This is a genomic window from Streptomyces sp. M2CJ-2 (assembly GCF_016757295.1).
GTDB lineage: Bacteria > Actinomycetota > Actinomycetes > Streptomycetales > Streptomycetaceae > Streptomyces.
The window spans coordinates 170,494-214,472 of the sequence record NZ_JAESIF010000005.1 but is presented as its reverse complement, the minus strand read 5'-3'; the positions used below and the strand labels follow the sequence as shown (position 1 = coordinate 214,472).

General features: G+C 72.1%; 34 protein-coding genes (1 of these 34 running past the window's edge). 17 read left to right on the top strand and 17 right to left on the bottom strand.

The window, feature by feature from the left end; genetic code table 11:
- Positions 1-311 precede the first annotated feature (311 nt).
- Both JL475_RS07650 and JL475_RS07645 read left to right on the top strand, forming a co-directional pair.
- Entirely contained in the window at positions 312-1,220 is a 909-nt protein-coding gene (locus JL475_RS07650) for a biotin--[acetyl-CoA-carboxylase] ligase (RefSeq protein WP_237406475.1), read from the top strand.
- A gap of 200 nt (positions 1,221-1,420) precedes the next feature.
- Positions 1,421-2,611: an adenylate/guanylate cyclase domain-containing protein gene (locus JL475_RS07645; RefSeq protein WP_202276661.1), complete on the top strand. Its 1,191-nt coding sequence runs from the start codon at positions 1,421-1,423 to the stop codon at positions 2,609-2,611.
- Positions 2,612-2,647: 36 nt separating this feature from the next.
- Here JL475_RS07645 and JL475_RS07640 read toward each other — a convergent pair whose 3' ends face one another.
- Positions 2,648-3,364: a hypothetical protein gene (locus JL475_RS07640; protein WP_202276660.1), complete on the bottom strand. Its 717-nt coding sequence runs from the start codon at positions 3,362-3,364 to the stop codon at positions 2,648-2,650.
- 214 nt (positions 3,365-3,578) lie between these two features.
- On the opposite strand from JL475_RS07640, the gene JL475_RS07635 reads away from it, so the two are divergent.
- The 3 genes from JL475_RS07635 (at position 3,579) to hutH (ending at position 7,362) form a co-directional block, all read left to right on the top strand.
- Entirely contained in the window at positions 3,579-4,379 is an 801-nt protein-coding gene (locus JL475_RS07635) for an enoyl-CoA hydratase/isomerase family protein (RefSeq protein ID WP_202276659.1), read from the top strand.
- A gap of 141 nt (positions 4,380-4,520) precedes the next feature.
- Entirely contained in the window at positions 4,521-5,678 is a 1,158-nt protein-coding gene (locus JL475_RS07630) for a GGDEF domain-containing protein (RefSeq protein WP_202276658.1), read from the top strand.
- 64 nt (positions 5,679-5,742) lie between these two features.
- Positions 5,743-7,362, top strand: a complete 1,620-nt coding sequence (gene hutH, locus JL475_RS07625) for a histidine ammonia-lyase (RefSeq protein ID WP_202276681.1) — start codon at positions 5,743-5,745, stop codon at positions 7,360-7,362.
- Positions 7,363-7,419: 57 nt separating this feature from the next.
- On the opposite strand, the gene JL475_RS39840 is transcribed toward hutH, so the two are convergent.
- Positions 7,420-7,827 carry an LPXTG cell wall anchor domain-containing protein gene (locus JL475_RS39840; RefSeq protein ID WP_307824995.1) on the bottom strand — a complete coding sequence of 136 codons (408 nt, stop codon included), beginning with the start codon at positions 7,825-7,827 and terminating at the stop codon, positions 7,420-7,422.
- 108 nt (positions 7,828-7,935) lie between these two features.
- Between JL475_RS39840 and JL475_RS07615 the strand changes: the two genes are divergently transcribed.
- The 4 genes from JL475_RS07615 to JL475_RS07600 all read left to right on the top strand — a co-directional run bounded on the left by JL475_RS07615 (position 7,936) and on the right by JL475_RS07600 (position 12,281).
- A complete protein-coding gene (locus JL475_RS07615; protein ID WP_237406473.1) occupies positions 7,936-8,322 on the top strand; it encodes a hypothetical protein in 387 nt (128 codons plus the stop codon).
- Between the two features lie 338 nt (positions 8,323-8,660).
- Positions 8,661-9,914, top strand: a complete 1,254-nt coding sequence (locus JL475_RS07610; protein WP_202276680.1) for an Ig-like domain-containing protein — start codon at positions 8,661-8,663, stop codon at positions 9,912-9,914.
- A 156-nt stretch (positions 9,915-10,070) separates the two neighbouring features.
- Complete coding sequence (locus tag JL475_RS07605) at positions 10,071-11,534, top strand: ABC transporter permease (protein WP_202276656.1); 1,464 nt, start codon at positions 10,071-10,073, stop codon at positions 11,532-11,534.
- Between the two features lie 63 nt (positions 11,535-11,597).
- A complete protein-coding gene (locus JL475_RS07600; RefSeq protein WP_202276655.1) occupies positions 11,598-12,281 on the top strand; it encodes an ABC transporter ATP-binding protein in 684 nt (227 codons plus the stop codon).
- Between the two features lie 85 nt (positions 12,282-12,366).
- Here the strand turns inward: JL475_RS07600 and JL475_RS07595 are convergent, their stop codons facing one another.
- The 5 genes from JL475_RS07595 to JL475_RS07575 form a co-directional block, all read right to left on the bottom strand.
- On the bottom strand, positions 12,367-15,378 hold the full coding sequence (locus tag JL475_RS07595) for a DUF5682 family protein (RefSeq protein ID WP_237406471.1): 3,012 nt from the start codon (positions 15,376-15,378) through the stop codon (positions 12,367-12,369).
- A complete protein-coding gene (locus tag JL475_RS07590) occupies positions 15,375-16,496 on the bottom strand; it encodes an AAA family ATPase (protein ID WP_202276654.1) in 1,122 nt (373 codons plus the stop codon). The genes JL475_RS07595 and JL475_RS07590 overlap by 4 nt, the downstream gene beginning before the upstream one ends.
- A gap of 102 nt (positions 16,497-16,598) precedes the next feature.
- A complete protein-coding gene (locus tag JL475_RS07585) occupies positions 16,599-18,047 on the bottom strand; it encodes a VWA domain-containing protein (protein ID WP_202276653.1) in 1,449 nt (482 codons plus the stop codon).
- The gene (locus tag JL475_RS07580; protein ID WP_307824994.1) at positions 18,044-19,468 is read right to left on the bottom strand and encodes a hypothetical protein; all 1,425 of its coding nucleotides are present in this window, start codon (positions 19,466-19,468) and stop codon (positions 18,044-18,046) included. Before JL475_RS07580 ends, JL475_RS07585 begins: the two co-directional genes overlap by 4 nt.
- Positions 19,438-19,956: a hypothetical protein gene (locus tag JL475_RS07575; RefSeq protein WP_202276652.1), complete on the bottom strand. Its 519-nt coding sequence runs from the start codon at positions 19,954-19,956 to the stop codon at positions 19,438-19,440. The genes JL475_RS07580 and JL475_RS07575 overlap by 31 nt, the downstream gene beginning before the upstream one ends.
- 362 nt (positions 19,957-20,318) lie before the next feature.
- Here JL475_RS07575 and JL475_RS07570 point away from each other — a divergent pair, with 362 nt between their 5' ends.
- Complete coding sequence (locus JL475_RS07570) at positions 20,319-23,711, top strand: S8 family peptidase (RefSeq protein ID WP_202276651.1); 3,393 nt, start codon at positions 20,319-20,321, stop codon at positions 23,709-23,711.
- Positions 23,712-23,834: 123 nt separating this feature from the next.
- Here JL475_RS07570 and JL475_RS07565 read toward each other — a convergent pair whose 3' ends face one another.
- Positions 23,835-24,953, bottom strand: coding sequence for a hypothetical protein (locus tag JL475_RS07565; RefSeq protein ID WP_202276650.1), 1,119 nt, complete (start codon positions 24,951-24,953; stop codon positions 23,835-23,837).
- Positions 24,954-25,077: 124 nt separating this feature from the next.
- Between JL475_RS07565 and JL475_RS07560 the strand changes: the two genes are divergently transcribed.
- Positions 25,078-26,235, top strand: a complete 1,158-nt coding sequence (locus JL475_RS07560) for a cystathionine gamma-synthase (RefSeq protein WP_202276649.1) — start codon at positions 25,078-25,080, stop codon at positions 26,233-26,235.
- 40 nt (positions 26,236-26,275) lie between these two features.
- Here the strand turns inward: JL475_RS07560 and JL475_RS07555 are convergent, their stop codons facing one another.
- The 3 genes from JL475_RS07555 to JL475_RS07545 all read right to left on the bottom strand — a co-directional run bounded on the left by JL475_RS07555 (position 26,276) and on the right by JL475_RS07545 (position 27,739).
- Entirely contained in the window at positions 26,276-26,521 is a 246-nt protein-coding gene (locus tag JL475_RS07555; RefSeq protein ID WP_202276648.1) for a hypothetical protein, read from the bottom strand.
- The gene (locus tag JL475_RS07550; protein ID WP_202276647.1) at positions 26,518-27,024 is read right to left on the bottom strand and encodes a sigma factor-like helix-turn-helix DNA-binding protein; all 507 of its coding nucleotides are present in this window, start codon (positions 27,022-27,024) and stop codon (positions 26,518-26,520) included. The genes JL475_RS07555 and JL475_RS07550 overlap by 4 nt, the downstream gene beginning before the upstream one ends.
- 205 nt (positions 27,025-27,229) lie before the next feature.
- Positions 27,230-27,739, bottom strand: coding sequence for a MarR family winged helix-turn-helix transcriptional regulator (locus tag JL475_RS07545; RefSeq protein ID WP_202276677.1), 510 nt, complete (start codon positions 27,737-27,739; stop codon positions 27,230-27,232).
- Between the two features lie 162 nt (positions 27,740-27,901).
- Here JL475_RS07545 and ilvA point away from each other — a divergent pair, with 162 nt between their 5' ends.
- Positions 27,902-29,137: a threonine ammonia-lyase gene (gene ilvA, locus JL475_RS07540; RefSeq protein WP_202276646.1), complete on the top strand. Its 1,236-nt coding sequence runs from the start codon at positions 27,902-27,904 to the stop codon at positions 29,135-29,137.
- Between the two features lie 135 nt (positions 29,138-29,272).
- Here the strand turns inward: ilvA and greA are convergent, their stop codons facing one another.
- Together greA and JL475_RS07530 are read right to left on the bottom strand one after the other, a co-directional pair.
- Positions 29,273-29,770, bottom strand: coding sequence for a transcription elongation factor GreA (gene greA, locus JL475_RS07535; protein ID WP_202276645.1), 498 nt, complete (start codon positions 29,768-29,770; stop codon positions 29,273-29,275).
- A gap of 208 nt (positions 29,771-29,978) precedes the next feature.
- Positions 29,979-30,377, bottom strand: a complete 399-nt coding sequence (locus JL475_RS07530; RefSeq protein WP_202276644.1) for a DUF4307 domain-containing protein — start codon at positions 30,375-30,377, stop codon at positions 29,979-29,981.
- 208 nt (positions 30,378-30,585) lie between these two features.
- Here JL475_RS07530 and mca point away from each other — a divergent pair, with 208 nt between their 5' ends.
- Both mca and JL475_RS07520 read left to right on the top strand, forming a co-directional pair.
- Complete coding sequence (gene mca / locus JL475_RS07525; protein WP_202276643.1) at positions 30,586-31,467, top strand: mycothiol conjugate amidase Mca; 882 nt, start codon at positions 30,586-30,588, stop codon at positions 31,465-31,467.
- Entirely contained in the window at positions 31,460-31,747 is a 288-nt protein-coding gene (locus JL475_RS07520; protein WP_237406468.1) for a hypothetical protein, read from the top strand. The genes mca and JL475_RS07520 overlap by 8 nt, the downstream gene beginning before the upstream one ends.
- An 81-nt stretch (positions 31,748-31,828) precedes the next feature.
- On the opposite strand, the gene JL475_RS07515 is transcribed toward JL475_RS07520, so the two are convergent.
- Positions 31,829-35,035: a tetratricopeptide repeat protein gene (locus JL475_RS07515; RefSeq protein ID WP_202276641.1), complete on the bottom strand. Its 3,207-nt coding sequence runs from the start codon at positions 35,033-35,035 to the stop codon at positions 31,829-31,831.
- A 251-nt stretch (positions 35,036-35,286) separates the two neighbouring features.
- Between JL475_RS07515 and JL475_RS07510 the strand changes: the two genes are divergently transcribed.
- On the top strand, positions 35,287-37,329 hold the full coding sequence (locus JL475_RS07510) for a thioredoxin domain-containing protein (RefSeq protein WP_202276639.1): 2,043 nt from the start codon (positions 35,287-35,289) through the stop codon (positions 37,327-37,329).
- Between the two features lie 38 nt (positions 37,330-37,367).
- Here JL475_RS07510 and JL475_RS07505 read toward each other — a convergent pair whose 3' ends face one another.
- Genes JL475_RS07505 through JL475_RS07495 form a run of 3 tightly spaced genes read right to left on the bottom strand, consistent with a single transcriptional unit; the run spans position 37,368 to position 39,249 of the window.
- On the bottom strand, positions 37,368-37,697 hold the full coding sequence (locus JL475_RS07505; RefSeq protein ID WP_202276634.1) for a hypothetical protein: 330 nt from the start codon (positions 37,695-37,697) through the stop codon (positions 37,368-37,370).
- Positions 37,698-37,745: 48 nt separating this feature from the next.
- Positions 37,746-38,477: a Mut7-C RNAse domain-containing protein gene (locus tag JL475_RS07500; protein WP_202276632.1), complete on the bottom strand. Its 732-nt coding sequence runs from the start codon at positions 38,475-38,477 to the stop codon at positions 37,746-37,748.
- A 58-nt stretch (positions 38,478-38,535) separates the two neighbouring features.
- Positions 38,536-39,249, bottom strand: coding sequence for a hemolysin III family protein (locus JL475_RS07495; RefSeq protein WP_202276630.1), 714 nt, complete (start codon positions 39,247-39,249; stop codon positions 38,536-38,538).
- A gap of 456 nt (positions 39,250-39,705) precedes the next feature.
- Between JL475_RS07495 and JL475_RS07490 the strand changes: the two genes are divergently transcribed.
- Entirely contained in the window at positions 39,706-41,526 is a 1,821-nt protein-coding gene (locus JL475_RS07490; protein ID WP_202276628.1) for a phosphoenolpyruvate carboxykinase (GTP), read from the top strand.
- Positions 41,527-42,245: 719 nt separating this feature from the next.
- Positions 42,246-43,979: the 5' portion of a nitrate- and nitrite sensing domain-containing protein gene (locus JL475_RS07485; RefSeq protein ID WP_202276626.1), read on the top strand. The gene runs 1,056 nt beyond the window's last position; the window shows 1,734 of its 2,790 coding nt (coding positions 1-1,734); it begins with the start codon at positions 42,246-42,248; the stop codon falls past the right edge of the window.

The following is a 43,979-nucleotide window of genomic DNA, read 5'->3' as shown; positions in this document are numbered from 1 at the left end:
TTCCGAACCGGCGTGCGTCGCCTGGTGGATCCGTTGCTGCAGGTCCGCGAGCTTCCCCGCGGTCGTACGCATGTCAGGCTGCTGCTCTTCCGGCTCGGACATCGGGATGCGGCTCCCTGCCTGCTCGTAAGGGGGACGGTTACTCATCCGTAGCGTAATGCGGGCCCCTGGGGACGGCAGTGCGGTCTATCCCACACGCCGTGCCCCTTCACAGACCGGAGAACGCGATTCCGCGACAGCGGTCGCGTGCCGGCGGACGACGGGGCCGCCCGCGCTGCGGGAGGGAGGCTGCCGAACCTAGGGTTGCCCGCATGACTCAGTCACCTGATGACGAAGGTACGCCCGGCGGGCAGCGTCCGCCGCGGCCGGAGCGGTCGCAGCGCTGGTCCGACCTCGACCGCCCCCCGCTGAACGCCGCCGGTCTGCGCAGAGGGCTGGTGCGCGCCGGCGGGCTGTGGCGTCAGGTCGACGTGGTACAGCGCACCGGCTCCACCAACTCCGACCTGGTGGCCCGTGCCGCCGAGGGGAAGGCGGAGGAGGGGACCGTACTCGTCGCCGAGGAGCAGATCGCCGCGCGGGGCCGCCTGGACCGGCACTGGGCGGCCCCGGCCCGCTCCGGACTCTTCTTCTCCGTACTGCTCCGGCCCACCGAGGTGCCCGTGGCCCGCTGGGGCTGGCTGCCGCTGCTCACCGGCGTCGCGGTGGCGACCGGACTGTCCCGGACGGCGGGCGTCGACACCGCCTTGAAGTGGCCCAACGACCTGCTGGTCACCGTCGGCGGAGAGGAGCGCAAGGCCGCCGGCATCCTCGCGGAGCTGGCCGGTGACGACGGGGTGGTGATCGGCGTCGGTATCAACGTCAGCCTGCGCGCCGACGAGCTGCCGGTGCCCACCGCCGGGTCGCTGGCGTTGGCGGGCGCGGTGAGCACCGACCGGGACCCGCTGCTGCGCGGGGTGCTGCGGTCGCTGGAGGACTGGTACGGGCGCTGGCGGGCTGCGGGCGGCGATCCGGCGGTGAGCGGCCTGCAGGAGACGTACGCCGCGGGGTGCGCGACGCTCGGGCGGACGGTGCGGGCCGAGCTGCCGGGGGACAGGGCCCTGGTGGGCGAGGCGGTCGCGGTCGACGGGGACGGCCGGCTGGTGCTGGCGACGGAGGCCGGGGTGCAGGAACCGGTGGGAGCGGGGGACATCGTGCACCTGCGCCCCGTCGAGGGCGGGTGACGGGGCCCGGGGTGGGCCCGGCGGGGGCGGGGTGGGCGCACGCCGGTGCGGATGCGGGTGCCCACGGTGGGTACCCCGATGCCGGATGCGCCGGTCGTGCCACCTGTCGGGCCGACCGGGCGGAGTGAGCTGGCGCACACCTGCCGTAGAGTTGAGGCCGGTCGATACATGGCCGTGGCAGATCGGAAGGGCAGCAACGCGTGACCGTCGACGACTCGGGTTCCGGTACGGAAGCGCAGGGCCGCGCGGAGCCTCCCCCACCCTCGAATCCTCCCGATCGGGCGGATCTCCCTGAGCGGAGGAGCCGACGGGGAGACGACTCCCGTTCCGCCGACAACGGCGAGGACCCGCTCGCTCTGCGTCTCGAACAGCTCATCCTGGGCGCCGAGCGCCGTTACACCCCCTTTCAGGCGGCGCGCAGTGCCAGCGTCACGGTGGAGCTGGCCACGCGGTTCTGGCGGGCCATGGGGTTCGCCGACGTGGGGCAGGCCAGGGTGCTCACGGAGGCGGACGTACTGGCGCTGCGCCGGCTGGCCGGTCTGGTGGAGGCGGGCCTGCTGAGCGAGGCCATGGCCGTGCAGGTGGCGCGGTCCACGGGGCAGACCACCGCGCGCCTGGCCGAGTGGCAGATCGACTCCTTCCTGGAGGGCCTGACCGAGCCGCCCGAGCTGGGCATGACGCGCACCGAGGTCACGTACCCCATCATCGAGCTGCTCCTGCCCGAGCTGGAGGAGTTCCTCGTCTACGTCTGGCGGCGACAGCTCGCCGCCTCGGCCGGGCGGGTGCTCCAGGCGGCCGACGACGAGGAGATGGTGGACCGGCGGCTCGCCGTCGCGTTCGCGGACCTCGTCGGGTTCACCCGGCTCACCCGGCGGATGGAGGAGGAGGAGCTCGGCGAGCTCGTCGAGGCGTTCGAGACGACCGCCGCCGACCTGGTGGCCGCGCGCGGCGGGCGGCTCATCAAGACCCTCGGCGACGAGGTGCTCTACGTCGCCGACGACGCGGGGACGGCCGCGGAGATCGCCATGCGGCTGATCGAGACCATGGCGAACGACGAGACGATGCCGGAGCTGCGGGTGGGTATGGCCTTCGGCACCGTCACCACCCGGATGGGCGATGTCTTCGGTACGACGGTGAACCTGGCCTCCCGGCTCACCTCGATAGCTCCTCGTGACGGCGTGCTCGTCGACACCGCGTTCGCCGAGGAGCTGATCCGCACCGGAGACGCCCCCGCGTCCGAGGCGGCCGCTGCCGAGGCGGCGGCGTCGGCGGAAAAGGAGGGCGAGGAGCCGCCGACGTACCGCTTCGCGCTGCAGCCGATGTACCAGCGGCCGGTGCGTGGTCTGGGCGTGGTGGAACCCTGGCTGCTCACCCGCCGGGACGATTCCTGACGGTTCCTGCCGGCCGCCCCGACAGCCCCGGCCGGTTCAGCCGCTGAGCGTCAGGACGCCGTCGACGCACAGGCCGATGATCGGTACGCAGAGGAGGGGGCCGTCGTCCGTTTCGCCCGGCCGGTCCGCCGGCGGGGGCGGTGGTGTCCGCCGGTCCGGTGGCGGCTTCGGCTGAGACGGTGTGTGGTCCGGAGGGCCTGGTGGGGGCCCGCCCGGTGCGGCGGCGGGGGGCGGCGCTCCGGGGGCGTGCGGAGTGCTCGGGGCGTTCGGGGCGGCCGGGGTGGGAGCGGTGAGGGCCGGTGTCGTGGCGGTCGGTGCGGCGGTTCTGCCCGGAGTGGACGGTGTGAGCGGCGTGCCGCTCTGGCCGCCCAGGACGGTGGGCGAGGAGGGACTCACCTCCGGGGCGGGAGACGCCGGACTCGCGGTGGTGGAGCCGGCGGTGCTGTCGGAACCGTCGACGGCGTCCGGGCCGTCGGCGCCGTCGGGGTTGGCGCTTGCGGTGTCCGGGACCGGGCGGGGGCCGGCCTCGGCTCCGATGTCCCCGGGTCCGGGGTCGGACGCCATGCGGACGAGGCTCAGGGCGCCGACCGCCAGGGCCAGACCGCCGACGGCCAGCAGCAGCTTCCGGGGACGCGGTTTGCGGTGGCGGCCCCGGATGCGCGCGCTGAAGAGGGCGAATCCGGTGTGCGCCGGTGCCCGGTCGGCCGCGTCCGGTGCGGTGGGCTGTGGCCTGGTCGGCGTGTTCGTCGTCATGGCGATTCCTCCCCCTGCGTACGCGCCCCCAACGCGCCGCGGTGCAGCGCACGTTATGCGTTTCGGCCCGGGTCCGGGCCGAAGGAGGCGGGATATCACTCGAACGGGTGGACGGGGGTGATGAGGGAACTGGACGTACGCCCTTTTGCCGGGTGGGTTCCGGCTGCGATGATCGGGGACGACGGATGTTAACCCGCGTTAACCGGAGGGTGTCATGAGTGAGGAACGGTTCGGGGAGTTCGTGCTGGTGCGGCGGCATGGGCAGGGGCATGTCGCGGAGCTCGTCCTCGACCGGCCCAAGGCCATGAACGCGGTCTCGACCGAGATGGCCCGGTCCGTCGCCGGGGCCTGCGCGGAGCTGGGGGGAGACCCGGAGGTGCGGGTGGTGGTGCTGACCTCGTCGCACGAACGGGCCTTCTGCGTCGGGGCCGACCTGAAGGAGCGCAATTCCTTCAGTGACGCCGACCTGGTCCGCCAGCGGCCGGTGGCGCGCGGAGCCTACACCGGTGTGCTGGAGCTGCCGGTGCCGACCGTGGCGGCGGTGCACGGGTTCGCGCTGGGGGGCGGTTTCGAGCTGGCCCTGTCCTGCGATGTGATCGTGGCCGACCGCACGGCCGTGCTGGGGCTGCCCGAGGTGTCCGTCGGGGTGATTCCGGGCGGCGGCGGCACGCAGTTGCTGCCCAGGCGGGTGGGGGCGGCCCGGGCCGCCGAGCTGATCTTCACGGCGCGTCGGGTGGAGGCCGCCGAGGCCCGTGAACTGGGCCTCGTCGACGAGCTGGTGGAGGCGGGGCGGGACCGGGAGGAAGCACTGGCCATGGCCGCCCGGATCGCCGCGAACTCGCCGGTGGGTCTGCGGGCCGCCAAGCGGGCGCTGCGTCTGGGGCAGGGGCTGGATCTGCCCGCCGGGCTCGAGGTGGAGGACGCCGCCTGGCGGTCGGTGGCGTTCTCGGGCGACCGCGCGGAGGGCGTCGCCGCCTTCAACGAGAAGCGCAAGCCGAACTGGCCGGGGCGGTGACGGGCTGACAGTGGGCGGACGGCGCACGGCGGCCGGGCAGCGGTGGGCGGAGCCCCGCCCACCTGCGGAGACTTGCCCCGACGGCTCCCCATTCGCTCCTTAAATCTCCCGATTCATACGGAACGTCCCTAGCCTGGAGGGATGGGTGAGGACAGCCGGCTGGCGGCCGTGGTGGCGCTGGCGCAGGGCATGGCCGCCGTGCAGGGCTCGCAAGAGGTCTGGCGGGCCGCGGCCCTCGGAGCCTGCCGGGCACTCGGCGGGAGTTTCGCCGCGCTGTCCGTGTGGGAGCGGGAGCTGGGGCGGCTGCGGGTCCTGGTGAACGTCGGCGAGCTGGCCGAGGGCGAGGAGGGGTTCCCGGAGAGCGAGGCCTATCCCGTGCACCGGTTCGCCGAGATCGCCGAGTTCCTGCACGAGCGGTGGGCCGGTGGCGGCGAGCCCGACGCCTGGGTGGAGACCGCCGAGGGGGCGGCGGAGGGGAGCCACGGCTACTGCCGTCAGCGGGTCGCGACCCTGCGGCGGCGCGGGCGCGGCTGCTGCGTGGTCGCCCCGATCATGCTGCACGGGCGGGCGTGGGGGGAGCTGTATGTGGCCCGGCCGGTGGGGGTGCCCGTCTTCGGGAGCGGTGACGCCGACTTCGCGGCGGTGCTGGCCGCCGTCGTCGCCGCCGGGCTCGCGCAGAGCGAGCGGCTGGAGGAGGCGCAGCGGCTGGCGTACACGGACGCGCTCACCGGGCTCGCCAACCGCCGGGCGGTGGATGCGCGCCTCGACGAGGCGATCGAGCGGCATCGCGGGGACGGGGCGGTCGTCAGCCTCGTCGTGTGCGATGTCAACGGGCTCAAGCGGGTCAACGACACGCAGGGACACGCCGTCGGCGACCGGCTGCTGGAGCGGTTCGGGACCGTGCTGTCCCTGTGCGGGGCCATGCTGCCGGGAGCCCTGGCGGCGCGGCTCGGCGGGGACGAGTTCTGTCTGCTGGTGGTGGGGCCGCCCGCCGACGAGGTGGTCAAGGCGGCCGACGAAGTGTGCCGCCGTGCGGTGGAGTCGGGGATCGGGGACGGCGTGGCCTGCGGGGTGGCCTCCACCGGCGACCCCATCGGGCCGGTGTCCTCCGCCCGGCGGCTCTTCCGGCTGGCCGACGCGGCGCAGTACCGCGCCAAGGCCGAGCGGGCCACCCGTCCCGTCGTCGCCGGGCGTGCGGGGCCGGGCGACCCGGTCGTGCGGCTGGCGGACGAACCCGCAGGGAACGCGGACGGGGAGCGGCGCCGTTTCCGGGGCCGGCACTCACCCCAGGGCCGGTAAGGGGTGAACGCGGATTCCAGTGGTGACATCATTGAATTCACTGCGTACTCTCCTGAATATGGATATGCACACTGTGGTGAACGGGGAAGGCGTGCGACGCGGCCTTGAAAGAGTGGTGGTGGGAGACGGGCGGGCGTCGGGAGTGACCGCGTCCGACGTGCTCGCCGTGGCACGCGGCGGTGCCCGCGTCGAGCTCTCCGGCGAGGCGCTGGCCGCCCTCGCCGCGTCCCGCGAGATCGTGGACGCCCTGGCCGCCGAGCCGGGCCCCGTGTACGGGGTGAGCACCGGCTTCGGTGCCCTGGCCACCCGGCACATCGGCCCGGAACTGCGCGGCCGGCTGCAGCGCAACATCGTCCGCTCGCACGCCGCCGGCATGGGCCCCCGCGTCGAGCGGGAGGTCGTCCGCGCCCTGATGTTCCTGCGGCTGAAGACCCTCTGCTCCGGGCACACCGGCGTACGCCCCGAGGTCGCGCAGACCGTGGCCGACGTGCTGAACGCCGGGATCACCCCGGTCGTGCACGAGTACGGCTCCCTCGGCTGCTCCGGCGACCTGGCCCCGCTGTCCCACTGCGCCCTCGCACTGATGGGAGAGGGGGAGGCCGAGGGGCCCGACGGGACCCTGCGCCCCGCCGGCGAACTGCTCGCCGCGCACGGGATCCGGCCTCTCGAACTGCGCGAGAAGGAAGGACTCGCCCTCCTCAACGGCACCGACGGCATGCTCGGCATGCTCATCATGGCCCTCGCCGACCTCGACGTCCTGTACCGGTCCGCCGACGTCACGGCCGCCCTGAGCCTGGAGGCGCTGCTCGGCACCGACAAGGTGCTCGCCCCCGAACTGCACGCCCTTCGCCCGCACCCGGGCCAGGCCGCCAGCGCCGCCAACATGCTGGCCGTGCTCGCCGGTTCGGGGATGACGGGGCATCACCAGGACGACGCCCCGCGGGTCCAGGACGCCTACTCCGTGCGCTGCGCCCCGCAGGTCGCGGGCGCCGGACGGGACACCATCGCCCACGCCCGGCTGGTCGCCGAGCGCGAACTCGCCTCCGCCGTCGACAATCCGGTGGTGCTGCCCGCGGACACCGGATCGGGGGCGTCCGGCTCCGGGGGAGGGCGTGTCGAGTCCAACGGCAACTTCCACGGCGCCCCGGTGGCGTACGTGCTGGACTTCCTCGCCATCGCCGTCGCCGACCTCGGTTCCATCGCCGAGCGCCGCACCGACCGGCTGCTGGACAAGAACCGCAGCCACGGACTGCCGCCGTTCCTCGCCGACGACGCCGGCGTCGACTCGGGTCTGATGATCGCTCAGTACACGCAGGCCGCGCTGGTGAGTGAGCTGAAGCGGCTCGCCGTACCGGCGTCGGCGGACTCGATCCCGTCCTCCGCGATGCAGGAGGACCACGTCTCCATGGGCTGGTCGGCCGCGCGCAAGCTGCGGACGTCCGTCGACAATCTCACCCGGGTCATCGCCGTGGAACTGTACGCCGCCGCGCGTGCCGTGGAACTGCGCGAGGGGCTGAGCCCGGCACCCGCGACCCGGGCCGTCATCGAGGCCGCGCGGAAGGCGGGCGTGGGCGGCCCCGGCCCGGACCGTCATCTCGCGCCCGACCTCGCCGCGGCGGAAGCGTTCGTGCGTGACGGTCGGCTGCTGGCGGCGGTGGAAGAGGTGACCGGTCCGCTGCGGTGACGTTCACGCGGGGCGGGGCGCCGGAGGCGGGCTCATCTCGATGAATGGTCAAGGGAGTCAAAAGTCGAGGCGCTCGCGGCGCACCGAGTAGACGACGAAGCCCGCGCCGAGGGTGAGGCAGGCGGTGCCGCCGAGGACGTACGGCGTGCTGTTGAAGCTGCCGGTGTCGGCGAGTCTGACCTGCCCGCCGGCGGTGTCGACACCCCCTGAGGACACTGACGACGCCGACGACGCCGACGACACTGCCGTCGCTGACGACACCGCCGGTGCGGACGACGCCGACGATATGGACGAGGTGCTGGACACGACCCTCGCCTGCTCCGTGACCTGCGGAGACGGGCTTGCCGAGGGCGTTCCTCCCGCCGGGATGTCCGAGGTCGCGTTGGCGGACGGGACGAACCACAGGGCGCACAACAGGGTGCCCGCAGCGGTGGCGGTCAGCAACGGACGGAGAGCGGATGACACGGAATATCGATCCCCTTGTGGCGCTGGCTAATTGGCCGTGTGGAGTGATGTTAGTGAAAGTCGCGGGTCACAGGAAAGTCACGGGTCCCGGAGCCGTACGCTCCGGACATGAGCACTCCAGAGACGTCACGGTTTGTGAGGCTTCACGTCGACCTCGTTCTCCAGGTCGACGACGAGGACGCGGTGACCGGCGCCGCGCTGGCGAGGATCGCGGGCGACGGCGACATGACGGACGCCGAACGGCTGCCCGCCCGGAACGCGGTGGGCGAGGACGCGGCCGAGGCCCTCGCGTATCTCGTCGACCCCTTCAATCTGGTCGGCGACGTGCCGGGGGTGGAACTCCAGCAGGCCTCGTGGAGCAGCGAGCAGATCGACTACGACCCGGACTCGCCGGAGTGGGATCTTGACGAGGGCGACGACGGCGAGACCTACGTCGTGTCAGACAAGAGCGACGACAGGGGTGATAGGGGCGAAGAGGGTAATACGGACAAATAGCACTAAGTCGGTAGTAGTGGTGAGGCGGGGAAATGCGGGGAGTTGGCCGAGGGGGCGACCAGGGAAAGGGGAGTCGCGCCAGGTCGATGTGACTGGATGAGGCGGCGTGGGGGAAATCGTGACCTCGGGCGGCAACCGCGGCCCGGGGTCACGACGTCTCAGTCGGGGCACGGGCCGAAACCCCGCCCGGCCGCTGTGGACGTGGTACGCCCCACATTTGTGGCCCGTATGGAACGGGGCCTACCGGTCGTAGCGTTGGAGTGATTGACGGGGACTCTCGGCTTCGGGCGCGGAGGCCCGCGGGGTTCGGGGAAGCGGCGATGATGGAGAAGCGTGTGATGACGGACGGTAAGCGGCGCAGGGGTCTGATGGCTGCGTCCGCTCTGCTCGGTGGAGTGATGGTGCTCTCGGCGTGCTCCGGCGGCGACGACACCGCCTCCGGCGGGGGTGACGGCAAGGGCGCGTCGCAGGCCCAGGTCGACGAGGCGGCGGCCAAGAAGACCTCCGAGGCCCAGATCAAGATCACGCCGAAGGACGGCTCGAACAACGCCTCCATCAACAACTCCGCCGCGGTGGCCGTGACCAAGGGAACCCTCACCGAGGTGGAGATGACGGCCACCGACGGCACCGCCGTCGAGGGTGAGATATCCGCCGACAAGAAGAGCTGGAAGCCCAGCGACCAGCTGGAGCGCGCCACCACCTACAAGCTGTCGGTCAGCGCGGAGGACTCCGAGGGCCGCGCCGCCCACGAGAACGCGTCGTTCACCACGGTCGCCCCGGACAACAGCTTCATCGGCACCTTCACCCCGGACGACGGCTCGACCGTGGGTGTCGGCATGCCGGTGTCGATCAACTTCGACAAGGCGATCACCAACAAGGCCGAGGTCCAGAAGGGCATCACCGTCTCCAGCACCAGTGGTCAGGAGGTCGCCTGTCACTGGTTCAACGCCAACCGGATGGACTGCCGTCCCGAGGACTACTGGCAGGAGAACTCCACCGTCACCCTGAAGCTGGCGCTCGACGGCGTCGAGGGTGCCGAGGGTGTCTACGGCGTCCAGCAGAAGACGGTCACCTTCAAGATCGGCCGCAACCAGGTCTCGGTCGTCGACGCCGACACCAAGCAGATGAAGGTCATGCAGGACGGCAAGACCGTCCGGACGATCCCGATCTCCGCAGGGTCCCCCGAGAACAAGACGTGGGAGGGCCAGATGGTCATCTCCGAGAAGTTCAAGGAGACCCGGATGGACGGCGCGACCGTCGGCTTCACCGACGACGACGGCAAGGGCGAGTACGACATCAAGGACGTGCCGCACGCCATGCGCCTGAGCAACTCCGGCACCTTCCTCCACGGCAACTACTGGGGCGCCAAGTCCATCTTCGGCAGCGCCAACACCAGCCACGGCTGCATCGGTCTGGCCGACACCCAGGGCGCCAACGACCCGAACACGCCGGGCGCCTGGTTCTACGACAACTCGATCGTCGGTGACGTGGTCGTCGTGAAGAACACCGGCGACAAGACCATCGCCCCGGACAACGGCCTCAACGGCTGGAACATGGACTGGGCCCAGTGGAAGGCGGGTTCGGCGGTCTGACACCGGCCGCTCGGCGCAGCACACTCCACCTGGACGATGCCGCCGCCCGCCCCTTCGAAGGGGCGGGCGGCGGCATCGTCGTTCTCATGGAGTCTTCTCATCCGGCTCTCAGCGCGAACTCAACACTTCATCAGGGACCGTCCCTAGCTTGCCCACATGTTCTTCACCTACCTGAGGCGCGAACTGCGCCGCCGCAGAAAGGCGGCCCTCGTCGTCGCCTCCGGTCTCGCACTCGGCATCGCGCTGGTCATCGTGGTCGACTCCGTGTCCTCGGGCATGGGCAAGGCGCAGGAGAAGGTCCTGCAGTCGCTGTACGGACTGGGCACGGACATGACGGTCACCAAGGCCGCCGAGGCCTCGACGGCCTTGGAGCGGCCACGCTTCCGCTTCGACGCCCGGGAGGACGGTTCCGGCGAGGAGCAGAGCACCGACCACGTCATGGTGCAGGGCTTCCAGACCCTGGCGAGCTCCACCGTGGGCGAGGTCGCCGAACAGAGCGGTGTCGCCGACGCGGTGGGCGGTCTGAGCCTCCAGGTCGTCAAGGTCAGCGGCGAGTTCACCCGCGGCCGGTTCCAGCAGGACGGCGGTCAGGGCGGTCAGGGGGGAGGGCCGGGCGGAGTCCAGCCGGCCCCCGAGGGGCGCGTGCAGGGCGGCGGTGCCGACTTCGACGTCAACAGCTACTCCGTCTACGGCACCGACGTCACCGAACCGGAACTCGGCCCGCTGACCTCCTCCCGGATCACCAGCGGCCGTACCTTCAAGGCGAGCGAGACCGACGCGAAGGTGGCCGTCGCCGACTCCGCCCACGCCAAGGAGAAGAAGCTCGGGACCGGTGACACGGTCACGGTCAAGGGCACCAAGTACAAGATCATCGGTATCGCCACCGCCGACAGCGGGGACGCCGCCGCCAACCTCTACATCCCGCTGAAACAGGCTCAGAAGCTCGCCGACGCCCCGGACAAGGTCACCACGATCTACGTCAGGGCGACCGACTCCCAGCAGCTCGACGCCGTCAAGTCGGGCATCCAGAAGAACATCGCGGGGACGACGGTCACCACCTCCGCCGACCTCGCGGACACCGTCTCCGGCTCGCTGTCCACCGCCTCCTCCCTCGCCACCGGCGTCGGCAAGTGGCTGTCGATCGCGGTGCTCGCGGCCGCGTTCCTCGTCGCCGGACTGCTCACCTCCTCGGCGGTCTCCCGCCGGGTGCGGGAGTTCGGCACGCTGAAGGCGCTGGGCTGGACCTCGGGCCGGGTCACCCGGCAGGTGGTCGGTGAAGCCGTCGTGCACGGCCTGGTCGGCGGTGCCCTCGGCATCGCGCTGGGGCTGGCGGGCGCGTACGCCGTCACCGCGGTCAGCCCCACCCTTCAGGCCCAGCTCGGCGGCGGAGGGGGCGGTGCGGGCGGCCCCGGTGGTGGTCCCGGCGGCGGTGGCACGGCCGGTCCCGTACGGCAGGCGGCCGCCAAGACCCTCGACGTCGCCCTCACCGCGCCGGTCAGCCTCACCACCATCGCCCTCGCGGTCGGCCTCGCCGTGGCCGGCGGTCTCGTCGCCGGTGCCTTCGGCGGCTGGCGCGCCTCCCGCCTCCGGCCCGCGGACGCGCTGCGCCGCGTCGCTTGACGCCCGCCCGGCGCAGGCCCGGGCCCTCACGCTCGTCAGCACTACAGGAGTTGACCCACACCCATGTACGAACTCAGAGGCGTCACCCGGCGCTACACCCGCGGCAGGGAAACCGTGCACGCCCTCGACGGCGTCGATCTGACGATCCCCGACGGCGACCGGCTCGTCATCCAGGGACCCACCGGCGGCGGCAAGTCCACGCTGCTGCAGATGCTCGGCGGCCTCGACCGGCCCAGCTCCGGCGAGGTCGTCCTCGACGGCACCGACTTCGCCACGCTGCCCGAGGCCCGGCTCACCCGGGTGCGCAGCGAGAACATCGGCTTCGTCTTCCAGTCCTTCAACCTGATCCCGACCCTCACCGCGCAGGAGAACGTCGAGACCGCCCTCGTACCGCTCGGGGTGAGGGCCAAGGAGCGGCGGGAGAAGGCCGCCGAGGCGCTGGCGTCGGTCGGGCTCGGTGAGCGGCTCGGGCACCTGCCCGCCGAGATGTCCGGCGGCCAGCAGCAGCGGGTGGCCATCGCGCGGGCGCTGGTGAAGGAGCCGAAGGTGCTGCTTGCCGACGAACCCACCGGAAACCTCGACGAGTCGATGCGCGACGAGATCATGGACGTACTGATCCGCATGTGGAAGGAGCTCGGGCTCACCTTCGTCATAGTCACCCACGACTCGTCCCTGGCGAAACGGGCACCGCGGGTGGCGACCATCCGCAAGGGCCGCATCACGGTGAAGGAGAACCCGGCCGCCTGACCGGGCACGCGGACGGCGTACGGCGACGCGCTCCCGGCCGGAACGGACCCGGTGGCCGGAAGCGCGTCGCTCCTCAGGTGCCCCGTCAGCCGCCCGCGAGGAGCGACACCAGGGCCGTCGCCGACTCCGGGTGGCGGGACAGGAGGGCGGCACCGCCCGCCGGGGGCGGCCCGGCCGGCGCCCAGGAGTCCTCGCAGCCCAGCAGCTCCGCCACCGCGTCGCAGGTCGCCGGGTAAGCGGGCAGCAGCGCCACGCCCGCCGGGGCGGCCAAGGCGGCGGCCGGTGCCCACCCGTCCTCGCAGCCCAGCAGCTCCGCCACCGCGTCGAACGCCGCCGGGTACGCGGCCGGCAGCGCGGCGCCACGCCGTGTCTCCTCCGCCGCCCGCCCCGCGCGGCGGACGGCAGCCGGGGCCGGGGCCCGCCACGGCGGCACCCACGCGTCCAGCGCCGCCAGCCGGGCCGGGAAGATCCGCCCGGCCTCGCGGATCAGCAGCGGAGCGAGGTCCGCCGCGTCCGACCGCAGCGTGCTGATCAGCGTCGGCAGCCACGGCAGCAGCACCGCGTCGGGCAGCCTGCCGAACGCGTTCGACACCGCCTCCACGACCACGTCCGCCAGGCCCGGCACCGGCTCCAGCGCGTGCACGAAGCCGCTGAGGTAGCGCGGATACGCGGGCACCACCAGCGGGTTGGCCAGCAGCTCGTCGCACCGCGCCCGCAACTGCTCGCGGGAAAGGGTGCCGAGCTGCACCTGCGCCGCCCACAGCAGAGCCGTCTTCGACGGGTCCTCGGGATGGGACTGCGCGACCGCCAGCTCCAGTTGCGCCCTGTCGCAGCCCAGCGACAGCGCCAGGCTCTCCATGCTGAACAGGAAGCCCAGCATCGCCGCGACCTGGCCCACCGTCGCGTCCTCGTCCGTGAACGCCGTCGGCAGCAGCGTGCAGTAGTGCGCGTAACCGGCCTTGACGAAGGACTCGATCCACGGCGGCAGCACCGGCTCGCTGGTCCGGTAGTACCCGAGCAGCCGGCGTACCCGGCGCAGCACCTCCGGCGCGCCGTCGACACCGCGCTCGGCGGACAGTACCTCCAGTGCGCGCGTCCCCAGCTCGTCGGCCAGGCGCCGGCCGCCCAGGTACAGCGTCGCGTCCTCGACGGCCTCGAGAACCGTCGCCGCCGTCGCCTGCGGCGCGTACGCGGCGCGGCGCAGCCGCTGCTCCAGGACCTGCTCGATGCTGACGCCCTCGTAGCCCAGCTCGATCAGGGCCCGCTGATGGGTGCCGAGCGCCAGGTCCCAGGACTCCTGGATCGACCGCTCGCCGAGTCCGCGCTCGCCCATGACGGTCCGGGCCGCGCCCTGCGGCAGCAGTCGGCGCAGCATCCACAGCACGTCGGAGCAGGCCCGCAGCTCAGGCCGGGAGGCCATGTCCAGCAGGGCCCGCCGCACGCCCCGCTGCTGGAGCTTCAGCCCCAGCGGCTCCAGCCGGTCGTGCACGTCGCGCGCCAGCGGCGGCAGCGAGTCGTAGCCGACCTGGCCGATCCGGTCGCCGCCCATCATGATCTCGACGAGCCGCCGCACGTCCCGGCGCCCGGGCACCGCGTCCTTCTCGATGCAGGTGACCGCCGCGTCCTGGAAGTCGTACGGCGTGGGCTTGGCCCGGTCCCGCATCCCGGCGAGCAGGATCGACGTCTCGAAGACCGCGATCGCGTCGGCGGTGGAGGCCAGGTAGCCGTTGCGCCGCGCCGCGCGCACGATGTCCACCGACCAGCCGAGCAGTTCGGCCTCGTCCAGGGAGTCCAGGACCGGCGGCCGGCGCAGGAAGCCGGACAGCTTGTCCGTGGCGGCAGGCACAGCCGGCACGGCCGGTACGGCGGTCTGCTTCGCCCGGGACTTCTTCGTCCCGGCCTGTCCCTCCAGCCGGTACGGCCGGACCCGGGTGCGTCTGAGGCTCTTCGCCCACTCGGTCGCCGCGATGGACACCGAGCCGGCGGCGAGGCCGAACTGCGCCTCGATCGCCGCGTGACTGGACGGGATCAGACCGTACTGCCAGGTCGTGGCCGAGCGTGGCGAGATCTCGTACGCGCCGGTGCCGGCCACCCCGAACTCCTCTACCCTGCTGGCCGCGTGGAACGCGCCGCAGACGTACAGGCAGTCCTCGGGGTCGGTGCCGGTCGCGGCCAGGTGCTCGCGCATCCGGGTCCACATGTACCGCTCGCGGTCCTCGTCCACCCGAACCCGCGAGGCGTCACCGGGGGCGAGCCGCCGGAACAGGCTGCCGATGAGGAGCATGACCTGACGGTAGGTCTCGTGGTCGCCGTCGCCGAGCGGAAGCTCGACGTACTGGTGCCACCACTCCGACCAGTGCCGCACCTTGCTGTGCCGCAGCAGGTGCTCCTCCAGCTCGGCGAAGCGCGGCCGCAGGTCACCGATCTCCACACCGACGGCCTCGCCGTGCAGCGCGGTCTCGTCGTCCGCACCGCCTGCGCCGTCCGTGCCACCCGTGCCCTTCTCGGCCGGCTCCGGGGCGCGCTCCTCCCGGCTGTCCCACTGGAAGACGTGGTCGGAGGACCGGTCGACGAGGACCAGTTCGACGCCCGGCGTGTCCAGCGCGTACGCGATCGCCTGGTACTCGGCGGACGCCTCGGTGATCGGCGCGACCACCGACAGCGGCGCCCACTCGGGCGGGAAACCCTCCACCTCGCTCGCGAACGCCTGGACGGCCACCGGGAGCCGGCAGTTGCGCAGCTCGGTGAGGAGCGGCGCCATGTCCTCGCACAGCTCCAGGTACACCACCTTGGGCTGCTTCTCGCGCAGGCGGCGGGCCATCGCGAGGGCGGAGGCGGGCGAGTGGTGGCAGACGGGGAAGATCTCCAGCGGCTCGCGCACCGCGCGGTCCACGTCGTCGACCATGCCCAGGAGGATGCCCTCCAGTGCGTCGGGCCCGCCGGCGAACGTGGCGGCGGCCTCGTGGAGTTGGTCGCGCAGCGCGGCGAAGGTGCTCTCCCGCGCGGCGACCGGGTTCTCGGGGTCCCCGGGGTTCCCGGAGTCCCCGGGGTTCCCGGAGTTCGCGGGGTTCGCGGGGTTCTTGGGTGCGGCGCTCATGACAGCGTGGCGATCGCGTCCCGGCCGCCCTCCAGGAACTCGGGCCAGGAGCCGCCCTGCTCCTTGCTGCGCGGCTCGACCACACCGTGCAGGTACTTGTTGAGGATGGCCAGGTCCTCCGGTTCACGGCGGGCGAGGGAACCGACGAGGGAGGAGGCGAGGGTACGGGCGGTCAGCGCACGCTCACCGAAGAAGTTGCTGTGCAGCACGGCGTCCTCCAGCACGCCGATCTGCTCGGCCGTCGACAGCGCGGACTCCAGCTTCTCGTCGTCGCTCCCGGCCGCGGCGGCGGAGGCGCGCAGGTCGGCGAAGCTCTGCAGCAGCACGTCGAGCAGGGTCGGCGGCACCTCCAGCTCGATCGAGTGGCGGCGCAGCAGCTCCTCGGTGCGGAAGCGGACGATCTCCGCCTCGCTCTTCTTGTTCGTCATGACCGGGATGCGCACGAAGTTGAAGCGGCGCTTCAGCGCGGAGGAGAGGTCGTTGACCCCGCGGTCGCGGCTGTTGGCGGTGGCGATGATCGAGAAGCCCGGCTTGGCGAAGACGATGTTGTCGCTGCCGCCGCTCTCCAGCTCGGGCACCGAGATGTACTTCTCGGAGAGTATGGAGATCAGCGCGTCCTGGACGTCACTGGTGGAGCGGGTCAGTTCCTCGAAGCGGCCGATCGAGCCCGCCTCCATCGCGGTCATGATCGGCGACGGGATCATCGACTCCCGGGACTGGCCCTTGGCGATGACCATGGACACGTTCCAGGAGTACTTGATGTGGTCCTCGGTGGTGCCGGCGGTGCCCTGCACCACGAGGGTGGAGTTGCGGCTGATCGCGGCGGACAGCAGCTCGGCCAGCCAGCTCTTGCCGGTGCCGGGGTCGCCGATCAGGAGCAGACCGCGGTCGGAGGCGAGGGTGACGATGGAACGCTCGACGAAGCTCCGGTCGCCGAACCACTTCTGGGAGATCTCCCGGTCCAGGCCGTCGGAGCGCTCGGAGCCGAGGATGAACAGCCGGACCATCTTCGGGGACAGCCGCCAGGAGAACGGCTTGGCGCCGTCGTCGACCGACTCCAGCCAGTCCAGTTCCTCGGCGTACTTGATCTCGGCGGGCGCGCGCAGCAGGTCGGACATCGGGTGAGGGCCTTTCGGTTCGGTGCTCGAGAAAGAGATTCGGGGGGAACAGGGGGAACTGGGAGATCAGAGGGACCAGAGGACCCCGAGGAATCAGGGGAATCAGGTGAGGAACGACTTGAGCTCGTGCACGAGCTTCTTGATGTGGCCGGAGATCACCGGCGTGCCGAGGTCCTTGAAACGCTCCCGGAACCACGGGTTGACGCTGCCGCGCCCGGCGCTGGTCACCGAACCGACCGGGATGAACTTCGCGCCCGAGCGGTGGATGCCGGCCATGCTCTCGAACAGCTCGTCGGTGCGCCATTCGTAGAAGTCGGAGATCCACACCACGACGGTGTTGCGCGGCTCGGCGATCTTCGGCTGGGCGAGCGCCATGGCGACGGTGCCGTCGGTGCCGCCGCCGAGCTGGGTGCGCAGCAGGGTCTCGAACGGGTCGTGCGCCCAGGGTGTGAGGTCCAGCGCCTGGGTGTCGTAGGCGATCAGGTGGACGTCCACCTTCGGCAGCCCGGCGAATATGGAGGCCAGGATGGTGCAGTTGACCATCGAGTCGACCATGGAGCCCGACTGGTCCACGACGACGATCAGCCGCTGCGGTGTCGTCCTGCGGCTGGTGTGCCGGTAGTAGAGGCGGTCGACGTAGAGCCGCTCCTCCTCCGGGCTCCAGTTGGTGAGGTTCTTCCAGATGGTGCGGTCGAGGTCGAGGTTGCGGAAGACCCGCTTGGGCGGGACGGACCGGTCGATCTCACCGACCGTGGCCTTCTCCACCTGGGTGCGCAGGATCTGGGAGACCTCGTCGACGTAACGGCGGATCAGCGACTTGGCGTTCGCCAGGGCCACACCGGAGAGGTTGTCCTTGTCCCGCAGCAACTGCTCGATCAGGGACATGCTCGGCGTCAGCCGCGCGGCCAGTTGCGGATCGGCCAGCACCTCGCGCAGCCGCATCCGCTTGACCAGACCGGCCTCGAGGGAGCCGAGTTCCGGGCCGATGGCGGGGATCAGCCGGCTGAGGTCGGGGGTGCGCCCGCCACCGCCGCTGCCGGTCGGGCCGACGCCCCGGCCACCCGCACCGAGACCGCCGCCGACGCCGCCTGTGCCGCTCGCGCCGCCGCGTCCGCCCCGCAGCTCGCCGGGCCGGCAGCCGAGCGCCCGCTCCAGCCAGCCCGCGTCGGACTGCCAGCGGGCCAGCTGCTCGGCGGTGACGGCGCCGGAGCCGGTGGAGAAGACGTTCAGCAGGACCTTGGAGACGAGGGCCGCGCGCCGCACCTCGGCGGCCCGGTCGCGGGCGTCGTCGTCCTCCGGCTCGGGGGCCATCAGCCCGTCGAACTCGGCGGCCAGCTCCGGGTGCCGCTGCACCACGGAGTCGACGGAGGCGCCCGGGTCGAGCAGCGCGGGCGGCAGTCCGATGTCCTCGACCACGGCCAGGCTCGCCGATTCCAGCGAGGCCTGCTCCTCCGGGTCGAACAGCCGGGCCAGCAGCCGCCAGTACAGCACCTGGCGCCGGTTGTCGTGCGGCTCGGGCACGGCGGCCGGAGCGGTGGTGGGATCGGTCATTTCCGCAGCAGCCTTCCGGCTCGTTCGCGGAGCGCGTCGACGGCGCCGGTGGCGGCCTTCTCCGCGCGGACACCGGCCTTGTCGGTGGTGCCCCCGGCCCACGCGCCGGCGTGGACGGCGACGGGCTTCTTCCGCACGGTCTTCTCCACGGCCAGCGGCTGGACGTGGAACTCCCCGGCGTCCCAGCGGAGCAGCGCCACGCACGCGACGGACGCGGCGACGGCCTCCGCGGTGAGCGGGCCGGCGGCGGGTGCCCGGTCGGTGTCGACGGCCAGGCGGTGTCCGGCGATCTCGAACGCCGTCCCGTCGTCGTCCTGGTGCACCTCGTAGCCCTCCAGCAGGACGGGAACGGCGATCCGGGCCGGGTGCCGGTCCAGCGGCGCGGTCGCCGACGCGGCGGCTGTGGGCAGGGCCACGCGCGCGGTGGTGAAGGCGTCGGCGGGCTCGCCCATGCGGGCGTGCGCGTCGTCCCAGAGCAGGTCGTCCTCGGCGGTGACGGGCATGGCGTCGAGGTCCATCGCGCGACCCTCGCTCACGGCGGTCAGCAGGGCCAGGTGCGGGCGCAGCAGCTGCCACAGACCGGCCCCGACGACGGTGTCGGGCTTCGGAGCGGACGCGGCGGCCCGCACCAGCCGGGGCGCGGAGCCGTCGGCGGGCTCGAACACCGCGTGCACCTGGGCCTGTACGGCGGTCGCGTGTTCCTGCACGTCGACCCCGAGCGGCAGCAGGCGGCCGGTGGCCGTGCCCCTCGCGGAGCTGCCGGTCGCTCGAGGCACGGTCAGCAGCAGGGCCCGTGACCACAGGTCCGCCCACCGGCGCACCGGGATCCGCTCCAGGGTGGCTCCCGGGCAGGACGCGGCGAGTTCGGCGGCGAATCCGTCCAGCAGGGTGGCCTGTCGGCGCAGCGCCGGGTCGGGCAGCATCGCGGAGACGACGGGTGCGGCACCGGAGACCAGCTCGTGGTCGATGCCCTGCCAGCCGGCGCGCGCCAGGTCGCACAGCCAACTGCGGGCGGCGGCGAGCAGGTTCGCCGCGTGGTCCGCGCCGTCGGCCCCGGCCGAGGCGGCCTCCTCGGCACGGGGACGGCCGACGGCCTCCGCCACGCGAGCGGTCAGCGCGTCGTGCACGGAACCGAGCAGCGCGCAGCGGGCGGCGGCCAGCGCGACGAAGTGGTCCTCGCCCGCGGCCCCGGCCGCCGTCTTGTCGGCCGCCTCGCCGACCCGCGTGGTGAGCGGGGTCCCGGCCACGGCGTCGGCCAACTCCATCACACCGGCGGCCTGCTCGGGCCGCGGCCGGAGCAGACCGGCGACGAGCGCCGCGTCGAAGGCGTCCACGGCCGCCAGGGCCTCGTCGAGACCGTCGATGCCGTCGAACAGCAGATCGGTGCGCATCAGGCCGCCGCCCTCGTCGTCGGGAACCACTGCATCTCGGGCAGCGGCGCGGTGCTCGGGGCGAGCTCGAGGTATGCCAGGTGCCGCAGGAACCGGCTGAACACGGACGCCGCGGCCGACTTGTCGCCCTGCGGGGGCCTCGTACGCCGCATGGCGGCGGTGACGGAGTCCTCGTCGAGCTCGCCGTCGGCCACCTCGACCTTCAGGTACCGGGCCACGCGCTCGGCGCCGTACTGCACCACCGCCTCGTCGATCAGCGCCTGGATGTGGTTGCAGAACCACCCGCGCGCGCCGCCGCAGGGGCGGTTGTTGTTGGTGCTGCACGCGAACGCGTAGGTTCCGGCGACGACGGACGACACATACACGCGCCCGATGTCCGACCCGCTGGACACCACTCCCTGCAGCCGCCCGTCCGCCAGCTCGACGAACGGCACCTTGGACAGCTTCCGCGGCCTCGCGGGCGGCACCACCCGCGCCGTGCTCGACTTCTCCCAGACGGACAACGCACCATCTCCCATGCATGAGAAAGGGGACGTCCACGCCACTTCGGCGCCGACACGATCGAAGCTATCCCCGGCCACTGACAACGCGGCCGGAGAGCGCGCGGCCGGGGCGTGACCGGGGGACGACCGGGGCGTGACCGCCACTCGGCACACGGCCCGCGCGGACGTCCGGGCGGCCTCAACCCGTCGATCAGGTAACGGAGTTCCGGCAGTGGTGTCACAGATACCCGACGACTCGGTGTTCTTCTCCTGGGCCTCTTGAGGCGTTTGATCACCACTCGGCATACTGCGTGACCCGGGGGGGTGCGCACACGCGTACGAGACCACCCCCGTTCGGGTGAAGGGGAATTCGCCCGGAGACTCCGCTAGGGGGAACCTTGCGCAGACAATTCAAGAGAGCGCGCGCGACGGGCGCGGCCACGGTCGCCACGGCAGCCGCCGTGGCGCTCGTGGCGGGCATGACCGGTCCGGCGTCGGCGAACGGGGAACGGACGGCGGCGGGCACCGCGGCCGGTACGGCCGCCGGGGCGTCCGGGCCGGCCCACACGAACGCGGCGCAGGCGAAGGCGTCGTCCTCGCCGAAGGCCAAGCACCGCATCACCCTCATCACCGGTGACCGGGTCGCCGTGGACGCCAAGGGCCGCGTGGTCGGCCTGGAGCGGGCCAAGGGGAGGGAGCACATACCCGTCCAGATCCACAGGTCGGGCGGCCACACCCATGTGCTGCCGGCGGACGCCGCCCGGCTGGTCGCGAGCGGCAAGCTCGACCGGCGGCTCTTCGACATCACCGAACTCGGCAAGGACGCCACCCGCCGCTCCCAGCAGCGGGGCCTGAAGGTCATCGTCGGGTACCAGGGGCGTGCCGCCGCCGCGAAGTCCGACGTCCGCGAGGCGGCCGACCTCCGCCGGACCCTCGGCGCCCTGAACGCGGACGCGGTGCAGACCCCGCACGAGGACACGCCCGACCTGTGGAAGGCGGTCACCGACGGCGACCGGACCGCGTCCGGCATCGCCCACGTCTGGCTCGACGGTGTCCGCAAGGCCGCCCTGGACAAGTCCGTCGCGCAGATCGGCACCCCCAAGGCGTGGGCCGCCGGCTACGACGGCAAGGGCGTGAAGATCGCCGTCCTGGACACCGGTGTCGACGCGACCCACCCGGACCTGAAGGGCCAGGTGACCGCGTCCAAGAACTTCAGCAGTTCGTCGAGCACCGGCGACAAGGTCGGCCACGGCACCCACGTCGCCTCGATCGCGGCCGGTACCGGCGCAAAGGCCGGAAGCAAGTACAAGGGCGTCGCCCCCGGTGCCAAGATCCTCAACGGCAAGGTCCTCGACGACGAGGGCTTCGGTGACGACTCCGGCATCCTCGCCGGCATGGAGTGGGCGGCCGCGCAGGGCGCCGACGTCGTCAACATGAGCCTGGGCGGCGGAGACACCGCCGAGATCGACCCGCTGGAGGCGGCGGTCAACAAGCTCTCCGCGGACAAGGGCATCCTGTTCGCCATCGCGGCGGGCAACGAGGGCCCGGAGTCGATCGGTTCGCCCGGCAGCGCCGACGCCGCCCTCACGGTCGGCGCCGTGGACGACAAGGACAAGCTCGCCGACTTCTCCTCCACCGGCCCCCGCGTCGGCGACGGCGCCGTCAAGCCGGACGTCACCGCGCCCGGCGTCGACATCACGGCCGCCTCGGCGAAGGGCAACCTCATCGCCCAGGAGGTCGGCGAGAAGCCGGCCGGCTACATGTCCATCTCGGGCACGTCGATGGCGACCCCCCATGTCGCGGGCGCGGCCGCGCTCCTGAAGCAGCAGCACCCCGACTGGACCTACACGGAGCTGAAGGGCGCGCTCACCGGCTCCACCAAGGGCGGCGCGTACACGGCGTTCGAGCAGGGCTCCGGGCGGATCCAGGTCGACAAGGCCGTCCAGCAGACGGTGATCGCCGACCCGGCCTCGGTGAGCTTCGGCGTCCAGCAGTGGCCGCACACCGACGACAAGCCGGTCACCAAGCAGCTGACCTACCGCAACCTCGGCACCGAGGACGTCACCCTGAAGCTGACGTCCACCGCCACCAACCCCAAGGGCAAGGCCGCCCCGGCCGGCTTCTTCACCCTGGGCGCCACCACGGTGACGGTCCCCGCGGGCGGCAGGGCCTCCGTCGACTTCACCGTCGACACCCGGCTCGGCGGCACGGTCGACGGCGCCTACTCGGCGTACGTGGTCGCCACGGGCGGCGGCCAGACCGTCCGCACGGCCGCGGCGGTGCAGCGGGAGGCCGAGTCGTACGACGTGAAGCTCAAGTTCCTCGGCCGTGACGGCAAGGCGACCGGCAACTACTTCGCCTCCCTCCTCGGCGTCTCCGGCCTGGGCGCCGACAGGTTCCACTGGCCCTACGACGCCGACGGCACCGTCACCGCCCGTCTGCCCAAGGGCGATTACATCCTGGACTCCGCCGTCCTGGTCGGCACCGACCCGGAGAAGTGGAAGGGCGCCGACTGGATCGCCCAGCCCAAGCTGAGCGTCACCAAGAACACCACCGTCACGGTGGACGCCCGCAAGGCCAAGCCGGTGAAGATCACCGTGCCGGACAAGGCGGCCAAGTCGGAGTTCGCCTCGGCCGACTACACCGTGGAGACGAAGGACTCCGCCTACGGCTTCGGCTGGTGGCTGGACTCGTACGCCGACTTCCGCTCCGCCCACCTCGGGCCGCAGATCACCGACGGCTCACTGAGCCAGCAGTGGGACGCCCACTGGAGCAAGGGCGCCAAGACGCAGTACAGCACCGTCGCCGGCGGCAAGGTCAAGAAGCTCGCCACCGGCTTCACCCGCACCTACAAGGCGTCCGAACTGGCCACGGTGAAGGTCGGCCTGGGCGCGGCGGCGAGCGGCAAGAAGGGCGCGGTCGGCGCCGTCGGCTGGCTGCCGGGAAGCTTCTCCGCCTCCTCGATCGGCATCCCGCAGAGCCTGCCCGGCACCCGCACCCTGTACCTGTCCACCACGAGCGGGGTGAAGTGGGACCTCGACTTCGAGCAGCAGGGCGGTGTCGACAAGGACGGCTGGCCGGTCACCGAGGCCGGTTACGTCGTCGGCGACTCACTGGCCCTCAAGGGCGGCAAGAAGTACTCCCGGACCGTGCACACGGCCGTCTTCGGGCCGCGTGTCACCTCGCAGTTCGGCCTTTTCCGCGACCGCAACAGCATCTACGGGTTCCTCCCGCTGTTCGCCGACGGCAAGGGCAACCCCGGCTCCTCCCTGTTCACCTCCGTCACCACCAGCCTCTACCGCAACGGCACCAAGGTCGGCTCCCACGACGACCCGCTGTTCGGGGACGAGGAGTTCACGGTTCCCTCCGGCGACGCCGCCTACAAGCTGACGACCTCGGTCAAGCGCAGCGCCAAGGTCGCCGCCGCGTCCACCCGCATCGACGCGAGCTGGACCTTCCGCTCCAAGAAGACCTCCGGTCTGAAGCAACTGCCCGCCTCCACGGCCCGCTTCCAGGCGGTCACCGGACTGGACAGCAAGGTCACCGCGGGCAAGAAGGTCACCTTCCCGGTCACCGTCGAGGGCGCCGCCAAGGGCAAGAACCTCAAGTCGCTCGCGGTGTACGTCTCCTACGACTCCGGGAAGACCTGGAAGAAGACCGACGTCAAGAAGGGCAAGATCACCGTCAAGAACCCCGCCAAGGGGAAGGCGATCTCCTTCCGCGCCAAGATCACCGACAAGAAGGGCAACCAGTCGACGATCTCGATCCACAACGCCTACCACGGCAAGTGAGCCGCCCGTCGGCTCCCTGCTGAGCACCGGGCGAGGGCCCGCCGGAAGCACGACTTCCGGCGGGCCCTCCGCATGCGGGGCGCCACGGGCCCGCGGCCGCGGCCGCCACGCCGCGAACGGTCCTCAGTGCGGCAGCGTGGCCGGGCTGCCGCCGTTGGCCTCGTAGCCCGCGACCGCCAGGGCCCGGTAGACCGCGAACTCCGCGGCGGGATCGGGGGACAGGGTCCAGGGCAACGCGCCGACATGGCCGTCGATGTGTATCAGCTGGTTCATGGCCTCCGCCCAGCGCTCACCCCGGACCAGGAAGAACACCAGAAGATGCCGGACGTGCGCCGACATCGGGTCGTCGGGGCGGGCCGAGTGCACCGCGTGCAGTGCGCCGTGGACCGCCCTGGTCACCACCTGGCTCTGGTAGAAACCGCTGACCAGGTTCACCTCCGGCAGATGCTCGAACACGGCGAACAGCGGCATCGCGGCCAGCAGCGAACCCTGCGGTGCGCGTGCCGCCGCGGCCTCCGCGAACGAGTTCGCCAGCTCCCGCGAGCCGTGCCACTTCTCGCACCAGTAGTGCAGCGCGGCCAGATGCGCCCCCATGTGGGCCGGGGCACGGTCCAGGATCCTCAGCCAGACCTGCTCGAAGTCCTTCTGCTCGTAGGCCAGTCCGCGGGCCACCGAGAGCTCCACGATGTACGGGACCGGGTCACCGGGGGCCAGCAGCGCCGCCTCACCGCACGCCGCCTTCGCCTCCTCCATGATGATCCGGAACTCGTCCGTCCCCCGCGTCGCCGTACGCCACGCCTGCTGCACCAGGAACTCGGCGTGCACCGCCGCGCCGCCCGCGTCCTTGGGCGCCTCGGCGCGCCACGCCCGCAGCCACTGCCCGCCCGGCGACTCACCGGCCCCGCCGGGTCGCGCGGCGAACTCCAGCGAGGCGGCGCCCGCGAAGGCCTGCACGCGCTGCCAGCGCAGCTCGCTCCTCGCGTCCGTACCGGCCAGCAGCTGCTGCGCCCCGCGATAGTCCTGGGTGCGCTGGACCAGGTCCAGGACATCCAGCAGGTCCTGGTCGGGGCCGGGCATACGGATGTCCAGCTCCTCCTCGCGGGCGAAGCCGTAGGCCGTCGGATCCGCCGCGTCCGGATGGCCGGGTGACACCTGCGCGATCCCGCCGCGCGTGCGCCTGAGGAACGGCACCAGCACGAAGCCGATCATGACCAGCCCGAGCAGGACCAAGAGAATTTCCATGTCACCAGCGAACCAGATCGCGCCGACGAATGGCCAACCTGCCGCCTGATCCGTGGAAAACTCCCGGGCGCGTGATGAACTCCCTGACGCGTCGTCCACCGCGCGCGGACTACCCTCGGGGCCCATGAGCGACAGGCACATCAGTCAACACTTCGAGACGCTCGCGATCCACGCGGGCAACACCGCGGACCCCCTGACCGGCGCGGTGGTCCCGCCGATCTACCAGGTGTCCACCTACAAGCAGGACGGCGTCGGCGGCCTGCGCGGCGGCTACGAGTACAGCCGCAGCGCCAACCCGACCAGGACCGCGCTGGAGGAGAACCTCGCCGCCCTGGAGGGCGGCCGCCGCGGCCTCGCGTTCGCGTCCGGGCTGGCGGCCGAGGACTGCCTGCTGCGTACGCTGCTCAGCCCCGGCGACCACGTGGTGATCCCGAACGACGCCTACGGCGGCACGTTCCGGCTGTTCGCCAAGGTCGTCGCCCGCTGGGGGGTGGAGTGGTCGGTGGCCGACACCGGCGACCCGGCCGCCGTCCGGGCCGCCATCACCCCGAAGACCAAGGTCGTGTGGGTGGAGACCCCCTCCAACCCGCTGCTCGGCATCACCGACATCGCAGCCGTCGCCCAGGTCGCCCGGGACGCCGGCGCCCGCCTCGTCGTCGACAACACCTTCGCCACGCCCTACCTCCAGCAGCCGATCGCGCTCGGCGCGGACGTCGTCGTGCACTCCCTGACCAAGTACATGGGCGGTCACTCGGACGTCGTCGGCGGCGCCCTGATCACCGGCGACGCGGAGCTCGGCGAGGAGCTGGCCTACCACCAGAACGCGATGGGCGCGGTCGCCGGGCCGTTCGACTCCTGGCTGGTGCTGCGCGGCACCAAGACGCTCTCGGTGCGCATGGACCGGCACAGCGAGAACGCCACCAAGGTCGCCGACATGCTCAGCCGGCACGCGCGCGTGACGAGCGTCCTCTACCCGGGGCTGCCGGAGCACCCCGGCCACGAGGTCGCCGCCAAGCAGATGCGGTCCTTCGGCGGCATGGTCTCCTTCCGCGTGGAGGGCGGCGAGGAGGCGGCCGTCGAGGTCTGCAACCGGGCCGAGGTGTTCACGCTGGGCGAGTCCCTGGGCGGCGTCGAGTCGCTGATCGAGCACCCCGGTCGCATGACGCACGCCTCCGTGGTCGGCTCCGCGCTCGAGGTCCCCGGTGACCTGGTGCGTCTCTCGGTGGGCATCGAGAACATCGACGACCTGCTCGAAGACCTCCAGCAGGCCCTCGGCCGGTAAGGCCGCGCGGGGGCTCCGGTGCGGTTCGCACCCGGCCGGTTCACCAGCCCGTCAGGGGTGGGGTCGTCTCCGACGGCGGCTCCACCCACGGGTGCGTGGTCAGCACCCAGATCACGAGGGCCAGGCTCGCCGCGAGCAGCACCAACCACCCCACGCGGCGGGCGACCGCCCTGCGCCGCAGCATGCGGGCACCGCGGCGCACGGCCTCCGTGTGCAGGTCGGGCGGCACCGGCGGCGGTGCCTGCTCCAGCAGCCGGCGCACGGCCGCCGCACGGCCCCAGCTCATGACGACACCGCCCTGACGCCCCGCACCGCGGGAGCCGGCGCACGCCGCCGCCGGTCCAGCACCGCGGTCGTCGCGCGGTTGCAGATCGCGCGGACCCGGTCCGTGGACAGGCCGAGCAGGGCCGCCGTCTGCTCCTCGGCGACATCCTCGTAGAGCCGCAGCACCAGGATCAGACGCTCCTGCGGGCTGAGCCCGGCCAGCGGGCTCGCGGGGTGCGGACGGGAGCGGAGCAGGCCGCCGCGCTCGTGCCAGGCGGTACGGGCGAAGCGGGTGGCCAGGTACCGGAGGGCCCAGCCGTAGGGATCGTCACCGCGCAGCCGGTCCCAGCACGCGTAGGTGTGGGCCAGCGCCAGGGCCAGCAGGCGCCGCGCGTGGGGGTTGTCGTCCCGCGCCTCCCCCGTGAGCAGGGTGGCGGCGTGCAGCAGCCGCCCGCCCGCGCCCGCGACGAACGCCTCGAACTCGCGGGCCCGACGGGCGTCCCGGGACGCATGCTCCTGTGGCAACCGCGCCTCCCGCACAACCCTGCCCGGACCGGTCCCGGCCGCGAACGGCCTTCGGCGGGCGCGTGCGACGGGACCCGATCTCATCTCAAGGCAGGGCCGGCCCCGCGGTCAAGAGCCGTGCACGGCTCGGCGCGCAGGCTGCCCGGCACCCAGGACCTCTCGTGCGGATCAGGCGGGTTCAGCCGGATCGGCGGGTTCAGCCGGATCAGGACTCCGACCGGCCGTCCTCCGGCCCCGGTCCCCCCGGAACCGACATCCGCGCGGAGAGCGCGCTGTTGAAGCGTGTGAGGAGCGCGCAGAACGCCTCGCGCTCCTCCGGCTCCCAGTCATGGGTCAGGTCGGCCATCAACTGGCGCCGTGAGGAGCGCACTTCCTCCAGACGCGACTGCCCGCGCGGAGAAAGCTGGAGCACGACCGCCCGGCCGTCCTCGGGATGCGAGGTGCGCTTCACCAGTCCGGTGTCCACCAGCGGGGCCACCTGCCGGGTGACGGTCGACGAGTCGATGCCCATGCCGGCGGCGAGCGCCTTGACGCCCATCGGGCCTTCTTTGTCGAGGCGGTTGAGCAGGAGATAGGCGGCGCGGTCCATGGAGTTGCGTACCTGGCCGACGCCGCCCAGCCGGGTCTGTTCGGCGCGCCGGGCGAACAGCGCCACCTCGTGCTGCAGCGTGTCGAGAAGACCGGTGTCACCGCCGGTCGTCATGTCCATCGACATGTCAGGTGTAGTGGGCATGGCCGGAGGCTCACTTCGTGGAGGGCTGCTTATTGGGGGACAGAGTACGCGGCTGGGGGCCCCGGCGTACCGGCGCTGCGCAAAGCCGTATCCGTGGATCGGCCGCCGCGATCGCCGACGGCGGTGAACTGCGATGCTGGAGTCATGAGCTACGGCACGGCTGACTCCCTTCGTACCGTCACGCCCGACGATGTGCGCGGCGCCCGGAAGATGCTCTCGGGTGTGGCGAGGGTGACCGCGATGGAGAGCAGCAGGCACCTGTCCCGGACGGTGGGCACACCGGTGCACCTTAAGTGCGAGAACCTCCAGCGGACGGGGTCGTTCAAGCTGCGCGGCGCGTACGTCCGGATCGCCGGGCTGCTGCCCGAGCAGCGCGCCGCCGGTGTGGTCGCGGCGAGCGCCGGCAACCACGCACAGGGCGTCGCGCTCGCGTCCTCGCTGCTCGGGGTGCGGTCGACGGTGTTCATGCCGAAGGGCGCTCCGCTGCCGAAGATCAGCGCCACCCGGGAGTACGGAGCCGAGGTGCGCCTGCACGGCCAGGTGGTCGACGAGGCACTGGCCGCCGCCGAGGAGTACGCGGACGAGACGGGCGCCGTGCTGATCCACCCCTTCGACCACCCCGACGTCATCGCGGGCCAGGGCACCGTGGGCCTGGAGATCCTGGAGCAGTGCCCCGAGGTGCGCACGATCGTCGTCGGCATGGGCGGCGGCGGGCTGATCGCCGGGATCGCCGTCGCGGTGAAGGCGCTGCGGCCGGACGTAAGGATCATCGGGGTGCAGGCGGCGGGCGCGGCGGCGTATCCGCCCTCACTGGCGGCCGGGTACCCGGTGTCGGTGCGCGATCCGGCGACGATGGCCGACGGCATCAAGGTGGGGCGGCCCGGCGACGTGCCGTTCGGGATCGTCGAGCACCTGGTGGACGAGGTCCGCACGGTCACCGAGAGCGAGCTGTCCGCCGCCCTGCTGCTGTGCCTGGAGCGGGCCAAACTGGTCGTCGAGCCGGCCGGGGCGAGCCCGGTCGCGGCGCTGCTGAGCCGCCCCGACACGTTCGCGGGCCCGGTCGTCGCCGTGCTGTCCGGTGGCAACGTCGACCCGGTGCTGATGGAGCGGGTGCTGCGGCACGGCATGGCGGCACAGGGCCGCTACCTGGCCGTCCGGCTGCGGCTGACGGACCGGCCGGGCGCTCTCGCGTCGCTGCTCGGGGCGTTGTCGGTGGTGGACGCCAACGTCCTCGACGTGAGCCATGTGCGGACCGATCCGCGGCTCGGGCTCACGGAAGTGGAGGTCGAAGTGCACCTGGAGACGAAGGGCCCGGAGCACTGCGCCGAGGTCGAACAGGCCCTGCGGGACGCGGGTCACACGGTCCTGCACGGTCATTGACCGACCCGGTGCCCGGCCCGCGCGGCTCGGCGACGGCATGACGAAGCCCCCGGCACCGCGGTGGGGACGCTCACGCGTCCCGCGGCGGGCACGGCGCCGGGGGCACCCTCACGGTCTTGAGCCGTGGGCCGTGGGTCAGCCCTTGTACGGCTCGGCATTCAGGATCTTCACGGAGGCCGTCTTGCCGTTCGGCAGCTCGTACTCCACGGTCTCGCCGACCCTGTGGCCGGACACCCCGGCACCCAGCGGGGACTGCGGGGAGTACGTCTCGATGTCCGCACTCGCGTACTCGCGCGAGGCGAGGAGGAAGGTCAGTGTGTCGTCCTCGTCGCCGTCGAAGGCGATCGTCACGACCATGCCCGGCGCCACCGAACCGTCGGCTGCCGGCGCCTCACCTACCTTGGCGCTTTCGAGGAGCTGGGTGAGCTGCCGCACGCGGAGCTCCTGCTTGCCCTGCTCCTCCTTGGCCGCGTGGTACCCGCCGTTCTCCCGCAGGTCGCCCTCCTCGCGCGCGGCGGCGATCTTGGCGGAGATCTCCGTACGCGCGGGACCAGTAAGGTATGCAAGCTCGTCCTTGAGCTTGTTGTACGCCTCCTGCGTCAGCCAGGTGGCGTTCTCGCTGGTCTGGGTCACTGGTGCTCCTCGTAGGTGCTGGAATACAAAGCAACGCCCTCCCTGAAGGATGTTCCTCCACGGATGGGCGAAACCACGAGCCTAACAATTCAGCGGCCAAAGGGGGAGGACATATGCCATCGGAGCTGTTTTTGCGCAGGTCAGCGGCCCTGTGTCGCTCGCGACACCGGTCCCCGGCAGCGGGTGGGCCCTCCGGAGCCGGCCGGAGTCAGTCGGCGTGGCAGCCGAGGAGCTCGGCCGTCGCGGCCGGGGAGGTCGTGCGGAGCGTGACGACCTCGTCGAAGCGGGTGCCGTCCCCGTCGAAGCGGAAGTCGGCACGGCCCACCTCGGCACCGTCCACGGCCTGGGAGCGCACCGTGCAGTAGCCGTCCACACCCGCGTCCTTGTGGACCTCCAGGCGCACCCGCACCGTGTCCTTCGCGGTGTCGAAACCGATCATCTCGCCGCTGATCCGGCTGCCCGCGACGTAGTGGTAGCCGAACCAGCCGATCAGCGCCAGCATCACCGCGGCCAGGCCCGCTCCGACGATCTTGAGGGTGCGGTCGGCACGTTCGTCCGAGGTGCGGCCGTACCGGCCCTCGGGCGGTCGCGTGCTCGCCGTACTCATGATCGTCTCCTCGGCGGGAAAAGGGGGGACGCCTGCCCCGGGCGGTGCCCGGTGCCGGGCTCCGGAATTATTCGCCCCCGGCTTGGGTCACTATAGAAGTCTTCCGCCCGTCGCCCGACCGCCACCCCACCGCGACGTCCCACGGGGACGACAGACCAGTGGGACCGCACCGGGCACCCCGGGCGCCTACCGACTTGAGGAATGAGTCTTGACTGACCAGCTGCGACTGATGGCCGTGCACGCCCACCCCGACGACGAGTCGAGCAAGGGCGCGGCCACCATGGCGAAGTACGTGTCCGAGGGGGTGGACGTGCTGGTCGTGACCTGCACGGGCGGGGAGCGCGGCTCCATCCTCAATCCCAAGCTGCAGGGCGACCCGTCCATCGAGGAGAACATCCACGAGGTGCGCAGGAAGGAGATGGACGAGGCCCGGGAGATCCTCGGTGTGAAGCAGGAATGGCTCGGCTTCGTCGACTCCGGCCTGCCCGAGGGAGACCCGCTGCCCCCGCTGCCCGAGGGCTGCTTCGCCCTGGAGGACGTCGACAAGGCGGCCGGTGAGCTGGTGCGGAAGATCCGTGCGTTCCGTCCCCAGGTGATCACCACCTACGACGAGAACGGCGGCTACCCGCACCCCGACCACATCATGACCCACAAGATCACGATGGTGGCCTTCGAGGGCGCGGCGGACACCGAGAAGTACCCGGAGAGCGAGTTCGGGCCCGCCCACCAGCCGCTGAAGGTCTACTACAACCAGGGTTTCAACCGCCCCCGCACCGAGGCGCTGCACCGGGCGCTGCTGGACCGCGGCCTGGAGTCGCCCTACGGGGACTGGCTCAAGCGCTGGGCGGAGTTCGAGCGCAAGGAGCGCACGCTCACCACGCACGTCCCGTGCGCGGACTTCTTCGAGATCCGTGACAAGGCCCTGATCGCGCACGCCACCCAGATCGACCCCGACGGCGGCTGGTTCCGGGTGCCGATGGAGATCCAGAAGGAGGTCTGGCCCACCGAGGAGTACGAGCTCGCGAAGTCGCTCGTCGACACATCCCTCCCCGAGGACGACCTCTTCGCGGGCATCCGGGACAATGCCTGACATGAGCGCTAGCGCAAGCCTGGCAATGAGCCACCTGGTCACCCTCGCCGAAGTCGACAAGGACAAGGTCACCCCCGGTGTTCTCGGCTTCATCGTCTTCGCGGTGATGGCCCTGGCGGTCTGGGGCCTGATGAAGTCGATGAACCGCCACATGAACCGGGTCGACTTCGACGAGTCCGCGGCCCGCCGGACCGGATCCGAGGACGCCACGAAGCCGGCGCCGTCCGGCGCGGCCGCGGGTGGGGCGTCCGGCGGGGCCGAGAAGAAGAAGCAGGGCTGAGCCACGTAGCCTTCCGGCCCCCGGAGGGCTACGCGGCGGCACCCCGCCGGGCCCGCGGCAGTACCCGCCGGGCCCGCGGCCCTACGTGGTCGACCCCATGGCCACCCCCATCACCTCACGGGCGTGGCGGCTGGGGACCATGCCGAGGCGCCAGGCCTGCCAGCCCGCCTCCAGGCTCACCCCGCGCTCCAGCAGGAGCTGGTAGGCGTCCACGCAGTCGCCCAGCTTCTCGTCGCGGGCGGCGTGCGCGGTCCGGGCCAGCTGCGCCAGGTCCTCCTGGGCCACCGCCGTCCCGACCTCGGTACCGCCCGGGGCCGCGTACGGCAGGAGCGTGCAGCGCAGGAACCGGGCCCAGTCCTCGCCGCGCCGGTCCCCGTAGGACGCGAACAGCGCCGTCGCCTCGTCGCACAGGGCCAGTGCCTGCTGGGTACGGGCGTTGCCCGCGTCGACGACCGCCAGCTCCAGGCACGTCCACGCCTCGCCGTGGGCCACCCCGATCCGCTGGAAGTCCGCGCGGGCGTCGACCAGCAGCTGACGGGCGAAGCCCGAGTTGCGCAGCGAACCGGTCTGCGCGGCCCGCTGGTCGCGGGTCACCCGGGCCGAATGGTGCCGGGCGCAGGCCAGCCCGTAGACGTCCCGCATCCGGGAGAACAAGGTGCGGGACCGCTCCAGCTCGCGCACCGCCCGGTCCAGGTCCCCGGTCTCCTCCAGCGCCTGACCCAGGTAGTACAGCGTCCACGCCTCCCCGCGCGCGTCCTCGTTGTCCCGGTGCCGGGCCGCGGCCCGCCGCAGCTCCTCCACCGCCGGCGAGGCGTCCCCGCCGATCAGCCGGGCCCGGGCCAGCTGGGTCAGCGCCCACGCCTCGCCCCGGGCGTCCCGGGTACGGCCGTACAGCTCGAGCGCCTCGCGCAGCTCGGACTCGGCGCGCGGGACGTCACCCGTGCGCAGCCTCAGCTGTCCGAGCTGGAAGTGCGCCCAGGCCTGACCGTGCACGGACTCGCCCGCGCGGTGCAGCACCAGCGACTCGGTGAGCAGGTCCAGCGCCTCGGACAGCCGGGCGCGGTCGCGTTCCACCGCGCCCAGCGCGTGCATCGTCCACGCCCGGTCGGCGGCCAGCTGGGGCGCGGACTGCAGGTTCATCGCCTCCCGCAGCCTCGCCGACGCCTCCGTCAGATTGCCCTGGTGGTGCAGCGTGATGCCGAGGGAGGTCAGCGCCCGCGCGGCCCCCGCGTCGTGATGGGTCTCCCGGTACAGGTCGACCACCGAGGACAGCGTCGCCCGCGCCTTGTCCAGCTCACCCAGCTGACGTGCCGCGATACCCGTGCGCCACTGCACCGAACGCCTCAGCAGCCCCTCGTCCACGGCCTGTGCCAGCTCGCTGATCTCACCGAGGCGGTACAGGTCGCCGCGCAGCAGGCAGTAGTCGCACAGCGCGCCGAGGAGATCGAGCACCGCCGCCTGGTTCACGCCCTCCGAGTGCCGCAGCGCCGCCGTGATGAAGCTCGACTCGTCGTCCAGCCAGCGCAGCGCCTCGTCCAGCGAGGTGAAACCGTACGGGCCGAAGCGGTCCGAGCGGGTCGACATGTTGCCGTCGACCAGCCGTAGCACCGAGTCGGCGAGCTCGGAGTAGTTCACGATCAGCCGTTCCTGCGCCGCCGTCCGCTCGGCCGGGTCCTCCTCGTCCAGGAGGCGGGCCAGTGCGAAGGCGCGTACGAGGTCGTGCAGCCGGTACCGGCCGGGCCGCACCGGGGTGATCAGACCGGCCCGGGACAGCGCCTGGAGGTGCCGGGTCCCCTCGGCCTCGTCGGTGGCCAGCAACGCGGCCGCCGCCGCGGCGCCCAGCGACACCCGGCCGGCCAGCGCCAGCCGGCGCAGCAGCCGCCGCAACGTCTCCGGCTGGTCGGTGTAGCGCAGCCACAGGGCGCGCTCGACCGGGCTCACCGGACCGTAGGCGCCCAGGTCGGTGGCGAGCGCGCGCGGGGAGCGCGGGCCCAGGGAGGAGCCGGCGATCCGCAGCGCCAGCGGCAGCCCGCCGCACAGTTCCCGGACCCGGTCGGCGGAGTCGGCGGCCTCGCTGCCGGACCCCGACGAGTCCTGCGCGACGGCGGCCAGCAGCTCCTCGGCGCCCGCCGCGTCCAGGGCGCGTACCGGCAGCTGGTACACCCGGGCCGGCAGGTCGTCGGGCAGGCCGAGCGGCGCGCGGGAGGTCACCAGGACCAGACTGTCGGACCGCTCCGGCAGCAGCGTGCGGACCTGCTGCGGATCCGCCGCGTCGTCGAGGACGACCGTCACCGGCATGCCCGCCACATGCTGGTGGTACAGCTCGCTCAGCCGTCTCACCTGCTGGTCGGGGGAGGACCGCTCACGGAACAGCAGCTGCTCGCGGGGCGCCCCCAGCCGGTTCAGCAGATGCAGCAGCGCGTCCCGGGTGGACAGCGGCGGCTCGCCGGGACCGTCGGCGCGCAGATCGACCACGCAGGCGCCGCGGAAGTGGTCCTTCAGGTCGTGCGTCGCGCGCACCGCGAGGGTGGTCCGGCCGCTGCCGGGCTCCCCGTGCAGCACCACCACCGTCGGCTGCGTCTCCGTGCTCGCGCGCGCCGCCCGCACCCACTGCCGGATCCGCGCCATCTCCTGCCGCCGCCCGGCGAACGGCCCCACCGGCGCCGGCAGCTGCCCGAACGACTGCTCCAGCACACTCCGCCCGCGGGCCGCCGCGCTCTTGTCCGCGCCGCGCAGCCGCGGCCCCGTCGGCTGGGGGCCCGTGGACGCGGTGAGCATCCGCTGCTGGTCGAGGAACGGCCGTATGCCCCGCACCTCCAGTGCCGTCAGCCACTGCAGCCGCAACTGCTCCGGCCCGCCCGGCTGGCTCACCGCGCCGGCCCGGTGGTGCGCGGCGGGCACATGCGCGCCCACCACCTTCACCACGGTCGCCGCCGCGCCGACCACCCCGACGGTCACGCCCGCCCCCACTGCCGTCCCGGTCCCCGTACCGAGGGCGAGGTCGGCGACCACGGCCGCGAGCCCGGCCACCCCGGCCACGAGCAACGGCGTCCCGGCGCCCTCGCGGGCGTACCGCTGGCGGAAGGTGAGCTGCCCGGCCGCCGCCTCGTCCAGCGCGCGGGTGTACGCCTCGTACTCCTCGGCCGCCGGCCGCGCGATCGCGTCCAGCGCCCCGCGCGCCCGGGACAGCAGCACTTTTCCGTCGGCACGCCCGCCCGACCGGCGTACCTCTTCCTCCACAGCCCGTGCCAACAGCCGCTCCGCGTCCGCACGATGACCGTCCCGCATGTCACGTCCCCCTCCGGCGGCCTCGGTCGCCCCCGGTGTGCCCGGGAGTCCACGGGTCCCTTCCGACCCATCCCCGAGACCTCATCCGGTTATGCGTCGGCCAAGTGTCCTGTGCACGCTGTGTCTTGAGGAGGGGGAGACAGGACGGAACCCGGGATCGCGGCGGGGCGGGGAGAGGAACCGGACACTCCCGGGAGTCCGCCGGGGGCCGGTGCCGCCCCTTCGCGCGGCTACTGGGGCAGGATGGAACCATGCCGAACCGACTGGCCCACGAGACGTCCCCCTACCTCCTTCAGCACGCCGACAACCCCGTCGACTGGTGGCCCTGGTCGGACGAGGCCTTCGCCGAGGCGCGCGAACGGAACGTGCCCGTCCTGCTGAGCGTCGGATACGCGAGCTGCCACTGGTGCCATGTCATGGCGCACGAGTCCTTCGAGGACCGGGCGACCGCCGACTATCTGAACGAGCACTTCGTGAGCGTCAAGGTGGACCGCGAGGAGCGCCCCGACGTGGACGCCGTCTACATGGAGGCCGTGCAGGCGGCGACCGGGCAGGGCGGCTGGCCGATGACCGTGTTCCTCACCCCCGGCGCCGAGCCGTTCTACTTCGGCACCTACTTCCCGCCCGAGCCCCGGCACGGCATGCCGTCCTTCCGGCAGCTGCTCCAGGGTGTGCACCAGGCGTGGGAGGAGCGCCGGGACGAGGTCACCGAGGTCGCCGGGAAGATCGTGCGGGACCTGGCCGGGCGGGAGATCTCCTACGGCGACGCACGGCTCCCGGGCGAGGAGCAGCAGGCGCAGGCGCTGCTCGGGCTCACGCGGGAGTACGACGCGCAGCGCGGCGGGTTCGGCGGGGCGCCGAAGTTCCCGCCGTCCATGGTGCTCGAGTTCCTGCTCAGGCACCACGCCCGCACCGGCGCCGAAGGCGCCCTCCAGATGGCGCGGGACACCGCCGAGCGGATGGCCCGCGGCGGCATCTACGACCAGCTCGGCGGCGGCTTCGCCCGCTACTCCGTCGACCGGGACTGGGTGGTGCCGCACTTCGAGAAGATGCTCTATGACAATGCCCTGCTCTGCCGCGTCTACGCCCATCTGTGGCGGTCCACCGGCTCCGAGCTCGCGCGCCGGGTCGCGCTGGAGACCGCCGACTTCATGGTCCGCGAACTGGGCACGCCCGAGGGCGGGTTCGCCTCCGCGCTGGACGCGGACAGCGACGACGGGACGGGGCGGCACGTCGAGGGCGCGTACTACGTCTGGACGCCGGAGCAGTTGCGCGAGGTGCTCGGCGCGCAGGACGCCGAACTGGCCGCGCGGTACTTCGGGGTGACCGAGGAGGGCACCTTCGAGGAGGGTGCCTCGGTGCTGCAACTGCCGCAGCAGGAGGAGGTGTTCGACGCCGACCGGATCGGCGGGGCCGGCGGGGTCAAGGAGCGGCTGCTCGCGGCGCGGGGCGCCCGTCCGGCCCCCGGCCGGGACGACAAGGTCGTCGCCGCCTGGAACGGGCTGGCGATCGCCGCGCTCGCCGAGACCGGCGCCTACTTCGACCGGCCGGACCTGATCGAGGCCGCGGTCGCCGCCGCCGACCTGCTGGTCAGGGTGCACCTCGACGACCACGCCCGGATCGCCCGCACCAGCAGGGACGGCCGGGTCGGTGCCAACGCGGGCGTCCTGGAGGACTACGCCGATGTCGCCGAGGGCTTCCTCGCGCTGGCCTCGGTGACCGGGGAGGGGGTGTGGCTGGAATTCGCCGGTCTGCTCCTCGACCATGTGCTGGCCCGCTTCACCGACCCGGAGACGGGCGCCCTGTACGACACGGCGTCCGACGCCGAGCGGCTCATCCGGCGCCCGCAGGACCCGACCGACAACGCCGTACCGTCCGGCTGGACGGCCGCGGCCGGGGCGCTGCTGGGGTATGCGGCGCAGACCGGCTCCGAGCCGCACCGCACCGCTGCGGAGCGGGCGTTGGGCGTGGTGAAGACGCTCGGTCCGCGGGTGCCGCGGTTCGTCGGCTGGGGTCTCGCGGTCGCCGAGGCGGCGCTGGACGGGCCGCGGGAGGTCGCGGTGGTCGGTCCGGCGCTCGACGATCCGGCCACGGCGGCCCTGCACCGCAGGGCGCTTCTGGGGGTCGCCCCGGGCGCGGTGGTCGCCGTCGGTGCGCCGGAGAGCGACGAGTTCCCGCTGCTGGCCGATCGGCCCCTGGTGGGCGGGGAACCGGCCGCGTACGTCTGCCGCAACTTCACCTGCGACGCGCCGACGACCGACCCCGACCGGCTGAGCACGGCCCTGGGCGGCTGACACAGCGGACGGACGTCAGGGGCGGCTGAGGCCGGGCGTCAGGGGCCGCTCAGGATGAGCGCGCCCATGGTGAGCATGGCGGACCACTGCACGGCGACGGCTCCGAACCGGGCGGACGGCCACCGGGTCCGGGGCCACGCCGTGGCCAGCACCCCGGTGACGAGGGCGGTCAAGAAGAAGCCCGGGGCGAGCCCGTCCGGCACACCGGAGCACTGCTCGCCGTAGAGCAGGCAGCGGCTGCCCCGCTCGGTGGACAGGACGGCGATCCAGGAGACGATCACGGTGGGCAGCAGCAGGACGAGTCCGGCGACGGCCCATACGGTCAGCGGACGGGTGGCTGAGTGCGGTGGCGGTGTGCTCGTGGTCATGCGGCCATCCCACCGCGCCGGCCGGCGCCCGGACATCGGCCGAGGTACTCAGTGCCCCTGAGCGCTCCGGCTCAGTGCGCGTTCCACGATCGCCTCCAGTTGGTCGTGGTGGGCGCCCCGCCAGTAGGCGCGGCCGCAGTCGGCGCACTGCGCGAACACGTCGTACGAGCGGTGCGTGCCGCTCTTCAGCTGGTCGGCGACCTCGTCCTTGGTGGCGGGTCCCAGCAGGCCGTTGCAGGCGGTGCAGCGGGTCCAGGGGCGCAGTTCGGGCTGGAAGCGGTCCAGTACGTAGGGGAGTTGCTCCTCGGGTCCGGTGCTGTAGACGAACGCGCCGGCCCACAGTTCCCGGCGGCGCAGCAGGCCGCGGTCGCGGCTGAGCATCACCCGCTGTTCGGCCGCCGAGCGGGCGGCCAGTGCCGGGTCGCCGATGTCCGTCGACTCGTACGCCGTGTCCACGCCCAGCAGCCGCAGTCGGCGGGCCAGCGTGCCGAGGTGCACGTCGAGCAGGAAGCGCAAGGGGGCGCCGGGCACCCGCTGGGGGAGTGCGACGGGGCGGACGGTCACCGACTCGCCGGCGGTCGGGGTGTGCGAGACGGGCACCTCGCGGCCGTCCACGAGCAGCGCGCCGACCTCGGTCAGCGGGACGCCGAGCGACTCGACGACGTGACCGAGGGTGGAGACGCCGTCGATGGCGGCCTTGGTGGTGCCGGTGGACCGTGCACGGGGGACGAAGACGAGCAGTCCGGGGGCGAACTCGACGTGGATCTCGGGACCGTTCACCCGTTCAGGATGTCATGAGCGCGGTGCGCGGACCCGGGGTTTTCCGGGCGTTCCCGGCTCATCCGTGCTGGTAGGCCACCAGGGAGATCCCCACGTAGTGGGCGATGAAGGCGGCCAGGGTGAAGGAGTGGAAGACCTCGTGGAAGCCGAACCAGCGCGGTGACGGGTTGGGCTTCTGGATGCCGTAGATCACCCCGCCCGCGCTGTAGAGCACCCCGCCCACGATCACCAGGACCAGGACGGCGATGCCGCCGGTGCGCATGAAGTCGGGGAGGTAGAAGACGGCGACCCAGCCCATCGCGATGTAGCAGGGGGTGTAGAGCCAGCGCGGGGCGCCCACCCAGAACACCCGGAAGGTGATCCCGGCGAGGGCGGCCGCCCAGATGCCCCACAGCAGCCACTGGCCCTTCGCCTCCGGCAGGAGCAGCAGGGTGAGCGGGGTGTAGGTGCCGGCGATGATGAGGAAGATGTTGGCGTGGTCGAGGCGGCGCAGCACCCCGTCCATGCGCGGACTCCAGTTGCCCCGGTGGTACAGCGCGCTCACGCCGAACAGCAGGCAGGCCGTCAACGCGAAGACCGCGCAGGCGACGCGGCCCCGGGTCGAGTCGGCGAGGGCGGTGAGCACCAGCCCGGCGACCAGGACGGCGGGGAACATGCCCAGGTGCAGCCAGCCGCGCAGCTTGGGTTTGACCGGGTGCGGGAGGGAGATCTCTACCGGACCGCGGCCTTCGGCCTGCGGGTCCGCGGGTGCGTCGGAGGCGAACGCTGTCATGGCCGCATCGTACCTACGGAACCGTAAGTTGCGGAGCGGTGTGCCTGCTTGGCCGTGACGTGGTGGCCATCCTCTCACGCCGCACGCGTGGCGGTGATCGTCGGCGTCCGTCGGGTTCCGTCGGGGTCTGCCGGTGTTCGCCGGCGCCTCCGGTTCGGGCGGGAGGCGCACCGGAGTGATCGGTCGCGCAAAGAACCCGCAAAGAAGCGACCTGTCGCGTGCAATGCGCACGCAACGTGTGCGTAAAGCGACCCGGCGTACGCGCGGGGGTTCTCGGGAAACCGTGGCCAGCATCACTCTGCTCACCTGTGCATCCCTCTGGACAGATGGGCACTCTCATCAGAGGATCAAATGAGTGCGGTCGGCACCGGATGAGCGCCGAACATCCACCGTGAAGCATCCGGGCCGCAGCCCCCACGGGGCCTCTCAACCAAAAACCCTCACTTAGGAGCAATCGTGGCGCGCGACATCGCGGCTCCCACCGTCCCCACCGACCACCAGGGGCTCATTTCCTGGGTCAACGAGATCGCAGAGCTGACCCAGCCGGACCGCGTGGTCTGGTGCGACGGTTCCGAGGCTGAGTACGAACGGCTGAGCGAGGAGCTCGTCGCCAAGGGCACGTTCCGCAAGCTCGACCCGATCAAGCGCCCCAACTCCTACTACGCCGCCTCCGACCCCAGCGACGTCGCCCGCGTCGAGGACCGCACCTTCATCTGCTCCGAGAAGGAGGAGGACGCCGGCCCCACCAACCACTGGAAGGCCCCCGCCGAGATGCGGGAGATCTTCACCGGTGAGAAGGGCGTCTTCCGCGGCTCCATGAAGGGTCGCACGATGTACGTCGTGCCCTTCTGCATGGGCCCCCTCGGCTCGCCGCTGTCCGCGATCGGCGTCGAGATCACCGACTCCGCCTACGTCGCCGTCTCCATGCGCACCATGACCCGCATGGGGCAGCCCGTCCTGGACGAGCTCGGCGACGACGGCTTCTTCGTCAAGGCCGTGCACTCGGTCGGCGCCCCCCTGGAGCCCGGCCAGCAGGACGTCCCCTGGCCCTGCAACCAGACCAAGTACATCTCGCACTTCCCCGAGGACCGGGAGATCTGGTCCTACGGCTCCGGCTACGGCGGCAACGCCCTGCTCGGCAAGAAGTGCTACGCCCTGCGCATCGCCTCCGTCATGGCCCGCGACGAGGGCTGGCTCGCCGAGCACATGCTGATCCTCAAGCTGACCCCGCCGCAGGGCGAGTCGAAGTACGTGGCCGCCGCCTTCCCGAGCGCCTGCGGCAAGACCAACCTCGCCATGCTGGAGCCCACGATCTCCGGCTGGACCGTCGAGACGATCGGCGACGACATCGCCTGGATGCGGTTCGGCGAGGACGGCCGCCTCTACGCCATCAACCCCGAGGCCGGCTTCTTCGGCGTCGCGCCCGGCACCGGCGAGCACACCAACGCCAACGCGATGAAGACCCTGTGGGGCAACTCCGTCTTCACCAACGTCGCCCTCACCGACGACGGCGACGTGTGGTGGGAGGGGATGACCGAGGAGGCCCCGGCCCACCTCACCGACTGGAAGGGCAACGACTGGACCCCCGAGTCCGGCACGCCCGCCGCCCACCCCAACGCCCGCTTCACCACGCCCGCCGCGCAGTGCCCGATCATCGCGCCCGAGTGGGAGGACCCCAAGGGCGTGCCGATCTCCGCGATCCTCTTCGGCGGGCGCCGCGCCACCGCCGTACCGCTGGTCACGGAGTCCTTCGACTGGAACCACGGCGTCTTCCTCGGCGCCAACGTGGCCTCCGAGAAGACCGCCGCCGCCGAGGGCAAGGTCGGCGAGCTGCGCCGCGACCCGTTCGCCATGCTGCCGTTCTGCGGCTACAACATGGGCGACTACATGGGCCACTGGGTCGACGTCGCCAAGGACAAGGACCAGTCCAAGCTGCCGAAGATCTACTACGTCAACTGGTTCCGCAAGAACGACGAGGGCAAGTTCGTCTGGCCCGGCTTCGGCGAGAACAGCCGCGTCCTGAAGTGGATCGTGGAGCGCCTGGACGGCAGGGCGGACGGCGTCGAGACCCCGATCGGCGTCCTGCCGACCAAGGCGGCCCTCGACACGGACGGCCTCGAACTGGCCGACGCCGACCTGGACTTCCTGCTCAGCGTCGACAAGGAGGTGTGGCGCGAGGAGGCCGCGCTCGTCCCCGAGCACTTCAACACCTTCGGCGACCACACGCCCACCGAGCTGTGGGACCAGTACCGCGCCCTGGTGCAGCGCCTGGGCTGAGCCGCCCGGCACACAGACTCCGCGGCCGGTTGGGATGGGATGCCCTGACCAGCGATCGTCACGACCGGCCGCGGGACGGACAGGCGAGGCTCCGCACAACGGCGTGCGGGGCCCTGGGCCTGTCGTCACCCTCCCGCCCGCCCCGGCGGGAACGGGCGGCGACAGGCCTTCGCCATGTCACCACGAGACCTCGGCCGGCCCGCGGGCTCCATGTGCACGCCGGTGATCCGGCGGTTTCGTATGGCGGGCTTGGCCGCCGTGGTGCTCGGCTCCGGGCGCGGGAACGTCCGGCGGACCTCGGGGACCGGGAGCGCGCCGGTGCGAGGCGGTGATCGTCCCCGATGTGGCCGAATCCGGCCGCGGTGGCGGCAAGGGCAGGCACCGCGCCACCGATCGGCCGCGACCCCTGAGGACGATTTCCGCCACGCGTCTCGCGCGCTCCGCTTTCGGAATATGACGTTCCGGAGGTTCTCTAGGTGAACAAAGGGTTGCGGATCGATGTAGACATGCGGCCAGGGCGGGGCTGTCCGGATTGCGTCGTCCGAAGTGTCCCGGTGTGGAGGTGCCAGGGCGTCATCCCCGCGTGGATGAGCAGTCGCACAGTGTGATTAATATGCGCGGCACAACTAGTGAGCAAAACCGCCCGGCTGTGTAGCCGTTCCACGTCAAGGGAGTTCGCCCTGCGCACGCGTGCGTCACGACAGACCGTCTCGACGACCATGTCGTTGCGGACGGCCCTCCTCGTTCTGGCCATCGTCCCCGGTGTCGCACTGGTAGCCCTGTGGGCCGTCACGAGCGGTCGGACCTTCTTCGACTTCCAGCGGATGGCGGCCCAGGGCCTGTTGGCGGAGAAAGCCGGACAGCCGTCCAACATCGTCTACTACAACCTTCAGGAGGAGCGGCGTCTCAGTGCCGAGACCCTCGCCGGATACGACGGTGCGTCCAAGGCCTTGGAGCGGCAACGGACAGCGACCGACGAGGCGGTGGAGGCCTTCCGGGCGCTCTCCGACGACCTGTCCTCGACGGGCGACGCCCCCCTGGAGATCAGGGAAGCGGTCACCGAAGCGCGTAACGCGATTGAGCGGCTGCCCGTGCAGCGCTCCGTGGTCGACAGTGGCGACCAAGGCCAGCAGGAAGCGGTGTACCGGTACTACACCGACCTGATCACCGTCGACCTCGAGTTGTTCACGGCCCTGAGTCACGTGGACAACGGCCGGATCACCGTGCTCTCCCAGCCGCTCGTCGACCTCTTCTGGACCAAGGAGATGGTCTCCCGCTCGGACGCGCTCCTGGCCCGGGGCTGGGGCAGGGGCGAACTGACCGTCGAGGAATTCCGGCAGGTCAGGGAGGCGATCGAGACCCAGTCGTTCCTTTACACCGTGAAGGTCGCTCCCCACCTGTCCGACGACCAGCGCGAGATCTGGCAGCGGATCACCGGCAGTCCGGCGTGGAAGAGCAAGAGCAGCGTGGAGCAGGAGGTGCTGAGCCCGGGCGAGCCCGACGAGAGCGGCCCGGTCCGTCTCGGCGCCGACCGGGAGACCTGGCGCGAGGCGATGGACGCCCTTGCTCCGGAGTTCGAGAAGCTCCTCGAGCGCCGGACCGCGCTGGTGATCGAGGAGGGCACGTCCGATGCGATGGGACTGCTCCAGAGGACGCTGTTCACCACCCTCGTCGGTCTCGCCGCCGTTGTCGCCGTCGTCTGGACGACGTGGCGCCTCACCCGTAGCCTCCGACAGCGCATCAGCGGCCTGCAGAAACAGGCCGAGGTGCTGGAGACCGCCCTGCCCGACGTCGTCGAGCGGCTCGCGCAGGGCGAGCGGATCGACGTCGATGCCGAGGCGATGGCCATCCGACACGACGAAGTCCGCCGCGGCACCGACGAGCTGACCCAGCTGGGCACAGCGCTCAACCTCGCCCGCACCAGTGCCCTGCAGGCCGCCGTCAAGCAGGCCGACCAGCACCGCGGGTTCGAGCGGCTGCTGCAGCGCATCGCCCGTCGCACCCAGCAGCTCATCGGGCAGCAGCTCAAGAAGCTGGACGAGATGGAGCGCCGCCACGAGGACTCCGAGGTCCTCGACGGTCTCTTCGACCTCGACCACCTCACCGCCCGACTGCGGCGCTACGAGGAGAACCTGGTCATTCTCGCCGGCGGCACACCCCACCGGCGGTGGCGCGACCCGGTCGCACTGCTCGACGTGATGCGCTCGGCCCAGGGGGAGGTGCAGGACTACCAGCGGGTGGTGATCGAACAGGAGGACGGGACCTGGCTCGCGGCCCGGGCCGTCGGTCCGGTCGCGCACGTGCTCGCCGAACTGATCGAGAACGCGCTCACGTTCTCCCGCCCGCCGAGCCCGGTCGAGGTCAGGGCTGCCGAGGTGATCCGCGGTCTGGTCATCGAGATCGAGGACCGTGGCCTGGGCATGGATGAGGGCAGGCTGGCCGAGGCCAACGAG

Excerpts from the sequence above, each read along its gene's own strand:
- JL475_RS07650 (WP_237406475.1), top strand. The coding sequence starts at position 312 with ATGACTCAGTCACCTGATGACGAAGGTACGCCCGGCGGGCAGCGTCCG.
- JL475_RS07640 (WP_202276660.1), bottom strand. The coding sequence starts at position 3,364 with ATGACGACGAACACGCCGACCAGGCCACAGCCCACCGCACCGGACGCG.
- JL475_RS07635 (WP_202276659.1), top strand. The coding sequence starts at position 3,579 with ATGAGTGAGGAACGGTTCGGGGAGTTCGTGCTGGTGCGGCGGCATGGG.
- JL475_RS07630 (WP_202276658.1), top strand. The coding sequence starts at position 4,521 with ATGGGTGAGGACAGCCGGCTGGCGGCCGTGGTGGCGCTGGCGCAGGGC.
- hutH (WP_202276681.1), top strand. The coding sequence starts at position 5,743 with ATGCACACTGTGGTGAACGGGGAAGGCGTGCGACGCGGCCTTGAAAGA.
- JL475_RS07615 (WP_237406473.1), top strand. The coding sequence starts at position 7,936 with ATGAGCACTCCAGAGACGTCACGGTTTGTGAGGCTTCACGTCGACCTC.
- JL475_RS07610 (WP_202276680.1), top strand. The coding sequence starts at position 8,661 with ATGACGGACGGTAAGCGGCGCAGGGGTCTGATGGCTGCGTCCGCTCTG.
- JL475_RS07605 (WP_202276656.1), top strand. The coding sequence starts at position 10,071 with ATGTTCTTCACCTACCTGAGGCGCGAACTGCGCCGCCGCAGAAAGGCG.
- JL475_RS07600 (WP_202276655.1), top strand. The coding sequence starts at position 11,598 with ATGTACGAACTCAGAGGCGTCACCCGGCGCTACACCCGCGGCAGGGAA.
- JL475_RS07595 (WP_237406471.1), bottom strand. The coding sequence starts at position 15,378 with ATGAGCGCCGCACCCAAGAACCCCGCGAACCCCGCGAACTCCGGGAAC.
- JL475_RS07590 (WP_202276654.1), bottom strand. The coding sequence starts at position 16,496 with ATGTCCGACCTGCTGCGCGCGCCCGCCGAGATCAAGTACGCCGAGGAA.
- JL475_RS07585 (WP_202276653.1), bottom strand. The coding sequence starts at position 18,047 with ATGACCGATCCCACCACCGCTCCGGCCGCCGTGCCCGAGCCGCACGAC.
- JL475_RS07575 (WP_202276652.1), bottom strand. The coding sequence starts at position 19,956 with ATGGGAGATGGTGCGTTGTCCGTCTGGGAGAAGTCGAGCACGGCGCGG.
- JL475_RS07565 (WP_202276650.1), bottom strand. The coding sequence starts at position 24,953 with ATGGAAATTCTCTTGGTCCTGCTCGGGCTGGTCATGATCGGCTTCGTG.
- JL475_RS07560 (WP_202276649.1), top strand. The coding sequence starts at position 25,078 with ATGAGCGACAGGCACATCAGTCAACACTTCGAGACGCTCGCGATCCAC.
- JL475_RS07555 (WP_202276648.1), bottom strand. The coding sequence starts at position 26,521 with ATGAGCTGGGGCCGTGCGGCGGCCGTGCGCCGGCTGCTGGAGCAGGCA.
- JL475_RS07545 (WP_202276677.1), bottom strand. The coding sequence starts at position 27,739 with ATGTCGATGGACATGACGACCGGCGGTGACACCGGTCTTCTCGACACG.
- ilvA (WP_202276646.1), top strand. The coding sequence starts at position 27,902 with ATGAGCTACGGCACGGCTGACTCCCTTCGTACCGTCACGCCCGACGAT.
- JL475_RS07530 (WP_202276644.1), bottom strand. The coding sequence starts at position 30,377 with ATGAGTACGGCGAGCACGCGACCGCCCGAGGGCCGGTACGGCCGCACC.
- JL475_RS07520 (WP_237406468.1), top strand. The coding sequence starts at position 31,460 with ATGCCTGACATGAGCGCTAGCGCAAGCCTGGCAATGAGCCACCTGGTC.
- JL475_RS07515 (WP_202276641.1), bottom strand. The coding sequence starts at position 35,035 with ATGCGGGACGGTCATCGTGCGGACGCGGAGCGGCTGTTGGCACGGGCT.
- JL475_RS07510 (WP_202276639.1), top strand. The coding sequence starts at position 35,287 with ATGCCGAACCGACTGGCCCACGAGACGTCCCCCTACCTCCTTCAGCAC.
- JL475_RS07505 (WP_202276634.1), bottom strand. The coding sequence starts at position 37,697 with ATGACCACGAGCACACCGCCACCGCACTCAGCCACCCGTCCGCTGACC.
- JL475_RS07495 (WP_202276630.1), bottom strand. The coding sequence starts at position 39,249 with ATGACAGCGTTCGCCTCCGACGCACCCGCGGACCCGCAGGCCGAAGGC.